Source organism: Rhodococcus antarcticus, assembly GCF_026153295.1.
Lineage (GTDB): Bacteria > Actinomycetota > Actinomycetes > Mycobacteriales > Mycobacteriaceae > Rhodococcus_D > Rhodococcus_D antarcticus.
On the sequence record NZ_CP110615.1, the window covers coordinates 1600031 to 1655442 of the forward strand.

Below are 55412 nucleotides of genomic sequence, written 5' to 3' on the forward strand. Positions count from 1 at the left end.
CCGTCGAACAGCACGACGATGAGCGCGACGGTGACGATCCGCTCGTCGAGCCGCTCGGTCAGGTCACCCAGCGCGGGCCACACGTCGGAGGCGATCGCGGCGCCGACGAGGAACATGGCCGGTGCCGGCACCCGCAGCACCGCGCTCAACCGGTTGGCGAGCAGGGCCAGGACCAGGGCACCGCTGACGAGCAGGACTACCAGGCCGAATCCGGTGATGTCGTCGGTTCCCACGGTGCCAGCCTGGCCCGGCGGCACCCGTGCCGCACGAGGGGGGTCCGCCGTCGTCCGAAATGTCCCGCTCGTGGTGGACGACGGTCACCGCAGCGCGCGGACGGGTTCGGGCTCGGCCGCGTGCAGCCCGGGGTCGGTCGCCGGCAGCCGGCGCTGGCGGGCGGAACGGTCCCCGGTGACCTCGAAGCGGACCACGACCTCGGGTACCCCGGACGGGGCGCGGTGCGCGTCGAGCTCACGCACGACCCAGCCCCGGCCGAGCTCGTCGTGCACGACGTCCGCGCCCGCCCGCCAGGTCGGCGCCGAGCTGCTGGTCGGGGACCGCTCGGCGCCGTCTCCTTCCGCGGGTTCGACGGGCAACCCCCGGGCGGGGGAGGGCGTGGCCGCCGGCAGCAGGCTCAGCTGCTCCTGCGGTGAGAGCCCGCCCAGGTGCACCCCCAGCAGGCGGGCCCCGGCGCCGGACTCCTCCTCGGCGTCCAGGCCGGTTGCGGCCACCACGGCGGCGAGGGCCCGCACCGCCGCCCCCCGTAGGAGCCCGAGCTCGGAGGTGGCCTGCGGAACGGTCACCGCTCGCCCCACCACGGCGAAGTCGGTGTCCTTCAGCCGGACGGTGACCGTCCTGGCCCCGACCCCCGCCTGCAGCAGACGGGCGTGCGCGGCCACCAGCACCCGGTCGAGGACCGGCCCGAGCTGCGACGCGGGGGTGTCGAACTCCAGGGTCTGCTCGGCCGAGACCGACTTCGGCCCACGCCACGGGGTGACCACGCGCGCGTCCCGGCCGTGGGCCATCTCCCGGACGCTCGTGCCACCGGCGGTACCCAGCAGCCGCTCCAGGGTGCGCACCGGCTGCGCCCGGACCGCGGCGACGGTGTCGATGCCGAGCTCGGTGAGCCTGGCCGCCGCGACGGGACCCACCCCGGGCAGCGCGGTGACCGGCAGCGCGTCCAGGAAGGACTGCTCGGCGTCGCGCGTGACCACGAGGACCCCGCGCGGCTTCGCGGCGGTGGAGGCGAGCTTCGCGACCAGCTTGGAGGCGCCGGCACCGACCGACACCCGCAGACCGGTCTCGTGCAGGACGGCGGCGGCGACCGCGGACACCAGCTCGTGCACGCCGTGGTCCGCGCCGCCGACCTCGAGGTAGGCCTCGTCGACGCTGACCTGCTCGAGCACGTCGGTGAACCGTTGCAGCACAGCCATGATGGCCACGGAGTGCGCCCGGTAGGCCTCCATGCGCGGGTGGACGAAGACCCCCTGGGGGCAGCGGCGCCGCGCCGTGGCCATCGGCATCGCCGACCCGACCCCGAACCGGCGCGCCTCGTAGCTGGCGGTGGCGACGACCCCGCGCCCACCCAGGCCGCCGACGATGACCGGCGACGACGCCAGGGACGGCTTCTGCCGCTGCTCGACCGAGGCGAAGAATGCGTCCGCGTCGACGTGCAGCACCACCGGTCCCACTGGCCACCCCCTCCACCCGACCTGCCCCAGGGTGCCCGGGCCCCGGCCGGCGCGCGCGACCACGCCGGCCTGGAGGTCGTGGCCAGCTCCCGGTGCCGCAGCTGGTCGGTGCGCCCGGCGGGGTGTGGTCGCCGACGTGAGCCGCGGCGATGCGTCCTCGTGGACGTGTTCCTCTGGTGGGTGTCCGAGGGGGGACTTGAACCCCTGCCTGATGGACGCTTCACCTGGTCTGACCTGGCCTCTACACTGCGGAAGCCCGTTCGGGGCTGCGCGCGTGAGCAGAGCCGATCCCATCGAGTGTTGACGCCGTCAACGTGTCTCAGCACTCGCTGGCCCTTCTGGTCTTGACGCTGATCGGACATTCGGACGGTCCCGCGCGCGTGTGCGGGATGACCACGGGGGATCGATGACGCAACCGCAGGGGCCGGACTTCACGAAGGGCCCAGACCAGCAGGGTGGTCCGCCACCGCAGAACTACGGGCCCCTGCCGGGGTACGGCGGACCTCCGCCCGGCGCGAGCCAGCCCCCGCAGTGGGCACCGCCACCACCGGGTGCGGGCGGGACCAAGAAACCAAAGCGCTGGCCGTGGATCGCCGGGGGTGTGATCCTGCTGCTGATCGTGATCGGCGCGGTAAACAGCAAGAAGGACCCGGCAACAGTTGCGTCGCCTCGAACTACGACGACGGTCGAGACGACCGCGCCAGCTGCTCCAACAGCGTCACGGACAACTACAGCTCAGGCGAGTCCAACGACAACTCCTACGCCGACGCCCGTCCCTGCTGCGCCGGCCCCGACGGCAGCCGCACCCGTACTGGTGCCGATGCCCAGCGTGGTGTGCATGAATCTCCAAGACGCGCAGAACAAGATCCAGGCCGCCGGGGTGTTCTTCTCACGAAGCAACGACGCCACAGGTAGGAACCGTCTACAGATTTTGGACCGGGACTGGATCGTGGTGTCGCAGATGCCTGCCCCGGGGGTGCCTATCGGCGAGGGAGATGCCGTGCTGTCGGTCGTCAAGTCCACCGAGCCGAACAACTGCTGAGGAGTAGACGTGGGAATCATCAGGAAGACGACCAGCCTCGGAACTCTCGGGCTCGTGAACTTCCGCGGCAAGGACGAGCGGGCGAACAACTACGCGAAGCAGACCCGAAACGCCGCCCGGGCGCAGGTCGCTCAGAACGCCATGCAGCTCGAGCTACAGCGGCAGCAGCTCGCCGCCCTGGATCACGGCAACGTCCGGGAGGAGGTGCGGGACATGCGACAGGAGTTCCCGCCCATCGCCCCGATTATGCCGCCGCAGCCGATCCCGGTCGGTCCTCCGCCGGGTTGGTATCCGGACCAGCACGACCAGCAGCTGGTGCGCTGGTTCGACGGCACGCAGTGGACCGAGTTCACGCAGCGGCGCCAGTAGCTCCGGACGAGCGTCAGCGCCCCCAATTTCTGAGCGGAGGGTGGGGGCGTGGTCGTTGCGGGAGCCACCACCTCGGGTCGCGTGAGCGAGCAGCCCCGGGTGGTGGCCTACCAAGCCCGACACCCGGGTGTGAATCGGGGAGTGCCTGGCGGGCAGACGGTGGTGGGGCGGCCGTACGGTCGACTCGGGGGGTGGCCGACCGGCCGGTGGCCGTGGCGAACCTACCGGGCGGCCCGGGCCTGCTCCTGCTCGATGAGCAGCAGGAGCCCCTCCAGGCTCGCCAGCACGTGCCGGTTCACGTCCTGGGCCTGGACCATCGCCGGGAAGTGGTCGGCCAGGCCCAGCGCCCCGAGGTGGGAGTACGGCGGGTGATCAGTGCCAGCGACCTGCGCCCGGGCGGTGGCCACTGAGTGCTCGCGGCGGACCGCGGCGATGCGCTCACGGAGGCGGTCGGCGCGGGCGCGGCTGGCAGCGGTGGCGCGCATGGCAGGCATGGTGCGCGCGACCCACGACGGAAGCGGACCGCGCAGCTGGAACGCCCTACGATCCCCGCACACGACACGAGGGGGACGAATGCGCACACGAGGGACGATCCTGGCCGCGCTGCTGATGACGGGCGTGCTGGCGGGGTGCAGCGGGCAGGCCGGGGAGTCCGCCGCACCCGCGACCAAGACCACGACCACCACGGCGGCCCCCACGACCACCGTGCCGCGGCCGACGACGACCGTGCCGACTACGACGCCGCCGTCACCTGCGGTGACCACCACGGCGGCACCCGCCGCCCCCGTGGCCACCATCCCCCGCCCGGGAGCCCAGCAGGCCGACAACCTGTACGCGGGGCTGGTCAGGATCGAACCGCTGTTCGCCAAGAAGAGCCGGGACACCCTCGTGTCCCGGTCCCGCGACCAGTGCACCAGCATCCTCCAGGGGCTCCCCGACGAGAAGCTGATTGACAACGCGATCTCGCGCTTCACCGCCCCGGGCCTGGACGGCATCACCCGCCAGCAGGCGTTCGAGGTGAACGACCTCATCCGCAGCGGCGGGTGGTGCGTGTAGCCCGGACGCAGGCCCCCCCAGCGCCCTCACGAGGAGGACGCCGGGGGTGTCGTTCGTCGGGGTCACGAGGCACCGTCCCGGCCATGACCCGCTGGACCCGTGGCACCACCTGCGTGAGCGCCACCCTGACGTTCTCGTCCACTGTGACCGCCAGCTGCGACACCCGTCGCTCGGGGAGTGGGACGGGCGCAGCACGGTGCACCTCGACTCCCGGCTCGAGCAGGCCGCCTGCCGCTGCACCCTCACCCACGAGCTCGTGCACCTGTGGCGCGGCCCTGGCCCAAGGGACCCGGCTGGCCGGGCGCGCGAGGAGGACATCGTCGACCAGGTCGCGGCCCGGCCGCTCATCACCCTGCCGGACCTGCTGGACTCGATCCTCCGGGGCCAGGGCACCCCGAACCACAGGGACCTGTGGGTCAACGAGCCCACGTACCTGACGCGGCCGAGACGCTGCGCCCGGACGAGCAGGACTGGATCGACAAGCAGCTGCTGGAGCGGGTCGCGTGAGGAACTCGCAGCGGGTGAGCTGTGCCCCTGTGCCGGAGCAGTGGCTCACCCCCGACGGCTGCTACCTGCTGCCGATGGGCCCAGACGGCCCGAACCATGGCGACTGGATCGACGCGTGGGACGCCACCGTGGAGGGGCGCGACGCCGAGGCCCCGGACGAGGGCTGCTGATGACCGACCTACAGTGCGCGGTCCTGGCGTTTGAGGCGCGCACCGTGTGGTGGCGGTACGTCGGCGCGAAGGAGGAGGCGGTGCTGGTCGAGCTGGGGCTGAGCCCCACCCGCTACACCCAGGTACTCGTGCAGGTGCTGGGGGAGCCGGAGGCCGCGGCCGTGGAGCCGCTGGTGGTCAGGCGCCTGCAGCGGCTTGCGGACGCCCGGCGGGCAGGGCGCGCTGCTCGAGCACCTGGGGCAGGGCGAGGGTGAGCGCCCGGGACATCGCCGACGCAGCAGCCGCGGCGGAGCGCCGGTCGATGTGCCCGTACTTGCCGATGGTGGTGGTGATGTCTCGTGGCCGAGCTGGCCCCGTATCACCGAGAGCGGCACCCCGGCCTGGATGAGGATCGACGCGCACGAGTGCCGCAGGTCGTGGATCCGAAGCCGCTTCCCCAGCCGCTGACCCTCGAGGGCGGGGGCGATCTCGTGGCCGACGGCGTCGGTGCGCCGCGCGATGCGCTTGCTGCCGGTGCGGGCTCCCCCTGGCCAGCCGGATGGCGGGCTGCCACACGTTGTCGTGGAAGGTGGCTGAGCGGACCGGGTCCCCGCGGGTGTTGGTGAAGACCAGGAAGTCACCGCCGCGCTCGGCCAGCAGCGGCTCGAGCAGGTCGACAGTCTCGGCGGGGAGCTCGACGGTACGGCGCGAGCGCGCGGACTTCAGCGGGCCGAGGCGGAAGCCCTCCCGGCGGCGTACTTCCAGGCCCGGACGCTGCGGATGGTGCTGTTGTCGCGGTCAACGTCGGACACGCGCAGCGCGGTGGCCGCACCCCAGCGGAGCCCGGTGGCCAGCAGGAACGTGACCAGGGGCTGCCAGTAGGTGGGGACGTAGCCGAGGAGCACCGCGAAGTCTGACGGCGTCGGGAACACCATTTCCTCCCGCTCCGTGCCTGGTAGCCGCCGCCCCTTGCACGGGTTCGCCCCGATGTGCTTGGCGCGCAACGCCCCCCGCAGCGCCGCGGACAGGAAGCCGCGCTTGTTGGCCACCAGTTTCCCCGCGCCGCCGAGGCCGTTCATCCACCGTCCCACCGCCACCTCGTCCAGGGCGGTGATCGGGGTGGCACCGATGGTGGGCGCGACGTCCCGGGCGACGTAGGAGCGGTAGCGGCGCCGGGTGCCCCCCTCAATGCCGGAGAGCTGCTCGATGTAGGCGGTGCACCAGGAGCCCACCGTGATCAGCGGCCGGCCGTCGTCGAGCACACTGGCGATCTCCGGCGCGCGGACAGACCCGACCTGGTTCAAGAGCTTGCGCCACTGGGTGGCCCGCTTCGGATCGTCGAAGGACAGCGACCGTTGGGTGCCGTCCTCGCGCGACAGCACGGACGTGTAGCTGGTTCCGTCCTGGCGGGTGCGCGTGCGGATCGACGACACGGCTGCTCGCCTCCGTTCGGAGCCGAAACCGGCCGTTCGGAGCGGCTCGGTGCAGCCGTCGGAGGGACGATGCCGTCAGCTGCGGTTGACCGCCGATCCGCGCCGATCGCGGCAGGTCGCTGACCTGCCAGTTCGTGTCATCTCAGGGTGTCCGAGGGGGGACTTGAACCCCCACGCCCGTTAATAGGGCACTAGCACCTCAAGCTAGCGCGTCTGCCATTCCGCCACTCGGACCGAGCACCGGCCCGTGGGCCCGTGCGCCGCATGAGGTTAACCGATCGACCCACCCCACCCAAACCGGCCCCGGGACCGTCGGACGGGGGTGGTAGGAACACGGGGTGGCCGAAGAAGCAGAGACCGTCAGCGAGTCCCGCGCCGAGCTCGAGGTGGTCGAGCTGACCAGCCAGCTGATCAGGATCGACTCCACCAACACCGGGGACCCGGCGACGCTGGTGGGGGAGCAGGAGGCCGCCGAGTGGGTGGTCCGCCAGCTCGAGGAGGTCGGCTACCAGACCACGCTGGTGGAGTCCGGCATGCCCGGGCGGGCCAACGTCTTCTGCCGCCTGGAGGGTGCGGACAGCACGCGCGGGGCCCTTCTGGTGCACGGGCACCTGGACGTGGTGCCGGCCGAGCCCGCCGACTGGTCGGTGCACCCGTTCTCCGGCGCGGTGGAGGACGGGTACCTGTGGGGCCGCGGGGCGGTGGACATGAAGGACATGGTCGGGATGACCCTGGCCGTCGCCCGGCAGTTCAAGGCCGAGGGCGTCGTCCCGCCGCGCGACATCGTCTTCGCGTTCCTGGCCGACGAGGAGGCCGGCGGCACCTGGGGCTCGCACTGGCTCGTGGAGCACCGCCCGGACCTGTTCGAGGGCATCACCGAGGCCGTGGGCGAGGTGGGCGGGTTCTCGCTGACCGTCGGCCGTCCGGACGGCACCGACGTCCGCCTGTACCTGGTGGAGACCGCGGAGAAGGGCATCGCCTGGATGCGGCTGCGGGCCCGCGCCCGCGCCGGCCACGGGTCCTTCCTGCACCCCGACAACGCCGTCACCATGCTGGCCGCGGCCGTCGCCCGGCTCGGCACGCACACGTTCCCGCTGGTCATGACCGAGTCGGTGACGCAGTTCCTGGCCGCGGTCAGCGAGGAGACCGGGCTGACCTTCGACCCGGAGTCCCCGGACATCGACGGCACGCTGGAGAAGCTCGGCAGCATCAGCCGCATCGTCGGCGCCACCCTCCGGGACACCGCGAACCCGACCATGCTCACCGCCGGCTACAAGGCCAACGTCATCCCGCAGACCGCGGAGGCCGTGGTCGACTGCCGCGTGCTGCCCGGGCGCCAGGCCGCGTTCGAGCGCGAGGTCGACGAGCTCCTCGGCCCCGACGTCGAGCGCGAGTGGGTCACCCAGCTCGAGGCCTACGAGACCACGTTCGACGGCGATCTGGTGGACGCCATGAACGACGCGGTGCTGGCGCACGACCCCGACGGGCGCACGGTGCCGTACATGCTCTCCGGCGGCACCGACGCGAAGGCCTTCGCCAAGCTCGGTGTCCGCTGCTTCGGCTTCGCGCCGCTGCGCCTGCCTCCCGAGCTCGACTTCGCCGCCCTGTTCCACGGGGTGGACGAGCGGGTACCCGTGGAATCCTTGCGCTTCGGCACCCGCGTGCTCGACCACTTCCTCCGCCACTGCTGAGCGCAACGAAAGGGAACACGTGAGCTACCAGGACAAGGTCGTCCTCATCACCGGCGGGGGCTCGGGCTTCGGCGCGGCCGCCGCCCGCCGCCTGGCCGCCGGCGGCGCACGGGTGGCCCTGCTGGACCGGCACACGGAGTCGGTCTCCGCCGTCGCCGAGGAGGTCGACGGCTTCGCGATCGTCGGCGACGTCACCGACCCGGACACCTCCACCCGCGCCGTGTTCGAGACCGAGGAACGCTTCGGTCGCCTCGACGTCGCGTTCCTCAACGCCGGGACCGTGGGAGGTCAGCTGGCCAGCGACGACGCCCTCGACCTCGCCCGCTACCGGGCCGTCGTGGGGGTGAACCTCGACGCCGTGGTCTACGGGACGTGCGCGGCGGTGCCGGCCCTGCGCCGGGCCGGGGGTGGACAGATCGTGGCGACGGCCTCGCTGGCCGGGCTCGTGGCCATCCCGGACGACCCCGTCTACACGCTGACCAAGCACGCGGTGGTCGGGTACGTGAAGGCCGTGGGAGCACAGCTGGCGGGAGAGGGGATCCGGGTCAACGCGCTGTGCCCCGGGTTCGCCGACACCCCGCTCATCGCTGACCACCGGGACGCCTTCGTGGCGGCCTCGTTCCCGCTGCTCACCACCGAGGACGTGGTGGACGCCCTGGAGCTGGTGCTGGCCGGGGAGGGCACGGCGGAGTGCTGGTTCATCCAGCCCGGCCGCGAGAGCGAGCCCTTCCGCTTCCGGGGAGTACCCGGTCCGCGCGCCGGGGTGACCTCCCAGGCGCCCCCCGCGGGCGCCCTGCACCCCTGAGCCCTGGGGTCGCGGTCTGACGGTGGGCAGCCCGACGGTCGGCGTGCCCGCCGTCAGACCGCGCTGCCCACCGCATCCGCCACCGAGGCGAATCCCCCGGCGCGCACCCGGCGCGCCAGCCCCCGGTGCACCGAGCGCGCCCAGAACGGTCCGCGGTAGACGAACGCCGTGTACCCCTGCACCAGGCTCGCGCCCGCCGTGATGCGCTCCCAGGCGTCGTCCGCGGTCTCGATGCCGCCCACGGACACCAGGACGAGCCCGTCGCCCACCCGGGCCCGCAGCCGGCGCAGCACCTCCACCGAGCGCGCTGCGACCGGGGCCCCAGACACGCCACCGGCCCCGGCCGCCTCCACCACGGCCGGGGGAGTCGCCAGGCCCGCCCGGGACACCGTCGTGTTCGTCGCGACGATCCCAGCGAGCCCCAGCTCCACGGCGAGGTCGGCCACGGCGTCGACGTCCTCGTCGGAGAGGTCCGGCGCGATCTTCACCAGCACCGGCACGTCCACCACCGCGAGGACTGCCGAGAGCAGGGGCCGCAGCGACGCCACGGCCTGCAGGTCGCGCAGCCCCGGGGTGTTGGGCGAGCTGACGTTCACCACCACCCAGTCGGCCAGCGGGGCGAGCAGCCGGGCACCGGCCACGTAGTCGGCCGGCGCGTCCTCCGCCGCCACCACCTTGGTCTTGCCGATGTTCACCGCCACGGGGATCGCGGACCGCCTGCGGCGCAACCGGTCCGCGGCCGCGCCGGCGCCCTGGTTGTTGAACCCCATGCGGTTGAGCAGCGCGCGGTCGGCCGGCAGCCGGAACATCCGCGGAGCGGGGTTGCCCGGCTGCGCCTGGGCGGTGACGGTGCCCACCTCCACGTGCCCGAACCCCAGCGCGCTCCAGGCGTCGACCCCGGTGGCGTCCTTGTCGAACCCCGCGGCCAGCCCCAGCGGCCCGGCGTGGTCCACACCGAGCACCCGGGTGCGCAGCACGGGGTCCCGGACGCCGAGCAGCCGGGTCAGCCCCCACCGCAGCGGGGCGGTGCGGCCGGCGAGACGGATGAGCGTGAAGCCCAGGTGGTGTGCCCGTTCCGGGTCCAGCCGGGTGAACACCCACCGGAACAGCAGCGCGTACGGGCTCACGTGGCGGGACCGGGCAGGGTGCGGCCGGTCCGCCGGCGACGGAGCACCACCCGCCGCGTCCCGTCGGCGTACAGCCGCACCCGGGACAGCTCCCACCCGCCGTACTCGGCCTGGATGGCCAGCTGCACCGAGGCGGTCAGCCGGGAGACGTCCGGCGGAAGCCGCAGGGGGTGGTACTCCCAGTCGTCGCCGTCGAACGGTCGCGGCCCGGGGAGCCTGCTCATCGGGTGCCCTCTCTCGCCTGGCTGCTCACCGGGTCGTCCCGGGCTCAGGACTCGTCATCCTCGCGCCCCGGGCACTATCCGCTGCACCCCGGCACCGGTGGCCGAGCTGACCAGCACTACGCCGTCGGCGGGGTCCACGGCCACCGAGTTCGGCTGCGCGACCGTGTCGAAGCGGTAGCGCTCCACGGGTTCGCCACCCCGCACGTCGTAGCCGACCACCTGGTTCGTGGCCGTCAGGGTCACCCAGGCCAGGTCCGTCGTCGGGTCGTAGGCGATGCCGTAGGGCGAACCGGGGACCGGGTAGCGCTGCCTCATCAGCAGCGGGTCCGCCCCGAGGGCGATGAGCTCCCCGCCCGTGGTGTCCACCACGAGCACCCGCCCGTACCGGTCGGCCACGGCGTTGGTGGCACCCTCCCCGGCCCGCAGCGCCACGCCCAGGCTGTCGGACCCGAGGTCGAGAACGGCTGCCGCGGTCTGCTGGCGGTCCACGGCCACCACCGCGCCCGCAGCCTCCACGAGGTCGTCCACCCCGGCGAGTCCACCGACGGTGGCCTGCACCGTGCCGTCGGGCCCCAGCAGCACGGTCGTCCCGGAGCCCAGGCCCGCCGCCACCCGGCCGTCCGACAGCTGCAGCACCGCCGTGACGTCGCCGTCCACCGCCGTGGAGGTGAGGGCACCGGAGGTGGTGTCGACCCGGGCGACCGCTCCGGGCAGCGCCACCAGGACGCTGCCCCCGTCCCCGGCCAGCTCCACCTGGGTGGCCGGGGCGGGCAGGGGCACGCTCCGGGCGGCGCGCGACAGGTCGTCCAGGTCCAGCAGCACCAGCCTGTCGGGTCCGGTCGCCGCGAGCACCAGGGTGCGGGTGCTCCGGTCGACCACCGTGGCGGTGAGCGGGGACCCCACCGTGGTGGTGGTGCCGGGCAGCGCACCCGTCTGCTGCGGGGACGTCGCCGGCTGGGCCGCGGGGATCGTGTCCAGCGTGGACGCCCCGCCGCTCGAACCCCCGGAGGAGCAGCCGGCCAGCAGCAGCGCGGCCACCACCGACCCCGTCACCGCCGACCGGACCAGCACCGTCACCACGCCCTCTCGTCGACCCCGGCAGACACCCGCTCCCCGCACCAGCATCCCCGACCGTCCGGGGGACGACCGCCCGGACCGCTGTGAGCCGGGGCACCTCGTCCTCCGGCGGGTACCGGTGGCGCCGGGATACCGTGACGGATCAGCCGTCCTTCGGGGACGAGAGGAGTACACCAGTGAGCCCACCCGTCTTCGAGCTCTCCGAGCTCACCACCGGCGCGCACGCACACGGGTTCGGCCACGTGGGCGACGGCCGGGAGTTCGCCTTCCGCGTCCGCAGCAACCTCGCGGTCGTCGAGATCTACAAGGTCGACGCCGCGGAGGTCTTTCCGCTGCCGGAGGACGTGGAGGCCACGGCGCAGCGCTCCGTCACCGACGTCGACCTCACCGACGAGCGCGGGCTGCTGGCCCTGGTCCGCGACCTCGTCGCCGAGGCGGAGCCCACCGACGGCGGCGGGGTGGAGACCACCGTCCGCACCTTCCTCAGCCGCCTCGGCTCGGTGATGGACGGCTGGTAGGCGCGCTCAGGTCGAGCTGACGTCGTCCAGGGCCGCCCGGATCGCGGCCGGGAGGGTGAGGGACTCGACGGCCAGCACCCCGGTGAGCTGCGCGGCGTCGCGGCCACCGACGATCGCGCTCGCCACGCCGGGTCGGTCGCGCACCCACGCCAGGGCCACGGCGAGCGGGGACGTGCCCAACCCGTCGGCGGCGGTGACGACCGCCTCCACCACCCGGTTGGCGTGCGCGGTGCGGTGCCCCTCCAGTGCCGCGGCCAGGTGCGGGCTGGCGCCACGCGAGTCGGCCGGGGTACCGGTGCGGTACTTGCCGGTGAGCACGCCGCGCGCCAGCGGCACGGCCGCCAGCAGCCCCATCCCGTGGTGCACCGCGGCGGGCAGGAGCTCCTCCTCGGCGCCACGCTCGAGCAGCGAGTGCTCCGCCTGCACGGCGACCAGCGAGCCCGGGGGGACGGCGGCGGCGACCGTGGCCACCTGCCAGCCGGTGTGCTCCCGCAGGCCCACGTACCGGGTCCGCCCGCTGCGGACGGCGGCGTCGAGGGTGGCGGCGACCTCCGCCACGGGCGTCCGCGGGTCGAACCCCCCCACCTGCCACAGGTCGAGGTGGTCGGTGCCCAGCTCGGCGAGGGTGGCGTCGAGCTGGGCGAGCATCGTGGTCCGGGAGCAGTCCAGCACCGAGCCCGACGTGCTGGACAGCACGAGCGCCGAGCGGGGAACCAGGTCGCCCACGAGCCCGGCGAGCACCGACTGCGCTGCCCCCTCCGTGTACACCGGCGAGGTGTCGACCAGCGTGCCTCCGGCGTCCACGAAGGCGACGAGCTGCGCCGCAGCCTCGTCCGCGTCGGTGTCGCGCCCCCAGGTGAAGGTGCCCAGGCCGGTGCGCGAGACCCGCAGCCCCCCCGCACCGACGACGCGCTGGGCCACGGGCGGTCGGTCGGCGCTTCGCTGTTCCACGAGGACGGGAGCCTAGGCCGCGGCACTCTCGCCGGCGTGCAGGCTCGCCGCGATGAGGGCGCTCTCAGGCTCTTCCGGCCGCGCTGGCCCTGCGGGGGTGCCGGGACCGGTAGCGTCCGCCGCCGTGAGACTCGGACTGAACATGGGGTACTGGGGAGCCGGCAACGACGCGGCCAACCTCGAGCTGGCGATCGAGGCCGAGCGCCTCGGCTACGCGGTGGTGTGGGCGGCGGAGGCCTACGGGTCGGACGTGCCCACCGTGCTGTCGTGGGTGGCGGCGCAGACGTCGACCATCGACATCGGCAGTGCCATCCTGCAGATTCCGGCGCGCACGCCCGCCATGACCGCGATGACGGCGGCCACGCTGGACACCCTGAGCGGGGGCCGCTTCCGGCTCGGCCTCGGCGTCTCGGGGCCGCAGGTCTCCGAGGGCTGGCACGGGGTGCGCTTCGACAAGCCGCTCGGGCGGACCCGCGAGTACGTGCAGGTGGTCCGGCAGGCGCTGAGCCGGGAGAAGGTCCGCTTCTCCGGGGAGCACTACGTGCTGCCGCTGCCCGACGGACCCGGCAAGGCCCTGCAGCTGACCGTGCACGGCGCGCGACCGGACCTGCCGGTGTACCTCGCCTCCATCGGTCCCAAGAACCTCGAGCTCACCGGCGAGATCGCCGACGGCTGGCTCGGGCTGTTCGTCACCCCGGACGGGCTGGGCGAGCAGCTCGCGCTGATCGGCGCCGGGCGGGCGAAGGTCGGCAAGGACCTCACCGGCTTCGACGTCGTGCCCACCGCGCCGCTGGTGCCGGGCCAGGACTGGCAGACCTGCGCTGACTCCGTGCGCCCGTACTCCGCCCTCTACGTCGGGGGGATGGGCAGCCGGGAGAAGAACTTCTACAACAACCAGGCCGTCCGGATGGGCTTCGGCGACGCCGCGGCCACCGTCCAGGAGGAGTACCTGGCGCGTCGCTACGACGCCGCCATGGCCGCGGTGCCCCTGGAGTTCATCGACGCCACCGCGCTGCTGGGGCCCGTGCCCCGCATCGCCGAGCGCATGCAGGGACTCGCCGCGGCCGGGGTCACCACCCTCACGATCTCCGTCATGCCGGGGGTCGACGGCGTCGCCGCGCTGCGGGCCGGCGCCGAGGCCCTGGACCTCGCCGGGGTGGGCGCCTGATGGACATGACCTGGTTCCAGGCCCTCGTCCTCGGGCTCGTGCAGGGGCTGACCGAGTTCCTGCCCATCTCGTCCTCGGCCCACCTGCGGATCGTCTCCGGGGTGTTCTTCGGTGGTGACGCGGGTGCCTCGTTCACCGCCGTCACCCAGCTCGGCACCGAGGCCGCCGTCCTCGTCTACTTCTGGCGCGACATCGTCCGCATCATCTCGGCCTGGTTCCGCGGGCTGCGGGACAGCTCGGCCCGCGGGTTCGACTACCGCATGGGCTGGTACGTCATCATCGGCACCATCCCCGTCGGCGTGCTCGGGCTGGCGTTCAAGGACCAGATCCGTTCGGGCGCCCGCAACCTCGTGGTCATCGGCGTCACCCTGATCGTGTTCGCGCTGGTGCTGGCCGCGGCCGAGAAGTACGGCCGGCAGCGGCGGCCGATCGAGGAGCTCACGCTCACGGACGGCGTGGTGATGGGACTCGCGCAGGCCCTGGCGCTGATCCCGGGCGTGTCCCGGTCCGGCGGCACCATCTCGGCCGGTCTCTTCCTGGGGCTGACCCGTGAGGCCGCCGCCCGCTACTCGTTCCTGCTGGCCATCCCCGCGGTGCTGGCCTCCGGGCTGTTCAGCCTGCCCGACGCCATCCACCCGGCCGATCTGGCGACCGCGAACCTGCAGGCCAGCGGGCTGCAGCTGCTCGTGGCGACCGTGCTGGCGCTCGTCGTCGGCTACGCCTCGATCGCCTGGCTGCTGCGGTACGTGGTGAGCCACACCATCTACGTCTTCGTCTACTACCGCATCGTGCTCGGCGTCATCGTGCTGGTGCTGCTGGCCACCACCGGCCTGACGGCCACCTGATCGCGGGCTCCCCGCCCGACGGCGACCTGATCGCGGGCCGACCCATAGGCTTGTCCGCATGACCGTCCTGCTGCTCCGCCACGGCCGCTCCACCGCGAACACCGCGGGGGTGCTGGCCGGTCGCGCCGAGGGTGTCGAGCTCGACGAGAAGGGGCGCGGTCAGGCCGAGGCGATCGTCGCGCGGCTGGCGGCGCTGCCCGTGGCGGACATCGTCGCCTCTCCGCTGACCCGCTGCCAGCAGACGGTGGGCCCCCTGGCCGCCGCCCGCGGACTCACCCCCCGCACCGAGGACCGGCTGGCGGAGGTCGACTACGGCAGCTGGACGGGCAAGGCGATCAAGGACCTGCTCAAGGAGCCGTTGTGGTCGGTGGTGCAGCAGCACCCCTCGGCCGCCGTGTTCCCCGACGGGGAGGGTCTGGCCCAGGTGCAGAGCCGGGCGGTGGCCGCGGTGCGCGAGCACGATGCGCGACTGCTCGCCGAGCACGGCCACGACGTCCTCTGGGTGGCCTGCAGCCACGGGGACGTGATCAAGTCGATCCTCGCCGATGCCCTGGGCACGCACCTGGACGGGTTCCAGCGCATCGTCGCGGACCCGTGCTCGGTGAGCGTCGTCCGGTACACCCCCACCCGCCCGTTCGTCCTGCGCACCAACGACACCGGGGGCGATCTGTCCAGCCTGGTACCGCCCCCGCCGAAGAAGAGGCGGGCCAGCCGGAAGAAGACCGCCGACGGCACCGTTGCAGCAGCCGAGCCCGCCTCGTCCGACGCCGTGATCGGTGGTGGCGCGGGGGCGTGAGCCACCGCTGCCGAACACCCCGTTCTCGCCTAACCTCGGAGGCACCATGTCACGAGTGATCCACGTCTTCCGCACCCCCGACCGGTTCATCGCCGGCACCGTCGGCCAGCCCGGCGAGCGCGCCTTCTACCTGCAGGCCGTCCAGGAGGCTCGCGTCGTCAGCGTCCTGCTGGAGAAGCAGCAGGTGCAGGTGCTGTCCGAGCGGATCGGTGCCCTCCTCGAGGAGGTCGCCCGCCGCTTCGGGGCCGACATCCCCGAGGAGACCGAGGACGTCGGCGACCTGCACCCGCTGACCACCCCCGTCGAGGAGGAGTTCCGGGTGGGCACGATGGGCCTGGGGTGGGACTCCGAGGCCGGTGCGGTCGTGGTGGAGCTCCTGGCGGCCACCGAGGGTGAGGTCGACGAGTCGGTCGTGCTCGACGACACCGACGAGGGACCCGACGCCGTGAGGGTGTTCCTGTCCCCGGAGCAGGCTCGTGAGTTCGCGGCCCGGTCCGGACGGGTCATCTCGGCCGGCCGGCTGCCCTGCCCGCTGTGCGGCGAGGCGCTCGACCCGGCCGGGCACGTCTGCATCCGCACCAACGGCTACCGGCGTGGGGTGGGCATCTCCCCGTCCGCGGCCGCGCCGGACGAGAGCTGACGGGCGCCGGTGGCCGCACCCCTGCCCTCCGCCACCCCACCCCCAGCGCCCGAGGTCCTCGAGCTGCTGCGCCACGGCAGCCTCGACATCACCGGCCGGATCGTGGCGGCCTCCAACGCCACGCTGCTGTGCACGGTGGAGCTGGACGGCACCACCGGCACCTGCGTCTACAAGCCCGTGCGCGGCGAGCAGCCCTTGTGGGACTTCCCCGACGGCACGCTCGCCGGCCGCGAGGTCGGGTCCTACCTGGTCTCGGCCGCCACCGGCTGGGGCGTGATCCCGCCGACGGTGCTGCGCAGCGGTCCCTACGGCAGCGGCATGGTGCAGCAGTTCATCGAGACCCCGGGTGCCACCGTCTCGGACCTCAACGGTGAGGAGGTGCCGGACCTCGACGTCGAGGACGAGAGCTACGAGCTCATCGACCTCTGCGCACCCGAGGCGGTGCCGGACGGCTGGCGCCCGGTGCTGCGCGCCCACGACTACGGCGGGGACGTCGTGGTGCTCGCCCACGCCGACGACGCGCGGCTGCGCCGGATGGCCGTGCTGGACTGCGTCATCAACAACGCCGACCGCAAGGGTGGGCACGTGCTGCACGGCCTCGACGGGCGCGTGTACGGCGTGGACCACGGGATCGCGCTGCACGCGGAGAACAAGCTGCGCACGGTGCTGTGGGGCTGGACGGGCGAACCGATCGGGGACGAGGCCACCGAGGTGCTCAGCCGCCTCGCCGCCGAGCTCGAGGGAGCACTGGGCGAGGAGATGCACGAGCACCTGACCGTGCGCGAGGTGGACGCGCTGCAGCGCCGGGTGCGGGGCCTGCTGGCCAAGCCGACCATGCCCGGGCCACGAGGGGACCGGATGATCCCCTGGCCGGCCTTCTGAGGGCCGGCCGTGAGCGCGCCGGGTCGCGGCCGTGGGCGCCCCGCGCGGCTCTCCCCGTGACCGGGACGGGCGTCCGGATGGGGACCGCGCCCGGCCGATGGGTCCTCCTGGCGACCATCCTCGGCTCCGGGGTGGCCATGCTCGACGCGACCGTGGTCAACGTCGCCCTGGAGACCATCGGTCGTGACCTCGGTACCGGGTTCGGCGGGCTGCAGTGGACGCTCAACGGCTACACCCTCACCCTGGCCGCGCTGATCCTGCTCGGCGGATCGCTGGGGGACCGGTACGGCCGGCGCAAGGTGTTCGTGACCGGGGCCGTCTGGTTCGCGGCCGCCTCCCTGCTGTGCGGGCTGGCGCAGGACGTGCAGACCCTGGTGGCGGCGAGGGCTCTGCAGGGCGTCGGCGGGGCCCTGCTCACCCCGGGCAGCCTCGCCCTCATCTCCGCCAGCTTCGACCCCCGCGACCGGGGCGCCGCGGTGGGTGCGTGGTCCGGGCTCGGAGGCGTCGCCGGGGCGGCCGGGCCCTTCGTGGGTGGTTGGCTGGTGGAGCAGGTGAGCTGGCGTGCGGTGTTCCTGGTGAACCTGCCGGTCGTCGCCGTGGTGGTGTGGGTGGCGCTGCGGCACGTCCCGGAGAGCCGGGACACCGGACCCACCCCCGCGCTGGACGTCACCGGGGCCGCGCTGGCCGCAGTGGGCCTGGCGGGGGTCACCTACGGCTTCATCGGCGGCTCGTGGCCGACAGGCCTGGCGGGGGCGGGAGTGCTGGCGGTGTTCCTGCTGGTCGAGCGGCGGTCCTCGCACCCCCTCGTGCCGCTGGAGCTGTTCAGCTCGCGCCTGTTCGTTGCCGCCAACCTCGTGACGCTCGTGGTCTACGCCGCCATCAGCACGGTGTTCTTCCTGCTCGTGCTCCAGCTGCAGGTGGTGGCCGGCTTCTCGCCGCTCGCGGCCGGCGCCTCCGCGCTGCCGGTCACGCTGCTCATGCTGGTGCTCTCCGCGCGCGCCGGTGCGCTGGCGCAGCGGATCGGACCCCGGCTGCCCATGACCGTCGGCCCGCTGGTCGCCGGGGTCGGGTTGCTGCTCATGCTCAGGGTCGGCCCCGGTGCGCGCTACCTGCCGGACGTGCTCCCGGCGGTGGCGGTGTTCGGGCTCGGGCTCAGCGCCCTCGTGGCCCCGCTCACGGCGACCGTGCTCGGGGCCGCCCCCGGACACCTGGTGGGGACGGCGTCCGGGGTGAACAACGCCGTGGCCCGCACCGCCGGGCTGCTCGCCGTGGCGGCGCTGCCGGTGCTCGTCGGGCTCACCGGGGACGCCTACACCAGCGCGGGCGCGTTCGACCCGGGGTTCCGCCGTGCGATGGTGGTCGGCGCATCACTGCTCGCCGCGGGGGCCGTGGTCGCGGCGGCCCTCGTGCGCACCCCGCCCACCGGGCCCGAGGTGCCGGTGGACCGGATGCCGCACGGCGGGCTCACCGGGCCGGCGCCGCACCCCGACCCCGCCTGAGCGCGCAGGGTGCGGGCCACCAGCGCAGGGGCGGAACCCCGTGGGCGCGAACGGCCCGCAGCCTGCGCGGGAGCTCAGGAGCGGCCCACCACCGGGTTCAGCGCGCTCTGCGCGAGCGCACCGGGCGCGGTGTCCGGCAGGAACTCCTGCCACGTGCCGCTGACCATCGTCGGAGACGCGATCACGCGCGTGCCGTCGGCGAAGTACGTCGTCGCCAGCGCCCGGCGCGGCTGCGTGGTCCGGTTGGGACCCGCGGTGTGGAAGCACAGCGAGGAGTGGAAGCTGACCTCGCCGACGGCGTAGGGCGAGTCGGTCACCTCCACCCCCGACGTGCCGAACCGCTGGGACACCGCCACGTCGTAGGTGGTGCCGACCTTGTCGAAGTCCAGGTCCGCCAGCACCTCCCGCAGCTCGGTCCCGTGGGCGAAGCTCAGCGGGCCCATCTCCGCGGGGATCGCGGACATCGGCATCCACGCCGTGAGCACCTGGTGGGAGTCCAGCGGGAAGTGCTCGTCGTCGTGGTGCCACGGGGTGCGCCCGCACGCGGGCTCCTTGCTCAGGGCGTTGTCGTGGTAGATCCGCACCCCGTCCTCGCCGAGCAGCGACGCGGCCGCACCGCCGATCCGCGACGACGTGGCCACCTGCCGCATGAGGTCGTCGTGCAGCCACATCTGCTCCAGCGCCAGGAAGCGCCCCGCCGTGTCCGTGCCGTGCTGAGCCACCAGCAGCTCCTGCAGCCGCTCGGCCAACCGCCGCACCACCGGCGGGCTCAGCACCCCCGGCAGCTTGACGAAGGCGTTGCGGGAGAACGACTGCACCGCCTCGACCGGAACCACGTACGGCTCGGCCAGGAAGGCCGCGAGCTCGTCGTCGGTGGCCGGGGCGACGTCCGGCAGGCCGGGTCCGTCCACCAGCGGGCCGGCCGCCTCCGGGTTGGCCGCCAGGGTGACGTACCAGTCCCACCACTGCTGGTCGTCGCCCGCCCAGGGGGCGTCGATCCCACCCTCCCGGTTGGCCTCGGGAAGCTTCTCGTTCGTCACAGCCACAGCAGCACCGCCTCGTGCTCGAAGGTCCAGGTCCCGTCGTTCTCGCACTCGGCCAGGTACTGCCCGAGCACCGGTGCCGCCTCCATCTGCTCGAGGCTCACCGTGTCGTCGAACGCGCAGCGCTGCAGGAAGCCCTGCGCCACCGCACGGTCCGACGTCGAGGTCGTGTACCGCACCCGCTCCTCGCGGACGTCGGCCCCGGCCGCGACCAGCGCGTCGCGCACCTGTTCACCCGTGGTGAACGGGGCGACGTCGGCCGCCTCGGGGATGCCGGCGCGGTAAGCGTCGTAGAAGGCCAGGTAGTGCGACGTCGAGCTCGCCTGCGCGACGAACCCGAACCCCCCCGGGGCGATGGCGGCGACGAAGCGCTCCGCGGCCACACCGAGCTCGGCCGGTGGCAGGGCGTAGAGCGCGTGGGTCGCCCACACCACGTCGTAGGTGAGCTCGGCGGGCAGGTCCTGCAGGGTGATGACGAGCTCGCGCCCGGCCACGAAGGGAGCGACGAGCTGGGCCTTGGCCTCGGTCACCGAGAACGCCGAGGGGTCGAGCAGGTCGTACTCGATGGTCGGCTCGGAGGACAGGTCGGCGTAGGTGTGCAGGGCGGTGGGGAACTTGCCGCTGCCGCAGGCCACGTCCAGCAGGGTCTTGCGGCCGCGCAGCAGCGCGGGCCAGTCCGCGGCCAGCGCGAGCTGGTGGTAGTCCTCGGTGGCGAGGGCGTAGAACGCCTCCATCTCGGCCCGGCCCTGCTCGCTCCAGTGCTCGAGGCTGCGGGCGGCGGTGTCGGTGTCGGACGGCACGTCAGGCGTCTCCAGAGGTCGGTGGGGATGCAGCGTGGGTGCTGCCGTGGTTGCGTTGTGACACTACGGCGGGGTGCTCGACGTCGCCGGGTGCCACCCGAGGAGAGCTGAGTGCGAGCGCGAAACCAGCTGCTGGACACCGACGAGCCCGGACGCACGGTGCTCACGCGGCACCTCCCGCTGCCCGCCCTGCACCCGGTGGACTACGCCAGGGGACACGCCCAGTTCGAGGCTCGGTCGGACCAGCGGCGGCGCATCGTGGGGTGGCTGGACGCGAGACTGGCGGAGCACCCGGCCGAGGCACCTCTGTCGGTCCTCTCGGTGGGCTGCGGGACCGGTGCGGTGGACGCCCCGCTGGCTGCGGCCGCTGCCGGCCGAGCGGTGCCGGGCGCCGTCGTGCGGTGGACGGGGATCGACCCGCACGGCCCGTCGGCCGCCGCCTTCGACGCGGCGGTGCGGCACGCGGCTCCTGACGCGGAGGTCGTGGCGCGGGCGTGCACGTTCGAGGCGCTGGACACCTCCGACCGCTTCGACGTGGTGACGTTCGTGCACTCGCTGTACTACGTCCCCGACGTCCTCGCGGCGCTCCGCCGTGCGGTCGCGATGCTCTCCCCGGGCGGGCGCCTGCTCGTGCTGCACGCCCCGCTGGGGGCCCTCAACGAGCTGGCGGCCACGCTCGCCCCGGAGACCGACGGCCACCCGCAGTGGTGGAGCGACACGGTTATCGCCGAGCTGGCCGGGATGGGCCTGCGGGTGCACGTCGAGGAGCTGGACGCCGAGGTGGACCTCACCGGCTGCGACTCGGCGGACCGGGCGCTGCTCGACTTCACCGTCCAGGCCGAGCTGACCGACGAGGCCCGTCCCGCCGTCCTGGAGGCCCTGCGGGCGGCCGCGCGGCCCGGCGGAGGGCTGCGCCTGCCGCACCCGGTGACGGCGTTCACGGTGCGTCCGCGCTGATCCGACCCGGCGACCGACGTCCTCGCGGTCGTCAGCAGCCAGGTCCCGGACCTGTCGGTGGTAGGCCCCCGACCTGTCGGTGGGCGGGCGCACCATGGTGGCCATGAACCACGTGTGCACCATCGTCCCGCCGTACCTGCTGCAGCACCTGGCCGGGTCGCGGGCGGATCGGTCGGCACGGTTCACGTCCTCGGTCGCCGACGTGGCCGGTCGCACGCTCGAGCACGACGCGGCCGTGCGGGCCGCCCGCAGCTCCAGCCTGACGGCGGGTCCGGGTGCGCCGGGCCTCACCCGCACCATCTCCGACGCCCACGGCTCCCAGACCCTGCCGGGTGCGCAGGTGCGCGCGGAGGGGGCCGAGGCGACCGGGGACGCCGCCGCCGACGAGGCCTACGCCGGGCTCGGCGACACGTACGCGCTCTACCAGCAGGCCTACGGCCGCTCCAGCCTCGACGGGGCCGGACTGCTCCTGGGTGCGACCGTGCACTACGGCCGGGCCTACGACAACGCGTTCTGGGACGGCGAGCGCATGGTGTTCGGCGACGGGGACGGGGAGGTGTTCACCCGGTTCACGGTGTCGCCGAGCGTCATCGGGCACGAGCTCACCCACGGCGTCACCCAGTTCACCGCCGGGCTGGTCTACCAGGGGCAGTCGGGTGCGCTGAACGAGTCGCTCTCGGACGTGTTCGGGGTGCTGGTCGAGCAGCACGCCGCCGGGCAGAGCGCCGCGGAGGCCAGCTGGCTGGTGGGCCAGGGGCTGTTCCTGCCCGCCGTCCAGGGCCGTGCCCTGCGCGACATGGCGGCCCCGGGCACCGCCTACGACGACGACGTGCTGGGCAGGGACCCGCAGCCGGCGACCATGACGGGCTACGTGGAGACCACCGACGACAACGGGGGGGTGCACCTGAACTCCGGCATCCCCAACCACGCGTTCCAGCTGGCTGCCGTGGCGATGGGCGGCCGTGCGTGGGAGCGGGCCGGGCAGGTCTGGTTCGACGTGCTCACCGGGGGCACACTGGCGGCTGACGTCGACTTCGCGGGGTTCGCCGCCGCGACGGTCGCCGCGGCCGGGTCTCGCTACGGCGACGGGTCGGACGTGCAGGGTGCGGTGCGCACCGCCTGGAACCAGGTGGGGGTGTCCGTCCGGTGACGGTGGGGACGGAGGGTGCGGTGCTCATCGAGGTGAGTCGCAGCGGTGGCGTCACGGGGATGGTCCGGCGCGGGGTGGTCGACACCGACGGGTGCGACGATGCCGACGTCTGGGTGGCTCTGGCGGTCCGAGCCCGGCCCGTGCCCCCCGCGGCCCCGGAGCCCGCGCCCGTGCGGGACGGGTTCACCTGGACCATCCGGGTGGGCACCGAGCAGACCGTGATCGGTGATGGCGCGCTCACGGGCGCTCTGCGCGAGCTGGCCGAACGGACGCTGCGCGAGGGTCGCCCGCCCCGTCGCTGATCCGCGTGCGACGGGGTGCTGGCTGACCCGGTCACCGGGCGTGCTCGGACGGGGGACGTGCTCGGATCAGGGCGGCCCGGCGCCGTCGGGGTCGGAACCCAGTGCGGTCCAGCGGAACAGGCCCGGGTTGACCTCCGTCGGCGGGCGCCAGACCCGCGCGGCACGTTCGTAGTCGTCGGCCAGCGCCAGGAGGGCCCCCTCCGACCACGCGGTCCCCAGGAGCACCAGCGACACCGGCTCACGGCCCACGGCGGAGTACCCGGCGGGGACGCTGACGCTCGGGTACCCGGCCCGCGCCCCCACCCCGGTGGTGGCCGACGCCGAGACGATCGCCACGAGGTCGTGGGCCCCGAGCACCGAGTCGATCGCGGCACGCGACTCCGTGACGCCGCGCTCCCGGTCGACCTCGTAGGCGGCGGCCGTCGCGGGATCGCCCAGGTCCACCGCCAGGGACGCCTCGAGCAGGGTCTGCCCGAACTTCAGGGCCTCCCGGGCGTTCGCGGAGTAGTGGTCCACCAGCTCGCCGAGCGTCCGCAGCGGCGCACCGGCGGGCAGCCGCGCGAGGTACGCCTCCAGGTCCCGGCGCAGCTCTCGGGTCAGGATCGACGGGGCACCGGTGTCGCCCACCTCCACGGGCACGAGCACCGCCCCGCGCTCGCGCAGCACGTCCAGCGCGGCGGTGAACACCGGGTCCTCGTCGGCCACCACCCCCAGCCGGGCTCCCCGCAGCGCCGCGGTCCCGAGCAGCGACAGGTAGTCCGTGCGGGCGTGCGGGGCGCTCGCCGCCGTCGCCGGATCCTCGGGGTCGACCCCGGTCATCGCGCCCAGCAGCGCCGCGGCGTCGGCGACGTGCCGGGCCATCGGGCCCGCGGTGTCCTGCGTGGCCGAGATGGGGACGATCCCCGTGCGGCTGACCAGGCCCACCGTCGGCTTCACCCCCACCACCGAGCACGCCTGGGCGGGGCTGAGGATGGACCCGGAGGTCTCCGTGCCCACGGTGGCCGCGGCCAGGGCGGCCGCAGCCGCGACGGCGGAGCCCGCGCTGGACCCGCTCGGTGTCCGGCTGGCGTCGTAGGGGTTGAGGACCTGACCGCCGAGCGAGCTGTACCCCGACGGCATCCCCTTGGTGGTGAAGTTCGCCATCTCGGTCAGCGTGGTCTTGCCGAGCACCACCACCCCGGCCCGCCGGAGCGCGGCCACCACCGGGGCGTCGACGTCGGGCATCGAGGTGGCCAGGGCCACCGAGCCGGCCGTCGTCGGGACGCCCGCGACGTCGATGTTGTCCTTGACCAGCACGGGGATCCCGTGCAGCGGCCCACGGACCCGGCCCGCCGCGCGATCGGCATCGGCACGCCGAGCCTGCTGGAGCACGTCGGGGACGAGCGCGGCCACCGCGTGGAGCCCGGGACCACGGGAGTTCACGGCCGTGATGCGGTCGAGGTAGAGCCCGGTGAGACGCTCGGAGCTCAGCCGTCCCGAGGCGAGGCGCTGCTGGAGCTCCGCGATCGTCGCGGTGGCCAGGTCGATCTCGATGACGTCGTCCACGCCACCACGTCACCACGAACCGGTCCCGGGTGCCGGACGGGCGGGACCGGCGGGCGGTCCACGTCGCCGGATCGGCGCCACGCTCGTAGCGTTGGTGGGGTGACGAATGCTGCACGGCCCAGCCTGCCCACCCAGCCGCCCGCAGACCTGCCCACCACCCTCGGCGCCCTCCGCGCCTCCGACCACGTCCAGCGCGGCGTGAAGGACGAGATCCGGCACAACCTGCTGACCAAGCTCCGCGGGGGCGAGGACCCGTGGCCCGGCATCCTCGGGTTCTCCGACACCGTCCTGCCGCAGGTGGAGCGCGCGCTGCTCGCCGGCCACGACATGGTGCTGCTGGGCGAGCGCGGCCAGGGCAAGACCCGGCTGCTGCGCACCCTGACCGGGCTGCTGGACGAGTGGACGCCCGTCATCGCCGGTGCGGAGCTCGGCGAGCACCCCTACGAGCCGATCACCCCGGCCTCGATCCGCCGCGCGGCCGAGCTGGGCGACGACCTGCCCGTCGCGTGGCGGCACCGCAGCGAGCGCTACGCGGAGAAGCTGGCCACCCCGGACACCTCCGTCGGTGACCTGGTGGGCGACGTGGACCCGGTGAAGGTCGCCGAGGGCCGGAGCCTGGGCGACCCGGAGACCATCCACTACGGCCTGGTCCCGCGCAGCCACCGCGGCATCGTGACCATCAACGAGCTGCCCGACCTGGCCGAGCGCATCCAGGTCAGCCTGCTCAACGTGATGGAGGAGAAGGACATCCAGGTGCGCGGCTACACGCTGCGCCTGCCCCTGGACGTCCTCCTCGTGGCCAGCGCGAACCCGGAGGACTACACCAACCGCGGCCGCATCATCACCCCGCTCAAGGACCGGTTCGGCGCCGAGGTGCGCACGCACTACCCGCTGGAGCTCGACGACGAGATCGCCGTGGTCGCCCAGGAGGCGGACCTGGTGGCCACCGTGCCCGAGCACCTGCTCGAGGTGGTCGCCCGGTTCACCCGGCACCTGCGGGAGTCGACGTCGATCGACCAGCGCTCCGGGGTGTCCGCCCGCTTCTCCGTCGCCGCTGCCGAGACCATCGCGGCCGCGGCGCTGCGCCGTTCCGCCGTGCTGGGGGAGGAGACCGCCGTGGCCCGCGCGGTGGACCTCGGCACGATCATCGACGTGCTCCGCGGCAAGCTCGAGTTCGAGTCGGGCGAGGAGGGCCGTGAGCTCGAGGTTCTCGAGCACCTGCTGCGCCGCTCGGTCGCCGACACCGCTCGCGCGCACCTGGGCGGGGTCGACCTCGCCGCCCTGGTCGCGGCGATCGAGTCCGGCACCGCCGTCGTCACGGGCGACTCGGTCACCGCGGCGGACCTGCTCGCCTCGCTGCCCGACACCCCGTCCCTGGACCAGGTGTACAGCCGGCTCGAGGCCGAGGTGGACGGCGAGAAGGCGGCGGCCGCCGAGCTCGCGCTGGAAGGGCTGTACCTCGCCCGCCGGATCGCCAAGGACGCCGACGACGCCGGGAACACGGTGTACCAGGCATGAGCACGCCCGCTCGTCGGCGTCGCTTCGCCTACGGCCCGTTCCACGGGGGGCCCGACCCGCTGGCCCCCCCGGTCGACCTGCGCGAGGCGCTCGACGCCATCGGCGAGGACGTCATGGGCGGCACCTCGCCCCGTGCCGCGCTGCGCGAGCTGCTCCGCCGGGGAACCGACGGTCAGCGCGGCCTGGACCAGCTCGCCCAGCGGGCCAACAAGCGCCGTCGCGAGCTCGTGAAGAAGAACAACCTCGACGGCACTCTCCAGGAGGTCCGCGAGCTCCTGGAGAAGGCCGTGCTGGCCGAGCGCAAGGAGCTCGCCCGGGCGCTGGACGACGACGCGCGGTTCGCCGAGATGCAGCTGGAGCAGCGCAGCCCCTCGGTGGCCGAGGCCGTCAAGGAGCTCAGCGACTACGAGTGGCGCAGCCCCGAGGCGAAGCAGAGCTACGACGCCATCGCCGACCTGATGGGCCGCGAGATGCTCGACGAGCGGTTCCAGGGGATGAAGAAGGCCATGGAGGGCGCCACCGACGCCGACCGCGAGGCCGTCACGGACATGCTCAAGGACCTCAACTCGCTGCTGGCCGCGCACGCCCGCGGAGAGGACGCCGACGACGTCCAGGAGCAGTTCGAGGCGTTCATGGCCGAGCACGGCGAGTACTTCCCGGACGGCCCGGAGAACGTGGAGCAGCTGCTCGACTCCCTGGCGAGGCGGGCCGCGGCCGCCCAGCGGGTGCGCAACTCGCTGACCCCGGACCAGCGGGCCGAGCTCGACGCCCTGGCCCAGCAGGCGTTCGGCTCGCCGGAGCTCGCGGACCAGCTCGCCGAGCTCGACGGGATGCTGCAGGCGTCGAGGCCGGGTGAGGACTGGAACGGCAGCGAGGACTTCCGCGGCCGCAACGGGATGGGCCTGGGCGAGGCCACCCAGGCGATGGCCGACGTCGGCGAGCTCGACCAGCTCCTCGAGCAGATCAGCCAGGCCTACCCGGGTGCGCGGATGGAGGACGTGGACCTGGACGCGCTGGAGCGCCAGCTCGGGCCGCAGGCCGGGGTCGACGCCCGCGCGCTGACCGAGCTCGAGCGCGAGCTGCAGCGCCAGGGCTACCTCGATCGCGCCCCGGACGGGTCCTGGCGGCTCTCGCCCAAGGCGATGCGGCGGCTGGGGGAGTCGGCGCTGCGCGACGTGGCCGAGCACATCAGCTCGCGGACCGGTCAGCGGGAGACCCGTCGCGCGGGGGCGGCCGGGGAACCCACGGGCGCGAGCCGTGAGTGGGAGTTCGGCGACTCGGAGCCGTGGGACGTGCCCCGGACGCTGACCAACGCGGTGCTGCGCTCGGCCGGCACCGGCGAGGCCCTGCGGATGCGGGTGGACGACGTGGAGGTGGTGGAGACCGAGCAGCGCAGCCGGGCGACCGTGGCGCTGCTGGTGGACACCTCGTGGTCGATGGTCGCCGAGGGCCGGTGGCTGCCGATGAAGCGCACCGCCCTGGCCCTGCACCAGCTCGTCAGCACCCGCTTCCGCGGGGACGCGCTGGCGCTCATCGGGTTCGGCCGGCAGGCCCGGACGCTCACCCCGGAGGAGCTGACCTCCCTGGACGGGGCGTACGAGCAGGGCACCAACCTGCACCACGCGCTGCTCCTGGCCGGCCGCCACCTGCGCCGGCACCCCGGCACCCAGCCCGTGGTGCTGATCGTCACCGACGGGGAGCCCACCGCGCACCTGGAGCCGGACGGGCACGCGGTGTTCGACTACCCGCCGCTGCCGCAGACCCTGGGCCTGACCACCCGCGAGCTCGACGGGATCGCCAAGCTCGGGGCGCAGGTGACCATCTTCCGGCTCGGCGACGACCCGCGGCTGGAGCGCGTGGTGGACCAGATGGCCCGGCGGGCGGGCGGGCGCGTGGTGGCCCCGGACCTCGACGGGCTCGGCGCGGCCGTGGTCGGTGACTACGTGCGAACGCGGCGCCGGGCGGGCTGAGCAGGTCAGGCGGTGGGCGGCCAGGCGTCGCCCCACTCCACGTCCCGGGCCGCCTTGTAGACCGAACCCTGCCGCTTGCTGACGAGCTCGGTGCGCTGCCCCGGCTCCCGGGTGCACAGCTCCAGCTCGACGACGCCCTTGCGGGTGCGCGGGTGCCGCACCACCCGGCCCGCCGCGGGGTCGACCAGGGACCGCACGGCCACCAGGTAGGCGTACTTCTCGTCCTCGAAGCCCAGGGTCGCCCCCTTGGCCCGGCGGTGCTCCACGCTGCGCTCCAGCCGCACCGAGAAGTGGCACCAGTCCCTCGTGCCCACCATCGGGCAGGCGAGCTCGTGCGGGCAGGGGGCCAGCACGTGCAGCCCGGCGGCCAGCAGCTGCGCACGGGCCGCGAGCACCCGCTCGTGCCCGGCCACCGATCCCGGCTCCACGACCACCAGGACCTCCGACGCCGCGGCCACCAGCCGGTCCACGAGCGCGGCACGGTCGCCCGGCGCCAGCTCACCCAGCAGGTACGAGGCGGTGACGAGCTCGGCGGTCGGCAGGGCCGCCCCGGAGGTCACCTCGGCCGAGGTCCACGTCGTGCCGAGCACCGACCCGGGGGCACCGGCGGCCAGCTCGGCGCCCAGCCGGAGCACGGCCGGCACCTGCTCGAGCACGGTGTGCGCCTCCAGCGACGGCCAGACCTGCGCCGCGGCCCACACCGCCGAACCCGTCCCGGCCCCCACGTCGAGCTGCGTGCGGGGCGCCAGCGCGGGGGCGAGCCGTGCCGCCTCACCGAGCGCGGCGCGGACCGCGGCCCAGGTGGCGGGCATGCGGTAGTTCGCGTACGCCACGGCATCGAGCTCGCTGACCAGCAGGGGCGTCTCGGCGGGGGAGCCCTCCTGGTAGCGCTCGACGAGCCGCGCGGTGGCGGCGGTCACCTCGGGGGAGGGGTGCCGGGCGACAGCCGCGGCGAGGGCAGCGCGAAGCGCGGGAGGGAGCTCGTGCACGCCCGGACGCTACCGGCCCGGGTCCGCACCGCCGTCCGTGATGGACACCTCGCCCCCCGGGTCCATGAATCACGCACGGGTGAGGATCTCCACCAGGGCCGCACGCAGGGCGGCGGGGTCGGAGACGGCCGAGGTCAGGACCGCGTCGGACCGCTCGGCCGCCACCATCCGCTCGTGCACGCCGCGTCCGGCTCCGGTGATGGTGACGACCACCTTGCGCTCGTCGGTGGGGTCCGCGGAGCGCTCGACGAACCCCCCGCGGACCAGCTTGCCCACCGTGCGGCTCATGGTCTGGTCGGTCACCCGGCAGAGCTGGGCCAGCGCGCGCTGGGGTGAGGGCCCCGACCCGAGGCAGTGCAGCGCGATGAGCCCGGCGTGGGTGAGACCGTGCTCCCGCAGCAGCCCCTCCCAGGAGTGCTCGACCACCCGCGCTGCCGCCGAGAGCAGTCGTCCGGTCGGCCAGTCCTGCACGTCTTCAGCCACCACGGACCCCCTCCCGACTTGCGCTTGTTCAGCATGCTGAACACCATGGTGCAGCCCCCGACAGTACGACCGCACCCCAGGAGCACCGCATGCGAACCACCCCTCGCCGGCTGCGCTGGTTCCTGCCGGCCCTGCTCGTCCTCGTCTGGCTCGTGGTCGGGGGCGTGGGCGGTCCGTTCGCCGGGAAGCTGGGGGAGGTCCAGTCCAACGACAGCGCCTCGTTCCTGCCGGCCTCCGCCGAGGCCACCCAGGTCGCCGGGCTGCAGAAGGCGTTCTCCGACACCACCGTCATCCCGGCGATCGTCGTCGCCGAGCGCGCCGGCGGCACCACGGCGGCCGACACCGCGTTCCTCACCCGGATCACCGGGTCCGTCGAGGGGAAGACCGGCTACGGCGGCGCGGCCAGCCCGGTCATCCCCTCCCAGGACGGCCAGGCGGCCGAGGTCATCGTCCCCGTCGACGGTTCGGTGGACCCCGGTGTGACCGTCGCCGACCTGCGCGAGCGGCTCGCGCAGGGCACCCCGGACGGGCTCACCGTCCTGGTGGGCGGACCGGGTGGTCAGATCGCGGACCTCACCGCGGCCTTCGGCGGCATCGACGGGATCCTGGTGCTCGTCGCCGGTCTCGTCGTCATCGTGATCCTCGTCGTGGTCTACCGGAGCCCGCTGCTGCCGCTGCTGGTGGTGCTGTCGGCGTTGTTCGCCCTCGGCCTGGCGAGCCTGGCGATCTACCTGCTCGCCGACCACCACGTGCTCACCCTCGACGGTCAGAGCCAAGGGATCCTGTTCATCCTGGTGTTCGGGGCGGCGACCGACTACGCGCTGCTGCTGGTCTCCCGGTTCCGCGAGGAGCTGCGCGACACCCCCGACCGGTTCGACGCGCTGCGCTCGGCCTGGCGCGCGACCGTGGAGCCGATCCTGGCCTCGGGCGGAACGGTGATCCTCGGGGTGCTGTGCCTGCTGTTCTCCGACCTGAACTCCAACCGGGGGCTCGGTCCGGTCGCCGCCATCGGGATCGGTGCGTCGCTGCTGGCCTCGCTGACCTTCCTGCCTGCCGTGCTGGCCCTGCTCGGTCGAGCGGCCTTCTGGCCGGTGCGGCCCAAGGCGGGCAGCGAGCACCAGCAGGGTCTGTGGTGGGGCCTGTCCCGACGGATCGGTGCCCGGTCCCGGGCGTACTGGGCGGGCAGCCTGCTCGTGCTCCTGGTGGCCGCGGCGTTCCTGCCCACGCTCAAGGCCGGCGGCGTCGCCCAGTCGGACCTGTTCCTCACCGACGTCGACTCGGTGGCCGCCCAGGACGTGATCGGCGCGCACTTCCCGGGAGGCTCCGGCTCCCCGGCCGTCATCGTCACCGGCGTCGAGCAGGCTGACGCGGTCGCCGCCGCCGCGCAGGTCGACGGTGTGAGCGCGGTGGCGTCGCGGTCGTCCACCGGTCAGCCCGGCGGCGCCCCGAAGGTCGTCGACGGCAAGGTCCTGCTGGAGGCCACCCTGTCCGACGCGCCGGACTCGGAGGCCGCCGTCGCGACGGTGCAACGGGTGCGGGAAGCCGTGCACGCCGTGCCCGGGGCCGACGCCCTGGTCGGCGGGCCCACGGCCACCCAGCTGGACACCCAGACCACCTCGGAGCGCGACCGGAGGGTGATCATCCCGATCGTGCTGCTGGTGGTGTTCGTGGTGCTGGCCCTGCTCCTGCGCGCGATCGTGGCCCCGCTGCTGCTCATCGGCACCGTGGTGCTCAGCTTCGCGGCCACGCTCGGGGTGTCGGCGCTGGTGTTCAACCACGTCTTCCACTTCCCGGGCGCCGATCCGGTGGTCCCGCTGTTCGGGTTCGTCTTCCTCGTGGCCCTGGGGATCGACTACAACATCTTCCTGATGACGCGGGTGCGCGAGGAGTCCCGGACCCGCGGCACGCGGGAGGGCACGCTGCACGGGCTGGCGGTGACGGGCGGGGTGATCACGTCGGCGGGCGTGGTGCTGGCGGCGACCTTCGCTGCGCTGGCGGTCATCCCGATCCTCTTCCTGGCCCAGATCGCCTTCATCGTGGCCTTCGGCGTGCTGCTGGACACCCTGGTGGTGCGCTCGCTGCTGGTGCCGGCCCTGAGCCTGGAGATCGGCCGGAAGATCTGGTGGCCGTCCGCGCTGTCCCGCGGGAAGGGCTGAGCGAGCAGCACCTAGGCTGGAGAGCATGCTGTCCTGGTCCGACCCCGCCCTGCCCACCGTGCCCGGACAGGGCCCGCCGCTGCGTCTGCACGACACCGCCGACGGCACCGTCCGGCCTGTCACCGCGGGGCCCACGGCCACCATGTACGTCTGCGGCATCACCCCCTACGACGCCACCCACCTCGGGCACGCGGCCACCTACCTGGCCTTCGACCTGGTGAACCGCCTCTGGCGCGACGCCGGCCACGACGTGCACTACGTGCAGAACGTCACCGACGTCGACGACCCGCTGTTCGAGCGCGCAGCCCGCGACGGCGAGGACTGGATCGTGCTGGGCATGCGGGAGACGGCGCTGTTCCGCGAGGACATGGAGGCGCTCCGCGTCCTCGCCCCGCGCGACTACATCGGGGCCGTCGAGAGCGTCGAGGAGGTGGCCGCCTACGTCGAGCAGCTGGTGGCCTCGGGCGACGCCTACGTCGTGGAGGACGCCGAGCACCCGGACGTCTACTTCCGCGCCGACGCCACCCGCCAGTTCGGGTACGAGTCCGGCTACGACCGCGCCACCATGGACCGCTTCTTCGCCGAGCGCGGGGGAGACCCCGACCGGGCGGGCAAGCGCGACCCGCTGGACGCCGCCGTGTGGCGCGCGGTGCGCGAGGGCGAGCCGAGCTGGCCCTCGGCGTTCGGCCCGGGCCGCCCGGGTTGGCACATCGAGTGCGCGGCGATCGCGCTCAACCGGATCGGCACCGGCATCGACGTGCAGGGCGGCGGCAGCGACCTCATCTTCCCCCACCACGAGTTCTCCGCCGCGCACGTCGAGGCGATCACCGGTGCGGAGCGGTTCGCCCGGCACTACGTGCACACCGGCATGGTCGGTCTCGACGGCGAGAAGATGTCCAAGAGCAAGGGCAACCTGGTCTTCGTCTCGCGGCTGCGCGGGGACCGGGTGGATCCCATGGCCATCCGGCTCGGGCTGCTGTCGGCGCACTACCGCGCCGACCGGATGTGGACCGCGGACGTGCTCACCGAGGCGAGCGCCCGGCTGCTGCAGTGGCGCCAGGCCACCGCCCTGGACACCGGCCCCGACGCCGCGGACACCGTGGCCCGGCTGCGCCAGCACCTCAACGACGACCTGGACACCCCGAGGGCACTGGCCGCCGTCGACGCCTGGGCCGCGGAGGCGCTGCACCGCCGCGGCACCGACGCCGACGCCCCCGGGCTGGTCCGGGACGCGGTGGACGCACTGCTCGGGGTGGCGCTCGGGTCGTGAGCCTGTCGGCCCCGCGCGTGCAGGTCGACCCCGCCCGCCCCGGTGGTCGCATCCTGCTGCAGGGCGAGGTCTGGCAGTCCTACACCGACCTCGACGACCCCGAGCACCTGCACTTCGCCTACACCCAACGGATCGCCGACGCCGTCGACACCGTGCTGCCCCGGCCCGGGGCGGTGCGTGCGGTGCACCTCGGCGGCGGTGCGATGACCCTGCCGCGCTGGCTCGCCGCCACCCGTCCGGGCAGCAGGTCCACGGTCCTCGAGCTCGACCCCGAGGTGGTCGCGGCCGCGATGGCGCTGGTCCACGTCCCGGCCGCCACGGTGCGGGTGGGGGATGCGCGGGCCGGTCTCGAGGGGCTGGCCGACGGGTGCGCGGACCTGGTCGTCGGCGACGCGTTCGACGGTCGGGCGGTGCCACCGCACCTGCTGACCACCGGCTGCACCACCGAGGTGGTGCGGGTGCTCCGGCCGGGCGGGCTCTACGTGCTCAACATCATCGGTGACGCCCCGTTCGTCGGTCTCCGCGGTGCGCTCGCGACGGTGCGGGCGGCGTTCGGCCACGTGGGCGTCCTCGCGGCTCCGGAGCTGCTGGCCCAGGAGGTGAGCGGGAATGCCGTCGTCGTCGCGTGCGACGAACCCGTGGACTGGTCGGCCCTCGCGAGCCGTGCCGCGCAGCGCGCCGAGCGCCCCACGGTGCTCGGGGAGTCGGGGACCGCGCACTGGGTCGCGGGCGCAGCGGTGCTCGTCGACTGAGATCCGTCTTCCGGTGCGGGGACGGACCCGCCCTGGCAGGGTGCGTCCCCAGCGCGAAAGACCTCTTGCGTCCCGGCTCGTCGCGCTCCACCGCCCCGCCCCCGCGCTCCGCCTCCCCGCCCCCGCGCACCACCCCGTAGGAGTCCCCGTGCGCCGCACGCCCGCCGTCCTGACCCTGGCCGCTGCCGCCGTGCTCGTCGCGGCCTGCGGCTCCACCGTGGACGGGAGCGCCACGGCAGCACCCGGCGGACCGTCCTCGTCGCGCAGCGTCGGGGCGGGCCCGACGTCCGCGGGCGGTTCGTCGAGCAGCGCGCCGTCGAGCGGGTCGTCGTCTCCCTCCCCGGGCGGCGACCTGGCGTCGCTGCTGCTGGGCCCCGGCGACTTCCCGCCGGGCTACGCCGTGGCGGCGGTCGACACCGCCACCCTCGCCGGCCTGGCCGGGGGCGTCGAGGGCCAGGTCCCCGGGCTCACGGTCACGCCGCCCCGGTGCGCGCAGACCAACCCGTACTCAGACCTGACCGGCGCGGCCGGGGTGACCGGTGCGAACAAGGCTGCCGCCCTCGTCGTCGTGGAGATCGTCGGACCGGCCGACGCCGGTGCGCTCGGCCGCCTGGGGGCCACCCTCAAGGACTGCAGCTCCTTCAGCGCCAGCTTCACCGGTCCCGACGGCACGCCGCTCTCGCTCCAGGCGAGCTCCCGCGCCCTGCAGGCACCACCCGTGGACGCGGGCGACACCCTCGGCTACACGAGCACGTCCACCGCGGACGTCGGCTCGGGCACCCCGTTCACCACCACCCAGTCCCAGCTGTACGCCCGGGTCGGCCCCACGCTGGTCGGTGTCGCGCTCAGCTCGATCAGCGGGGCCCCGGTCGACCAGGACCTGCTGGATCGTCTGTTCACCGCAGCGGTCGCCAAGGTGGCGGCGGGCTGATCCGCAGCTCGTGGGACGGTCACCCCGCCGGGACGGCGACCTCACCACGAGCCTCGGGACCACCCGGGCTCTCGACGGTGTCGACCTGCGCGCCCTCAGACCGTTCGGACCCTGCGGGCGGGCCGCGTACCGGGCAGGAGCACCGGGGCCAGCAGGGCCAGCGCGAGGGTCGGCACGAGGAACGCCACCGACGGGTGCACCCCGTAGAGCGGCGTGAGCGCGATCGGGGCCGCGGCGGCGCCCAGGAAGCGCAGCGCCTGGACCACCGAGACGGCGCCGCCCCGGTTCGGACCCTCCCCGGAGAGCACGGAGGCGTTGAGCCCCACGAGCAGCAGCTGACCGGACACCCCGGCCAGGGCCCAGCCGATCCCCACCAGGACCAGCGAGCCCAGCGTGCCCACCAGGCTCACGAGCACGGCCCCGGACAGGGCGCCGAGCAGCGCGCACCGGCGGGCACCGAACCGGTCCACCCCGCCCCCGACCAGCCTCGCCGTCAGCAGCCCCGCCACCCCGAACCCGGTCAGCAGCAGGCCGCGCCCGGTGGGGGAGAGCCCGAAGTCGTCCTCCGCACGGAACGCCACGAGGAAGCTCAGCCCGCCCAGCGCCCCCCAGCCGAGCCCGGCCACCAGCCCGGTGCGCAGCACGTCCGGCTGCAGGGCCGTCCGCAGCCGGGCGGGCTCGCGACCGACCGCCGCCCGGGCGTGCTCGGGCAGCCCCACCACCGCGAGAGCGGCGGCGACCACCGCAACCCCCACGAAGGCGTAGTGCCAGTCGGCCGAGGCTGCGAGCCCGCCGACCAGGGGTGCCGTGGTCTGCCCGGCCGCCTGCAGAGATCCGAACAGGCCCAGCGCACGGCCCAGGCGCCCGGCAGGGGTGACGGCGGCGAGCGCCGCCAGCAGCAGGGGGGTGGTGAACGCGTTGGCCGCTCCCTGGAGCACCCGACCGACGAGCAGCACGTCGAAGGTCGGGGCGAGGACGCAGACGATCGAGGCCAGCACGTAGACGAGATAGGCGACGACCACGGTCCGCGCGCGACCCCAGCGTTCTCCGAGGGTGCCGGAGACGAGCATGAGCGCCCCGAACGGGAGCAGGTAGGCCGTCAGCGTGACCGCGGCCCGACCGGTGGAGACCCCGAGGTCCCCAGCGATCTCCGGCAGCATCGAGGCGGTGACACCCCCGCCGAAGGGACCGAGGAACCCGCCTGCGAACAGTGCCCCGACGGCGAGGCGGCCCCGGAGCGGGGAGCGGCTCACGCCCCCCGGGGACCGTCTGCCGAGCCCGGACCACGACGGCGCAGGTACCGCTCGAACTCGGCGGCGATGGACTCCGCGTCGGACCTGGCGACCGCGTCGGACATGTCGGTCTCCGCGTCACCGCGTTCCTCGAGGGTGCGCACGTAGCCCAGCACGTCCTCGTCCTCCTCGGCCATCTCGGTGACCGCCACCTCCCACTCGGTGGCCTGCTCGGGCAGCCCGATCAGCGGGACCTCCACGTCGAGCACGTCCTCCACCCGGTGCAGCAGGGCGATGGTGGCCTTGGGGTTCGGAGGGGTCGAGACGTAGTGCGGCACCGCGGCCCAGAACGAGATGGCCGGGATGCCGGCGCGCACGCAGGCGTCCTGCAGGACACCGGTGATCCCGGTCGGGCCCTCGTAGCGCGTCTGCTCGACGTTGTACCGCTGCGCCGAGACCGGGTCGGGGGCGGTGCCGGTGACCGGGACGGGCCGGGTGTGCGCGGTGTCGGCGAGCAGGGCACCCAGGGTCACCACGGTGGTGATGCCGAGCCGCTCCACGTGGCTGAGGACCTCCGCGCAGAAGCTGCGCCAGCGCATGTTGGGCTCGATGCCGTGCAGCAGGACCACGTCGCGGGCCGAGCCGGGCGGTCGGCAGACCAGGATGCGGGTCGACGGCCATACGATCTCCCGGGTCACCCCGTCCACCATCTTGACGGTCGGCCGGGTCACCTGGAAGTCGTAGTAGTCCTCGGAGTCGATCTCGGCGAGCAGGGTCGCGTCCCAGCACAGCTCGAGGTGCTCGACGGCGCCGCTGGCCGCGTCACCGGCGTCGTTCCACCCCTCGAACGCGGCCACCAGCACGGGGTCCTGCAGACGGGGCTGCTCGGTCTGCGTCACGCACCCAGCCTACGACCCGGGGAGCGCGGGACCCGCCCACTACGATCGGGCCCGTGCCGGACCACCGCTCCACCGATCTGAGCGCCGTCGACGCGGGGCCGGATCCCGTGGTGCCGGACGCCACGGGGCTCGACGAGGGTCTGGCCCCGCTCGCGGTGCTGTTCGACATGGACGGCACGCTGCTGGACTCGGAGAAGGTCTGGGACGTCTCCCTCGACGACCTCGCCGAGCACCTCGGGGGAGTGCTCGGGCGTGCGACCCGGCACGCCATGGTGGGCTCCAACATGCTCACCAGCCTGGGTCTGCTCTTCGACGACCTCGGGCTCGACCGCGACGCCGCCGGGCTGTCGTCGGCCGGACGGTGGCTGACCGCGCGCACCGCCGAGCTGTTCGACTCCGGCCTGCCCTGGCGACCGGGCGCGAGCGAGCTGGTCGACGACGTGCTCACCGCCGGGGTGCGGACGGCGCTGGTCACCAACACGGAGCGCTTCCTCACCGAGCGCGCGCTGGGCACCCTGGGCCGGGAGCGGTTCGAGGTGGTCGTCTGCGGTGACGAGGTGGCCCGTGGCAAGCCGGACCCGGACCCGTACCTGCGGGCCGCGGAGCTCCTGGGACTCGCCCCGGAGCAGTGCCTGGCCGTGGAGGACTCGCCCACCGGGGCGGCGGCCGCCGAGGCGGCGGGTTGCCCGGTGCTGGTGGTCCCGTGCGAGGTCGCGGTGCCCGCGGGACCGCGCCGGGTGCAGCTGTCCACGCTGCACGGGGTGGGGGCCGCCGAGCTGGCGCGGGTGTGGCGCTCGGTCGTGGTCCCGGTCTGAGCCCTTTTCGCCGCGGGCTCGGCCGACCGGGGCGCCCGTGGGAGGATCGTCCACCGTGAAGACCTTCGACTCGCTGTTCGCCGAGCTGACCGAGCGCGCGGCCACCCGCCCCGAGGGATCCGGCACCGTCGCCGCGCTCGACGCCGGGGTGCACGCCCAGGGCAAGAAGGTGCTCGAGGAGGCGGGCGAGGTGTGGATCGCCGCGGAGCACGAGAGCGACGAGGCCCTGGCCGGCGAGATCTCCCAGCTCCTGTACTGGACGCAGGTCCTGATGGTGGGCCGGGGGCTGAGCCTCGAGGACGTCTACAAGCACCTCTGAGACGATCCCGCCCCCGCCTCTCCTCCGAACCCCCGAACCCCCGAAGGACCCGATATCGTGCTGCGCGTCGCCGTGCCCAACAAGGGCGCCCTCTCCGAGCAGGCCGCCGAGATGCTGTCCGAGGCCGGCTACCGCCGCCGGTCGGACTCCCGCGACCTCACCGTGCTCGACAACGCCAACCAGGTGGAGTTCTTCTTCCTGCGCCCCAAGGACATCGCGATCTACGTCGGATCCGGCCAGCTCGACGTGGGGATCACCGGCCGAGACCTCGCCGCGGAGTCCGGCGCCGAGGTCACCGAGCGCATCGCGCTGGGCTTCGGTGCGTCCACGTTCCGCTACGCCGCCCCGGCCGGCCGCACGTGGGCGCCGTCGGACCTCGCCGGGCTGCGCGTGGCCACCGCGTTCCCGCGCCTGGTGCGCAACGACCTGGCCGCCCGGGGGATCGAGGCCACCGTCATCCGGCTCGACGGTGCGGTGGAGATCAGCATCCAGCTCGGGGTGGCCGACGCCATCGCCGACGTGGTGGGCACCGGTCGCACCCTGCGCCAGCACGACCTCGTGCCGTTCGGCGAGGTGCTGTGCGACTCGGAGGCCATCGTCATCGAGCGCACCGGCTCCGGGACCGACGGGGCCCGTGACCAGCTCGCAGCACGCATCCAGGGCGTCGTGTTCGCCCAGCAGTACCTGATGCTGGACTACGACTGCCCGCGCGCCCTGCTCGATGCCGCCGTGCAGGTGACCCCTGGTCTGGAATCGCCGACGATCGCCCCGATGGTCGACGAGAGCTGGCTGGCGGTGCGTGCGATGGTCGGCCGCAAGGACCTCAACCGGGTGATGGACGACCTCTCGGCGCTGGGGGCCAAGGCGATCCTGGCCTCCGACATCCGCACCTGCCGCTTCTGACCGCCACCCGACGACATCGCGTCCGCGCGATGCGCGGCAGGCCGAGGGGTCAGGCCCGGGCGCGGGTGTCCGGGTCTGCCCTCGGCGCCGGCAGCCGGCGGGTGCGGAGCAGCCGGCGCTCCAGGTCAGGCCGGGTCGGATCGAGGGCTCAGCCGCGCGGACGGACCAGCAGGATCTGCGCGGAGCGCCCGAACGCCCCGTGGCTGTCGTGCAGCACGGCCGAGCAGGTGCCCACGCCGTCGGGACCGATGCTGGTCTCGGCCGCGATGCCGGTCCACGGGCCCACCGGAGCCCGGTGCAGGTGCACGGTGAGGTCGGTGTTCAGGAAGGTGAACTCGCGGACGTCCAGCGGGGCGCCCACCCCGTTGGCCGAGTCGATCACCGCGAACGCCGCCTGGAGCTCGGTCGGCTCCTCGCCGGCGACGACCTGCACACGCGGGCGGGCCCACACCTCGCCCCGGCCCTGGGCGTCCAGGAAGCCCTCCAACCAGCGCCACTCCAGCGCGTCGAGGTAGCCGGGCAGCCAGTGCTCCGGAGGTTCCACGTCGACACCGTCCTCCACCGGCGCCAGCACGGGATCCGGGGCCGTGACCTGCCCGGACGTGTCGTGGGCGGCCATCCGCCAGCCCGCGGCCCGCACCACGGCACGCTCCGTGCCGTCCGGGGCGGTGGCGAGCAGCTCGGCGGCCAGCAGCTCGATCTGCCGGCCCGGACGCACCACCGACGTGCGGACGGTGAGGTCGGCCCGGGGGACCACCCCCAGCACCTCGAGGGTCACCCGCACCAACCGGGTGCCCTCCCGGGGCGAGCACCGCTCCAGGGCGCGGACCAGCAACGCGGACGGCGGAGCCATGTGCTGCATCGCCAGCGACCACGGCCCCACGGTGTGCTCGGTGGAGGCGAACCGCTCGCTGCCGTCATCCGCAGGAGCCAGGGGCAGGTAGAACGCGGCGTCGGCAGAGGGGACGGGACGGCTCACTCGACTCGCTCCAGGGAGGTCTGCTCGCCCGGGCTGGGCACGCTCGGCCACCCAGGGTAGGGCGGAGGTGTGCCGCCGAACGCGGGGCACCGCACCTTGTGGTCGCACCAGTCGCACAGCCGGCCGGGGTTCGGCCGGAAGTCACCGGTGGCCCCGGCCGCGAGGATGGCCGACCAGATCGCCGACAGCGTGCGCTCGAAGCGCTCCAGCTCGTCGGCGTCCGGTGCGTAGGTGAGCACCTGACCGTCCTTGAGGTAGATCAGCCGGAGCTGGTGGGGCACGACACCGCGGGTGCGCCACAGCACCACCGCGTAGAACTTCATCTGGAACAGTGCCCGCGCCTCACCGACCTCCCGCGGGGACGCACCCGTCTTGTAGTCCACCACCCGCACCTCGCCGGTGGGGGCGACGTCCACCCGGTCGACGAAGCCTCGCAGCAGCACCCCGTCGCTCAGCTCGGTCTCCACCCGCAGCTCGCAGGACTCCGGCTCGAACGCCGTGGGGTCCTCCAGGGTGAAGTACCGGGCCACCAGTGCGCCGGCGTCGTCCAGCAGGACGGGCAGCTCGGCCGCGTCGAACACCCCGGTGAGCTCCGGGCTCTCGGCCAGGACCCGCTCCCACGCCGGGCCAACGAGCTCGGCCGCCCGGCCCCGGGTGCGCTCGGCCGCGGGCAACGAGTACAGCTGCTCGAGCGCGGCGTGCACCACCGTCCCGCGGACCTGGGCGGCGCTGGGCGTCTCCGGGATGCGGTCCACCGCCCGGAAGCGGTACAGCAGCGGGCACTGCTTGAAGTCGCCCGCACGGGACGGCGAGAGCGCCGGCCGACGCGGGGCCGGGGTGGGGGAGTCCTGCGTCACCGTCATGCAGCCGACCCTAGGACCCGTCCCCGACGCAACCGCGGCGTCACAGGCAGGATGGTCGGGTGACGCGCGAGAACCGGCTGACTGCCGGGCTGCCCCTGGGCTCGCTGGCCGGCATCCCGCTGCGGCTCGCGCCGACGTGGCTGATCGGCGCCGTCGTCATCACCGTCGTCTACGCCCCGCTCGTGCGCCGGCTGGTCCCCGGCACCTCCGACCTCGCGTCCGTGCTCGTGGGCGTCACCCTCGCGCTGCTGCTCGGGCTGTCGGTGCTGCTGCACGAGCTGGGGCACTGCGTCGCGGCCCTGCGCGCGGGGATCGGGGTCCGTCAGGTCCACCTGTCCCTGCTGGGCGGGTCCACCGAGCTCGCGCGCGACCCCCGCACGCCGAGGGCCGAAGCTGTCATCGCCGGCGCGGGTCCGGCGGTCTCCGTGGTGCTGGCGGTCACCGCCGTGCTGGCCTGGCGCTTCGGCACGGGTCCGGGTCCGCTCACCCTGCCCTCGCTGCTGCTGCTGCAGGTCGGCCTGGCCAACGCCGCGGTCGCGGTGTCCAACCTGCTGCCCGGGCTCCCGCTCGACGGCGGCCGTGTGCTGCGGGCGCTCGTCTGGGGGATCACCGGGCGGCCGTCCAGCGGGACCGCCGCCGCGCGGATCGGCAGCGTGGTCGTGGCGCTGCTGCTGGCCGCCTGGGGCGTGCACGGCCTCGCCACCGGGGGCAGCAGCGCGTGGCTGCAGGCCGTGGTCGCCGCCGTGCTCGTGCTGGTGGTCCTCGACGGCGCCCGCAACCCCGAGGAGCAGCCCGAGCCGGTCACGGTGCTGCCCGCCACCACCGCACTGGTCCACGCCGTCACGGTCGGGGGCGCCGTGCTGGTCACCGACGACCTCGGCCGCACGCGGGGCGTGCTCGACCGGGCCCACGGGGTGGCCCTGCTGCACCGACGCCCGGACGCGCTGCTCGGTGAGGCCACCACCCTGCTCCTCCCGGAGCAGCTCGTCCCGCAGCACGCCGACCTCACCGCGGCCCGCGACCGGCTCGGGCCCGGTGCGGCGATCGTGGTCCTCGGGGCCGACTCCCACCCCGTCGGTGTCCTGCTCTGAGACCGCGCCGTGGGACCATTCCCGGTCGGTCCAGCCCGATCAGCACCCCCGTCCCGCACCAGCGAGGAGCCCCACCCGATGGCCCAGCCCCGACCGAGCGGACCCTTCCGCGCCGGTGACCGCGTCCAGCTCACCGACGCCAAGGGGCGGCACTACACGATCACCCTGTTCGAGGGGGGCAGCTACCACACCCACCGCGGCGCGGTCGCCCACGACGACCTCATCGGCGCCCCGGAGGCCAGCGTGGTCCGCTCCGTCGCGGGCACGAGCTACCTGGCCATGCGCCCGCTGCTCACCGACTACGTGCTCTCCATGCCCCGCGGCGCCCAGGTCATCTACCCCAAGGACGCCGCGCAGATCCTCAGCGAGGGCGACATCTTCCCCGGTGCGCGGGTCCTCGAGGCCGGGGCCGGCTCGGGTGCGCTGACCTGCTCCCTGCTGCGTGCGGTGGGCCCGGAGGGTCGGGTGATCTCCTACGAGGTGCGCGAGGACCACGCCGTGCACGCCGTGGCCAACGTGGAGAACTTCTTCGGCGAGCGCCCGCCCAACTGGGACCTCACCATCGCCGACGTCGCCGAGTTCGAGGGCGAGGTCGACCGGGTGGTGCTCGACATGCTGGCCCCGTGGGACGTGCTGCCGTCAGTCGCGAGGAACCTGGTTCCGGGCGGGGTGGTCGTGGTCTACGTCGCCACCACCACGCAGCTGTCGCGAGTGGCGGAGACGCTGCGGGAGATGCAGTGCTGGACCGAGCCGCACTCCTGGGAGCTGCTGCTGCGCAACTGGCACGTCGTCGGCCTGGCCGTGCGCCCGGACCACCGCATGCAGGGCCACACCGCGTTCCTGATCAGCGCGCGCCGCCTCGCCGAGGGCACCGTCACGCCGATGCCGCAGCGTCGCTCGGCCAAGAACTGATCCTCAGCGGTTGCCGAGACCGCACACCTTCCACGTGCCGCCAACACGCTGGACGGTCATGGTCTGCGGCGTGGGAGTGGACGGTCCGTCGGCGGCGAACACCTCGGCGGTGCCGTCGTTGCCGGTCACGGAGACGCCCTCGGTGCGGTCGTAGACGACCGGCGGTTCGGTCGGGCTGGTGAACTTCGCCAGCTTCGGGGCGAAGCTCGCGCAGGCGATGGACTTCAGGGTCCGCTGGTCACCGGCGCTGATGGCCTTCACGAGCTGCTCGCCGAGCGCGCTGATCTGCTGGACGTCCCGGGGCGACGCCGCGCCCGGACCGGTGGTGGTCGTCGGGGGTGGGGTCGTGGTCGGTGCCGGCCTCGTGGTCGACGGGGCGATCGAGCTGGGCAGCGGTGGGGCCACCGAGGCGCTCGACGACGGCGCCGGCGTGGTGCTCGAGCTCGTGGCGCCGGCCACGGGGGCCGGGGAGCGGTCGCCGGAGCGGACGAACAGCACCACCCCGAGCACCACGAGCAGCACCAGCACGGCCGCGAGCGCGCCGATGAGGGGCCCGCGCCCCCGCCCGCCCGTCTCCGGCGGAAAACCACCGGGAGGCTGCTGGGCGGGCGGGGGTCCGTACCCGGTCTGCTGGTAGCCGTACCCGTCGTACGGCGGCTGCCCCTGCGGCGGACCGTAGCCCGGCTGGGTGCCGTACCCGGGCTGTGGTCCGTACCCGGGCTGTGGTCCGTACCCCGGCGGGGGGGAGGCACCCGTCCAGGGTCCCGGCTGGGGGAACGCCCGCGTGGGGTCCGGACCCGGCCCCCCGGGCCGGCCCCAGCCCGGCTGTCCCGGATCGCGCGGTTCCGTCATGGCCGTCCACCCTCCTGCGCAGGTCGTGCGGCCCGCTGAGGCCGAGCACGACGCTACCGGCGTCACGCGGGAGTGCGAGGTCACCCGGCTGGTACCCCGCGGCGCCGGTAGCGTGGTTGCTCCGACCGGGAGGAGACGCTCGTGAGCGCACCAGGAAGTTCCCGCGGCAGCAGCGCAGGTGGTCCGACCGAGGCCACCGCCCAGCAGGTCGCCGATCTGCAGCGAGAGATCGAGGTGCTCCGTCGTCGCGTCGCCGAGTCGCCGCGTCGCGTCACCGACCTCGAGGGTCGGCTGCAGGAGACCACCGCCAAGGTGGACTCGCTGACCACCCGCAACACCAAGCTCCTCGAGACCCTCAAGGACGCCCGCACCCAGCTGCTGGTGCTGCGCGAGGAGGTCGACCGCCTGGCCCAGCCGCCCAGCGGCTACGGAGTGTTCCTCTCCGCCCACGAGGACGGGACGGTGGACGTGTTCACCTCCGGTCGGCGCATGCGGCTGGTCACCTCACCCAGCGTCGAGGCCCCCGAGCTCCAGCGCGGCCAGACCGTCCGGCTCAACGAGGCCCTGACCGTCGTGGAGGCGGGCACCTTCGAGCGCGTGGGCGAGGTCTGCGCGCTGCGCGAGCTCCTCGACGACGGCACGCGGGCCCTGGTGATCGGCCACGCGGACGAGGAGCGGGTCGTGTGGCTCGCCAAGCCCCTCCTCGCCGACCCCGACGACCCGGACGCCGTGACCCTCAAGGTCGGCGACTCCCTGCTGGTGGACACCAAGGCCGGCTACGCCTACGAGCGGGTGCCCAAGGCCGAGGTCGAGGACCTGGTCCTGGAGGAGGTCCCGGACGTCGACTACTCCGACATCGGTGGGCTCGGCCGCCAGATCGAGCAGATCCGGGACGCGGTGGAGCTGCCGTTCCTGCACGCCGACCTCTTCACGGAGTACTCGCTGCGACCACCCAAGGGTGTCCTGCTCTACGGCCCGCCCGGGTGTGGCAAGACGCTCATCGCCAAGGCCGTCGCGAACTCGCTGGCGAAGAAGATCGCCGAGGCGCGCGGGGACGACCCGCGCGAGGCCAAGTCGTTCTTCCTCAACATCAAGGGTCCCGAGCTGCTCAACAAGTTCGTCGGCGAGACCGAGCGCCACATCCGGGTGATCTTCCAGCGGGCCCGGGAGAAGGCGTCGGCCGGCACGCCCGTCATCGTGTTCTTCGACGAGATGGACTCGATCTTCCGCACCCGCGGCTCGGGTGTCTCCTCGGACGTGGAGACGACGATCGTGCCTCAGCTGCTCAGCGAGATCGACGGCGTCGAGGGCCTCGAGAACGTCATCGTCATCGGTGCCTCCAACCGCGAGGACATGATCGACCCCGCGATCCTGCGGCCCGGCCGCCTCGACGTGAAGATCAAGATCGAGCGCCCGGACGCGGAGGCGGCCGAGGACATCTTCTCCAAGTACCTCACCGCGGACCTGCCCATCCACGCCGACGACGTGGCCGAGTTCGGCGGCGACCGACAGGCGTGCATCGACGCGATGATCCAGCGGGTCGTCGAGCGGATGTACACCGAGACCGACGAGAACCGGTTCCTCGAGGTGACCTACGCCAACGGGGACAAGGAGGTCCTGTACTTCAAGGACTTCAACTCCGGTGCGATGATCCAGAACATCGTCGACCGCGGGAAGAAGTACGCGATCAAGGCGGTGCTCGACACGGGGGCCAGGGGCCTGCGCGTGCAGCACCTGCTCGACTCCATCGTCGACGAGTTCGCCGAGAACGAGGACCTGCCGAACACGACCAACCCGGACGACTGGGCGCGGATCTCGGGCAAGAAGGGGGAGCGGATCGTCTACATCCGCACCCTCGTCACCGGCAAGAACGCCAGCTCGTCCCGCGCCATCGACACGGAGACCAACACCGGCCAGTACCTGTGACCGCGGCCGGGGCCGACCTCGCACGGCTGGGGGTCGGTCTCGCCGCTGTCGGTCGACCGGCCTACATCAACACGGGCTCCGCTGCCGCCCTGCCGTCCGACCGGAGCGTTCCCGCCCTGCGGGCCCAGACCGCCGCCGTGCTCGACGCGGCCTGGGCGGCCGGTCTCCGGTGGGTCGACGTCGCGCGCTCCTACGGCCGGGCGGAGGAGTTCCTGCACGACTGGCTCGGCACCGGTGAGCACCCGGGGCTGACCGTGAGCAGCAAGTGGGGATACGCCTACGTGGGCGGTTGGCGGCGCGACGCCGCGGTGCACGAGGCCAAGGAGCACAGCCTCGCCCGCTTCACCGCCCAGCTCGACGAGACCCGGGCCCTGCTCGCCGTCGACGCCTACCTGGTGCACTCCCTGACCCCGGACAGCCCGCTGCTGACCGACTCGCCGCTGCAGCACGCCCTCGGCGAGCTCCGGGACACCGGGGTGCGGGTCGGGTTCTCCACGAGCGGGCCGCACCAGGCCGAGACCGTCGAGCGGGGACTGGCGCTGGCCGTCGACGGGGTTCGGCTGTTCGACGTGGTTCAGTCCACCTGGAACGCGTGGGAGCAGTCCGCCGGCCCGGCACTGGCCGCGGCCCACGAGGACGGGGTGCACGTCGTGGTCAAGGAGGCACTGGCCAACGGGCGCCTGGTGGCCGAGCTGGGCGACGCAGCCGCACTGGCCGCCGTCCTCGCGCAGCCCTGGGCGGACACGGTGCTGCTGGGCGCGGCCGGCCCCGAGCAGCTCCGGTCGAACCTGCGCTGCCTCGACGTGACGGCGCCGGACGTGTCCGGGACGGCCGTGGACCCCGGCACGTACTGGTCGCAACGCTCGGAGCTGGCGTGGGTGTGACCGAGCCCCAGCCGCGTCGCCGCGACGAGGTGGCCGCCACCGCCGACCTCGTCGCCCACCTGGTGGACGTGCTGAGCCGGCCCGCCCAGGGCACCCACCGGATGATCGCCGGTCACGTGTTCCGCGTGCTGGGACCCGCGGCCGCACCCGTGCGCGTGGTGCACGACGCCATCGCCGACGCCAGCTACGCGGGCGTCCGCTCGGGGGCCCGGGTGGTGGCGCGGGTCGTCGGGGCCGGCTCGTCGCTGCTGCCCCCCGAGCGGACGTCGCACGCCCTGACGTCCACCGCGGCCGGGTCGGTCGTGGTGGGCGCGGTGAACGGCCTGTTCGGCGACCAGCTCCGCCACGACGGCAACCACCTCGCCGTGCAGCTGGGCCCGCACCACCAGCGCAGGGTGGTCGGGGCGGAGACCGCGCTGCTCGCCCGGGCGCACCCGGAGCCCACCGGGCACGTCGTCGTCTTCGCGCACGGCCTCGGCGAGACCGAGCAGGCGTGGTGGTACCGCCACGACGGGCGCGGCAGCCACGGTCAGGCCCTGGCCGAGCTCGGTGCCACGCCGGTGGTGCTGCGCTACAACACCGGGCGCCCGGTGGCCGACAACGGCCGCGAGCTGGCCCGGCTTCTCGCGGACCTGCTGCGGGCGTGGCCCGTGCCCGTGGAGCGGATCGACCTCGTGGGCCACTCGATGGGCGGGCTGGTGCTGCGGGAGGCCTGCTCGCGTGCCGTGGCGAGGAAGTGGCTGCCCCTGGTGCGCACCGCGACCTACCTGGGCACCCCGCACGACGGGGCACCGCTGGCCCGGGGTGCGGCCCGGCTCGCAACGCTGCTGCGCTGGCGGCCCGAGAGCCGCCCGTGGGCAGAGGTGCTCGACCTGCGCAGCGCCGGCATCCTCGACCTCGAGCGCGCCCACCGGCTGCCGCTGGCCCCGGGGGTGCGGCACGTGGCCGTCGCGGCGACCCTGGCGGCCGACCCGTCGGCGTGGTGGGCGGGGGCGGTCGGCGACGGGCTCGTCACGGTCTCCAGCGCCAAGCACACCGTCCCGGAGACGCACGTGGTGCCGGCGACCGGCCACCTTGCCCTGCTCACCGAGCCCCGGGTGACCCAGATCCTCGCCGGGCTGATCACGTGGGAGCCCCCGGCCGCCCTGGCTCGGTAGCGCTGCACGTACCCCCGACGACGCCCGGGGCGGCGTGCAGCTGCTACCAACCGGCGCCGGTGTCCAGGTGCTGGAGCAGCGCTCGGGTGTCGGGGACGAAGGGCCAGGCCGGATCCGCGAGGTGCGCGCGCAGCTCGGCCGGGGTCCACCACCACGCCTCGGCCACCTCGTCGGGCTGCAGCACGAGCGGACCGTCGGAGCGCGCCTCGAACACCACCAGGTGGTAGCGCCAGCGGCCGTCGTCGTAGGCGATCTCGTCCAGCGGGTGCAGCTCCACGTCGTGCACCCCGAGCTCCTCACCCAGCTCCCGGGCGGCGGCACCCGCGAAGTCCTCACCGGGTGCGAGCACCCCGCCGGCCACGCAGTCGTGCAGCCCGGCGAACACCGCCTTGCTCTGCACGCGCCGGTGCACCAGCACCCGGCTGCCGTCCGCCGAGCGCAGCAGCACCCCGGCGCACGCGTGCCACAGCCCCTCGGCGTAGACCCGGGACCGTCGGACCACGCCCACCTCGCGACCCTCGGCGTCGTAGCGGGCCACCAGCTCGTCGGTCACCGACCCAGGGTGGCAGGACTGCGCGATCCGGGCACGGCCGTAGGCTCGACCCCCATGCGACGGATCATGGGCACCGAGGTGGAGTACGGCATCTCCTCCCCGGGCGACAGCTCAGCCAACCCGGTGATCACCTCGACCCAGGCGGTGCTGGCCTACGCCGCGGCGGCCGACGTCCCGCGCGCCAAGCGGACCCGGTGGGACTACGAGGTGGAGTCGCCGATGCGCGACGCCCGCGGGTTCGACCTCGGTCGCCCCGGGGCGCCGGTGCCGATCATCGACGCCGACGAGATCGGTGCCGCGAACATGATCCTGACCAACGGCGCCCGGCTGTACGTGGACCACGCCCACCCCGAGTTCGCCGCGCCCGAGGTCAGCGACCCCATGGACGCCGTGATCTGGGACAAGGCCGGCGAGCGCGTGATGGAGGAGGCCGCCCGCTACGCCGCCACCGTCCCCGGCGCGCCGAAGCTGCAGCTGTACAAGAACAACGTGGACGGCAAGGGCGCCTCCTACGGCACCCACGAGAACTACCTGATGGCCCGCTCCACCCCGTTCGCGAGCATCGTCACCGGGCTCACCCCGTTCTTCGCCTCGCGCCAGGTGTTCACCGGCTCCGGCCGCGTCGGCATCGGGCAGTCGGGGGAGACCCCCGGCTTCCAGCTCTCCCAGCGCGCGGACTACATGGAGGTCGAGGTCGGCCTCGAGACCACCCTCAAGCGCGGCATCATCAACACCCGCGACGAGCCGCACGCCGATGCCGACAAGTACCGGCGCCTGCACGTCATCATCGGCGACGCGAACCTGGCCGAGACCGCCACCTACCTGAAGCTGGGCACCACCTGCCTGGTGCTCGACCTCATCGAGTCCGGCGCCGACCTCTCCGACCTGCAGCTCGCCCGGCCGGTGTCCGCCGTGCACGCGATCAGCCACGACCCGTCCCTGAACGTCACCGTCGAGCTCGCCGACGGCCGCTCGATCACCGCGCTGGACCTGCAACGGATCTACCACGAGCGCTGCGCCGAGCTCGTGGCGCTGGACCGGGAGCCCGACGCCCGCGCCCAGCACGTGCTGGACACCTGGAGCCACGTGCTCGACCTGCTCTCCGGCGACCCGATGGACTGCTCGGACCTGCTCGACTGGCCTGCCAAGCTGCGGCTGCTGCAGGGGTTCAAGGATCGCGAGGGGCTCACCTGGGCGGCGTCGCGGCTGCACCTGGTGGACCTGCAGTACTCCGACGTGCGGCTGGACAAGGGGCTGTACAACCGCCTCGTCGCCCGCGGCTCCATGCAGCGCCTGGTCACCGAGGAGCAGGTGCAGGCCGCGATCAGCTCCCCACCCACCGACACCCGGGCCTACTTCCGCGGGGAGTGCCTGCGCCGCTTCGGCAAGGACGTGGCCGCCGCCAGCTGGGACTCCGTCATCTTCGACGTCGGCCGCGACTCCCTCGTGCGCATCCCCACCCTGGAGCCGCTGCGCGGGACCAAGGCCCACGTGGGCGCCCTGCTGGACTCGGTGACCTCCGCCGTGGAGCTGGTGGACGCACTCTCGGCGGGCTGATGCAGGGTGGGTGCTGGACCCGGGCGTGCCGGAGCGCTCCGACTACGGCCTTCACGCAGGCGGCCGCTGCACCTTCTGCGGGTGGATCGTCTCGCCCCGGGCCAGCATCGCCACGAACTCGGCGATCCGGCGCGTACGGGTGTCGGCCCGCTTGAGCTGCGTCAGGCGCCACAGCACTGCGTAGCGGTTGGTCGAGGTCAGCACGTCCCACATCGCCTGCGCGGCGGGGTCGGCGGCCACGGCCGCGGCCAGGTCCGCGGGCACCGTGATCGTCGCCGGTCCGGCGTAGGCGGCGTCCCACCGGCCGTCCGCCCTCGCAGCCTCGACCGCCGCACGACCGGCCGGGAGCATCCGCCCCTCGCCCGCCAGCCGCGCCACGTGCTCGCGGTTGCGCACCGACCACGGGCTGCGCGGACGCCGCGGGGTGAAGCGCTGCACGAAGCTCCCCTCGTCCCGCCTGCCGATCTGACCGTCGATCCAGCCGACGCACAGCGCCTCGTCCAGGGCGAGCGCGTAGGTCAGACCGGTCACGGTGCCGCCCTTCTTGTGCAGCACCAGGCGCACCCCGGGGGCGTCGGCGTGGTGCGCGACGAGCCACCACCGCCACGCACCGGCGTCGGGCAGTAGCAGCTCGGGGAGCTCGATGACCACGGCGCCATCCTGCCCGCTCCCGCGCCGCTGTCGGTGGTGCTGGGTAGGGTTCGATCCCGAGCACCACACGCGAGTGACGAGATGTGAGCAGGGAGTCGACGATGGCCCAGGAGCAGACCACGCGCACCGGTGGCGGCGGGGACGACGACGCGGTCGGCAGCGACGGCTCGGCCGGCCAGGAGCGTCGGGAGAAGATGGCCGAGGAGACCGACGACCTGCTCGACGAGATCGACGACGTGCTCGAGGAGAACGCGGAGGACTTCGTCAAGGCCTACGTGCAGAAGGGCGGGCAGTAGTCCTGCCCGCCCTGGTCCCGTCCGCCCCCGGAGCCCCGGACACGTCCTCGTTCACCGACTACCTCCGCCGGACCGCGCCCGAGATGCTGCCGGGTCGGCGCGAGGGCACCGGCGTCGCGCACGAGGGACTCGCGCCGCACGGCACCACCATCGTGGCGCTGACGTACTCGGGCGGGGTCCTCATCGCCGGGGACCGCCGGGCCACCATGGGCAACCTCATCGCCGTGCGGGACATCGAGAAGGTGTTCGTCACCGACTCCCACTCCGCGGTGGGCATCGCCGGTACCGCCGGCGTGGCGATCGAGCTCGTCCGGCTGTTCGCCGTCGAGCTGGAGCACTACGAGAAGATCGAGGGCCGTCCCCTGTCCCTGGACGGCAAGGCCAACCGGCTCGCGTCCATGGTGCGGGGCAACCTCGGGGCGGCCATGCAGGGCCTGGCCGTGGTACCGCTGCTCGCGGGCTACGACGTCGACGCCGTGGATCCCGCGCGGGCCGGGCGCATCGTGTCCTACGACGTCACCGGCGGCCGGTACGAGGAGCACTCCGGCTACCACGCCGTGGGGTCGGGCTCCCTGTTCGCCCGCTCAGCCCTCAAGAAGCGCTACGAGGCCGGGTCGGACGAGCCGACCGCCCTGCGCACGGCCATCGAGGCGCTGTACGACGCCGCCGACGACGACTCCGCGACCGGCGGGCCGGACCTGGTGCGCGGGCTGTACCCCGTCGTCATCACCATCACCGGCGAGCACGGTGCGGTCCGCGTGCCCGACGCGGCCACGGCCGAGGTGGCCGCCGCCGTGGTGGCCGACCGACACTCCCGCCCCGGCGGCTGAACGGCCAGCCAGCACCCAGCCCCGCCAGCACCCAGCCCCGCCAGCCCGTCCCGCGAGCCCGTACCCCGAGCAGGAGCTGACCACCGTGACGATGCCCTACTACGCCTCCGCCGAGCAGATCATGCGCGACCGCTCGGAGCTGGCCCGCAAGGGCATCGGACGTGGGCGCAGCGTGGTGGTGCTCACCTACGCCGACGGTGTGCTGTTCGTCGCGGAGAACCCCTCCTCGACGCTGCACAAGGTCAGCGAGATCTACGACCGCATCGGGTTCGCCGCCGTGGGCAAGTACAACGAGTTCGAGAACCTGCGGCGGGCCGGCATCCAGCACGCGGACCTTCGGGGCTACTCCTACGACCGCCGCGACGTCACCGGCGCCTCGCTCGCCAACGCCTACGCCCAGACCCTCGGCGGCATCTTCACCGAGCAGGCCAAGCCCTACGAGGTGGAGATCTGCGTGGCAGAGGTGGGGCCGCCCGGCGCGGTGGAGACGGTCGCCCAGCTCTACCGCATCACCTACGACGGCTCCATCGGCGACGAGGCGGACTTCATCACCATGGGTGGAACCACCGAGCCCATCTCGGCCGCGCTCAAGCAGGCCTACCGCCCCGGGATGACGCTGACCGAGGCCGTCGGCACCGCCGTCGACGCCCTGCAGCAGGTCGGTGGGGGAGGGGAGCCGCGCACCCTGGACGTCGCTGCCCTCGAGGTGGCCGTGCTCGAGCAGGCCCGTCCCCGCCGCGCGTTCCGGCGGCTGCCCGCCGCTGCGCTCGTCCCGATGCTGCCCACGCCCGACCCGGCCGCCGGACCAGGGACCGACACCGACCTCCGGAGCACCGCACGGCCGGAGGTCGACCAGCCCTGAGCGTGCCGCAGGGGTGCGCCGTAGTGTCGGGCTCGTGGAACGACGCATCATGGGTATCGAGACCGAGTTCGGCGTCACGTGCACCTTCAAGGGGCAACGGCGCCTGAGCCCCGACGAGGTGGCGCGCTACCTGTTCCGCCGGGTGGTGTCCTGGGGACGCAGCTCGAACGTGTTCCTTCGCAACGGGGCCCGGCTCTACCTCGACGTCGGCTCGCACCCCGAGTACGCCACCGCGGAGTGCGACGACCTGGTCCAGCTGGTCAGCCACGACAAGGCCGGGGAGCGCATCCTCGAGGACCTGCTGGTCGACGCCGAGCAGCGCCTGGCCGAGGAGGGCATCGGCGGGGACATCTTCCTGTTCAAGAACAACACCGACTCCGCCGGCAACTCCTACGGCTGCCACGAGAACTTCCTCGTCGCGCGGCAGGGCGAGTTCTCCCGCATCTCCGACGTGCTGCTGCCCTTCCTGGTCACCCGCCAGCTCATCGCGGGCGCGGGAAAGGTGCTGCAGACCCCGCGCGGGTCCACCTTCTGCCTGAGCCAGCGCGCCGAGCACATCTGGGAGGGCGTGTCCTCCGCCACCACGCGCAGCCGGCCCATCATCAACACCAGGGACGAGCCGCACGCCGACGCGGAGAAGTACCGCCGCCTGCACGTCATCGTCGGCGACTCGAACATGTCCGAGACGACCACCATGGTGAAGGTGGGTTCCGCCGCCCTCGTGCTGGAGATGATCGAGGCCGGCGTCGCCTTCCGGGACTTCTCCCTGGACAACCCCATCCGCGCCATCCGGGAGATCAGCCACGACCTCACCGGTCGCCGCCCCGTCCGCCTGGCCGGCGGTCGCGAGGCCAGCGCCCTGGACATCCAGCGCGAGTACCACGCCAAGGCCGTCGAGCACCTCGTCAACCGCACTCCGGACCCCACGATGACCCGGGTGGTCGAGCTGTGGGGCCGCACCCTGGACGCGGTGGAGACCAGCACACCGTCGCTGGTCGACACCGAGATCGACTGGGCCATCAAGCAGAAGCTGTTCCAGCGCTACCAGGACAAGCACGGGATGGACCTCTCGGACCCCCGGATCGCCCAGCTCGACCTCACCTACCACGACATCCGCCGCGGCCGTGGGGTGTTCGACCTGTTGCAGCGCAAGGGCCTCGCCGCTCGTGTCACCACCGACGAGGACATCACCACGGCCGAGCAGACCCCGCCGCAGACGACGAGGGCAAAGCTGCGCGGGGAGTTCATCTCCGCCGCGCAGGACGCCGGCCGCGACTTCACCGTCGACTGGGTGCACCTGAAGCTGAACGACCAGGCCCAGCGCACGGTGCTCTGCAAGGACCCGTTCCGATCGGTGGACGAGCGCGTGGAGCGCCTCATCGCCTCCATGTAGGCCGAGCCTGGGCTGGGCGCACCTGCTGTCCCCCTAGGGTGGTCCGCGTGTCCGCCGCCCGTACCGAACGCCTGGTGAACCTGGTGATCTGCCTGCTCTCCACGCGGCAGTTCCTCTCGGCCGAGCGCATCCGGTCCACCGTGGCCGGGTACGACGAGGCACCCACCGACGAGGCCTTCTTCCGGATGTTCGAGCGCGACAAGTCCGAGCTCCGCGAGCTGGGGGTACCCCTGGAGACGGGTCGGACCAGCCACTTCGACGCGGGGGACGGCTACCGCATCGCCCGGCGGGACTACGAGCTGCCGGAGATCTCGCTCGAGCCCGACGAGGCGGCGGCCCTGGCCCTGGCCTCGCGGCTCTGGGACTCCCCGCAGCTCGCGGGCTCGGCCCGCTCGGCCGTGCTGAAGCTCCGCGCGGCCGGGGTCGAGGTGGACACCTCCGCGGCTCCCGGCCTGCAGCCCCGCGTCCGGGCGAGCGACCCCGCCTTCGACCCGCTGGTGGTGGCGGTCGAGAACGCTCGTGCGGTCGGCTTCACCCACACCGCGCACCCCGGGGCCGCGCCGAGCCGGCGGTCCGTGGAACCGTGGGGCGTCGTGTCCCACCGCGGTCGCTGGTACCTGGTGGGCCACGACCGTGACCGCGACGCCGTGCGCTGCTTCCGCGTCTCCCGCATCAGCGACGTCCGCGCGAGCGGGCCCGCCGGGACCGTGGTCGTCCCGCCGGAGACCGACCTGCTCGCGCTGGTCAGCCGGTCCGCGAGCAGCACCACCTCCGGTCCGGTGCGTGCCCGCGTGCTCGTGGCCCCCGGGCGGGCCCAGGGCCTGCGCCGTCGCGCCCAGGTCGTCGAGGAGCTCCCGGACGGCACCGTGGTCGACCTCGAGCTGGCGACCCTCGACGTCGGCGCCCGGTGGATCGCCGGGCACGGGCCCGACGTCAGGGTGCTGTCCCCGGACGACCTGCGCGAGCGCGTCCTGACGACCCTGCGCGGCTCGGTCTCGTGAGCGCCGGGACCGAGCGGCTGCCCCGCCTGCTGGCCCTGGTGCCGTACCTGCAGGCGCACCCCGGCGTGCGGGTGGTCGACGCCGCCGCGGAGCTGGACGTCACCCCCGCCCAGCTCCGCAAGGACCTCGGGCTCCTGTGGATGTGCGGGCTGCCCGGCTACGGGCCGGGCGAGCTCATCGACCTCTCCTTCGAGGGTGACACCGTCGACGTGGTCTTCGACGCGGGGATGACCCGTCCGCTGCGGCTGTCCAGGGGGGAGGCCGGCGCGCTGGGGGTGGCCCTGCGTGCGCTCGCCGAGGTGGGCGGCCTCGTCGAGCGTGACGTCGTCGAGCGCGCCCTGGCCAAGGTCGAGGCCGCAGCCGGGGGTGCGAGCGGGCCGAGCGCGGTGGCCGTCGGCATCGAGCACGGCGACGACGAGTCCGCGGCCACCACGGCCGTGCTGGCCGGTGCGCTGGCCGACGGCCACCCCGTGCACCTGCGCTACTACACGGCCTCCCGGGACGACGTCACCGACCGGGTGGTGGAACCCCGACGGCTGCTCGTGGTCGAGGGCCGCACCTACCTCGAGGGGTGGTGCCGGCGCGCCGAGGACGTGCGGCTGTTCCGGGTGGACCGGGTCGAGGACGTCGCGGTGCTCGACGAGGTCCTGCCCCCGGCCGAGGTGGGTGCGCAGAGCCCGGCCGCCGACCCGTTCGACCTCGGCGAGGGCCTGCCGCTGGCCGAGCTCGAGCTGGGCCGGCAGCACTCCTGGGTCGCCGAGTACTACCCGGTGGAGTCGACCAGCCCCCTCGACGACGGTGGCCTCCGCGTCGCGCTGCGCTACACCGACGCGGAGTGGCTGGTCCGTCTGGTGCTCGGTCTCGGCGCGGGGGCCCGGGTGGTCACCCCGGCCGACCTGGCCGCGGACGTCGCGGACCGCGCCCGTCGGGCTCTGGCGGCCTACCAGCTCCCCCCGCCGTCCACCCCGTCGACCTAGCCCCCACGTGCGCCTGCTCCGGCGCGCGTACGCTGCAATCGGCACACCACTCGAGGAGGCAACACCGTGAACCTGGGACCCACCGAGATCATCATCATTGCGGTCGTCGTCATGCTGCTGTTCGGGT

Annotated in this window: 59 protein-coding genes, 1 tRNA gene and 1 pseudogene (2 of these 61 running past the window's edge); 39 read left to right on the plus strand and 22 right to left on the minus strand. The window is 73.8% G+C overall.

Translation table 11 applies throughout. From position 1 onward, the window contains the following. Nucleotides 1-233, minus strand: partial view of a cation:proton antiporter domain-containing protein gene (locus RHODO2019_RS07645; protein ID WP_265384371.1) — the 5' end (the start) only. Its footprint begins 1261 nt before the window's first position; the window shows 233 of its 1494 coding nt (coding positions 1-233); it begins with the start codon at nucleotides 231-233; the stop codon falls past the left edge of the window. Nucleotides 234-317: 84 nt separating this feature from the next. Further along, nucleotides 318-1676 (minus strand): DNA polymerase IV, encoded by a 1359-nt coding sequence (locus RHODO2019_RS07650; protein ID WP_265384372.1) that lies wholly within the window; start codon nucleotides 1674-1676, stop codon nucleotides 318-320. A 613-nt stretch (nucleotides 1677-2289) separates the two neighbouring features. Between RHODO2019_RS07650 and RHODO2019_RS07655 the strand changes: the two genes are divergently transcribed. Together RHODO2019_RS07655 and RHODO2019_RS07660 are read left to right on the plus strand one after the other, a co-directional pair. After that, nucleotides 2290-2730, plus strand: a complete 441-nt coding sequence (locus tag RHODO2019_RS07655; protein WP_265384373.1) for a hypothetical protein — start codon at nucleotides 2290-2292, stop codon at nucleotides 2728-2730. Between the two features lie 9 nt (nucleotides 2731-2739). Then, on the plus strand, nucleotides 2740-3099 hold the full coding sequence (locus RHODO2019_RS07660; protein ID WP_265384374.1) for a DUF2510 domain-containing protein: 360 nt from the start codon (nucleotides 2740-2742) through the stop codon (nucleotides 3097-3099). Between the two features lie 221 nt (nucleotides 3100-3320). Here RHODO2019_RS07660 and RHODO2019_RS07665 read toward each other — a convergent pair whose 3' ends face one another. Next, a complete protein-coding gene (locus RHODO2019_RS07665) occupies nucleotides 3321-3584 on the minus strand; it encodes a hypothetical protein (protein WP_265384375.1) in 264 nt (87 codons plus the stop codon). A gap of 88 nt (nucleotides 3585-3672) precedes the next feature. Between RHODO2019_RS07665 and RHODO2019_RS07670 the strand changes: the two genes are divergently transcribed. The 3 genes from RHODO2019_RS07670 (at nucleotide 3673) to RHODO2019_RS07680 (ending at nucleotide 5086) form a co-directional block, all read left to right on the plus strand. Then, nucleotides 3673-4155: a hypothetical protein gene (locus tag RHODO2019_RS07670; protein ID WP_265384376.1), complete on the plus strand. Its 483-nt coding sequence runs from the start codon at nucleotides 3673-3675 to the stop codon at nucleotides 4153-4155. 503 nt (nucleotides 4156-4658) lie between these two features. After that, nucleotides 4659-4832 (plus strand): hypothetical protein, encoded by a 174-nt coding sequence (locus RHODO2019_RS07675; RefSeq protein WP_265384377.1) that lies wholly within the window; start codon nucleotides 4659-4661, stop codon nucleotides 4830-4832. After that, a complete protein-coding gene (locus tag RHODO2019_RS07680) occupies nucleotides 4832-5086 on the plus strand; it encodes a DUF3263 domain-containing protein (RefSeq protein WP_265384378.1) in 255 nt (84 codons plus the stop codon). Before RHODO2019_RS07675 ends, RHODO2019_RS07680 begins: the two co-directional genes overlap by 1 nt. Before the next feature lie 138 nt (nucleotides 5087-5224). Here the strand turns inward: RHODO2019_RS07680 and RHODO2019_RS19330 are convergent. The 3 genes and pseudogenes from RHODO2019_RS19330 to RHODO2019_RS07690 form a co-directional block, all read right to left on the minus strand. Next, a pseudogene (locus tag RHODO2019_RS19330) lies at nucleotides 5225-5452 on the minus strand (hypothetical protein); the annotation flags it as partial. A gap of 81 nt (nucleotides 5453-5533) precedes the next feature. Next, nucleotides 5534-6244 (minus strand): tyrosine-type recombinase/integrase, encoded by a 711-nt coding sequence (locus RHODO2019_RS07685; protein WP_265384379.1) that lies wholly within the window; start codon nucleotides 6242-6244, stop codon nucleotides 5534-5536. Between the two features lie 148 nt (nucleotides 6245-6392). Continuing rightward, a tRNA-Leu gene (locus tag RHODO2019_RS07690) sits at nucleotides 6393-6478 on the minus strand. Nucleotides 6479-6582: 104 nt separating this feature from the next. Between RHODO2019_RS07690 and RHODO2019_RS07695 the strand changes: the two genes are divergently transcribed. Then, complete coding sequence (locus RHODO2019_RS07695) at nucleotides 6583-7935, plus strand: M20/M25/M40 family metallo-hydrolase (protein ID WP_265384380.1); 1353 nt, start codon at nucleotides 6583-6585, stop codon at nucleotides 7933-7935. A 19-nt stretch (nucleotides 7936-7954) separates the two neighbouring features. Next, on the plus strand, nucleotides 7955-8740 hold the full coding sequence (locus RHODO2019_RS07700) for an SDR family oxidoreductase (RefSeq protein WP_265384381.1): 786 nt from the start codon (nucleotides 7955-7957) through the stop codon (nucleotides 8738-8740). Nucleotides 8741-8793: 53 nt separating this feature from the next. Here the strand turns inward: RHODO2019_RS07700 and RHODO2019_RS07705 are convergent, their stop codons facing one another. From RHODO2019_RS07705 to RHODO2019_RS07715, 3 genes are read right to left on the minus strand one after another with little or no spacing between them, the layout of a single operon-like run. After that, nucleotides 8794-9867, minus strand: a complete 1074-nt coding sequence (locus RHODO2019_RS07705) for a quinone-dependent dihydroorotate dehydrogenase (RefSeq protein WP_265384382.1) — start codon at nucleotides 9865-9867, stop codon at nucleotides 8794-8796. Continuing rightward, nucleotides 9864-10091, minus strand: a complete 228-nt coding sequence (locus tag RHODO2019_RS07710) for a DUF5703 family protein (protein ID WP_265384383.1) — start codon at nucleotides 10089-10091, stop codon at nucleotides 9864-9866. Before RHODO2019_RS07710 ends, RHODO2019_RS07705 begins: the two co-directional genes overlap by 4 nt. Nucleotides 10092-10145: 54 nt before the next feature. After that, a complete protein-coding gene (locus RHODO2019_RS07715) occupies nucleotides 10146-11168 on the minus strand; it encodes a YncE family protein (RefSeq protein WP_265384384.1) in 1023 nt (340 codons plus the stop codon). Nucleotides 11169-11344: 176 nt separating this feature from the next. Between RHODO2019_RS07715 and RHODO2019_RS07720 the strand changes: the two genes are divergently transcribed. Further along, a complete protein-coding gene (locus RHODO2019_RS07720) occupies nucleotides 11345-11686 on the plus strand; it encodes a hypothetical protein (RefSeq protein WP_265384385.1) in 342 nt (113 codons plus the stop codon). Nucleotides 11687-11692: 6 nt separating this feature from the next. Here RHODO2019_RS07720 and RHODO2019_RS07725 read toward each other — a convergent pair whose 3' ends face one another. Then, the gene (locus tag RHODO2019_RS07725; RefSeq protein ID WP_265384386.1) at nucleotides 11693-12607 is read right to left on the minus strand and encodes an aldo/keto reductase; all 915 of its coding nucleotides are present in this window, start codon (nucleotides 12605-12607) and stop codon (nucleotides 11693-11695) included. 154 nt (nucleotides 12608-12761) lie between these two features. Between RHODO2019_RS07725 and RHODO2019_RS07730 the strand changes: the two genes are divergently transcribed. The 6 genes from RHODO2019_RS07730 to RHODO2019_RS07755 are packed head-to-tail and all read left to right on the plus strand — an operon-like array spanning nucleotide 12762 to nucleotide 18467. Continuing rightward, entirely contained in the window at nucleotides 12762-13805 is a 1044-nt protein-coding gene (locus RHODO2019_RS07730; protein ID WP_265384387.1) for an LLM class F420-dependent oxidoreductase, read from the plus strand. A gap of 5 nt (nucleotides 13806-13810) precedes the next feature. Beyond that, nucleotides 13811-14650, plus strand: a complete 840-nt coding sequence (locus RHODO2019_RS07735; protein ID WP_265384678.1) for an undecaprenyl-diphosphate phosphatase — start codon at nucleotides 13811-13813, stop codon at nucleotides 14648-14650. 58 nt (nucleotides 14651-14708) lie between these two features. After that, complete coding sequence (locus RHODO2019_RS07740; RefSeq protein ID WP_265384388.1) at nucleotides 14709-15446, plus strand: histidine phosphatase family protein; 738 nt, start codon at nucleotides 14709-14711, stop codon at nucleotides 15444-15446. A gap of 46 nt (nucleotides 15447-15492) precedes the next feature. Then, nucleotides 15493-16086, plus strand: coding sequence for a DUF3090 domain-containing protein (locus tag RHODO2019_RS07745; protein WP_265384389.1), 594 nt, complete (start codon nucleotides 15493-15495; stop codon nucleotides 16084-16086). Between the two features lie 9 nt (nucleotides 16087-16095). Further along, on the plus strand, nucleotides 16096-16968 hold the full coding sequence (locus tag RHODO2019_RS07750) for an SCO1664 family protein (RefSeq protein ID WP_265384390.1): 873 nt from the start codon (nucleotides 16096-16098) through the stop codon (nucleotides 16966-16968). 56 nt (nucleotides 16969-17024) lie between these two features. After that, nucleotides 17025-18467 (plus strand): MFS transporter, encoded by a 1443-nt coding sequence (locus RHODO2019_RS07755; protein WP_265384391.1) that lies wholly within the window; start codon nucleotides 17025-17027, stop codon nucleotides 18465-18467. Between the two features lie 74 nt (nucleotides 18468-18541). Here the strand turns inward: RHODO2019_RS07755 and RHODO2019_RS07760 are convergent, their stop codons facing one another. Both RHODO2019_RS07760 and RHODO2019_RS07765 read right to left on the minus strand, forming a co-directional pair. Next, nucleotides 18542-19513: a phytanoyl-CoA dioxygenase family protein gene (locus tag RHODO2019_RS07760; protein WP_265384392.1), complete on the minus strand. Its 972-nt coding sequence runs from the start codon at nucleotides 19511-19513 to the stop codon at nucleotides 18542-18544. Continuing rightward, the gene (locus RHODO2019_RS07765) at nucleotides 19504-20310 is read right to left on the minus strand and encodes a class I SAM-dependent methyltransferase (protein ID WP_265384393.1); all 807 of its coding nucleotides are present in this window, start codon (nucleotides 20308-20310) and stop codon (nucleotides 19504-19506) included. The genes RHODO2019_RS07760 and RHODO2019_RS07765 overlap by 10 nt, the downstream gene beginning before the upstream one ends. A gap of 111 nt (nucleotides 20311-20421) precedes the next feature. Here RHODO2019_RS07765 and RHODO2019_RS07770 point away from each other — a divergent pair, with 111 nt between their 5' ends. The 3 genes from RHODO2019_RS07770 to RHODO2019_RS07780 all read left to right on the plus strand — a co-directional run bounded on the left by RHODO2019_RS07770 (nucleotide 20422) and on the right by RHODO2019_RS07780 (nucleotide 22719). Further along, nucleotides 20422-21267: a class I SAM-dependent methyltransferase gene (locus RHODO2019_RS07770; protein ID WP_265384394.1), complete on the plus strand. Its 846-nt coding sequence runs from the start codon at nucleotides 20422-20424 to the stop codon at nucleotides 21265-21267. Nucleotides 21268-21370: 103 nt separating this feature from the next. After that, on the plus strand, nucleotides 21371-22417 hold the full coding sequence (locus RHODO2019_RS07775; RefSeq protein ID WP_265384395.1) for a M4 family metallopeptidase: 1047 nt from the start codon (nucleotides 21371-21373) through the stop codon (nucleotides 22415-22417). Next, entirely contained in the window at nucleotides 22414-22719 is a 306-nt protein-coding gene (locus RHODO2019_RS07780; RefSeq protein WP_265384396.1) for a protealysin inhibitor emfourin, read from the plus strand. The genes RHODO2019_RS07775 and RHODO2019_RS07780 overlap by 4 nt, the downstream gene beginning before the upstream one ends. A 66-nt stretch (nucleotides 22720-22785) precedes the next feature. Here RHODO2019_RS07780 and RHODO2019_RS07785 read toward each other — a convergent pair whose 3' ends face one another. After that, the gene (locus RHODO2019_RS07785; protein WP_265384397.1) at nucleotides 22786-24264 is read right to left on the minus strand and encodes an amidase family protein; all 1479 of its coding nucleotides are present in this window, start codon (nucleotides 24262-24264) and stop codon (nucleotides 22786-22788) included. A gap of 99 nt (nucleotides 24265-24363) precedes the next feature. On the opposite strand from RHODO2019_RS07785, the gene RHODO2019_RS07790 reads away from it, so the two are divergent. Together RHODO2019_RS07790 and RHODO2019_RS07795 are read left to right on the plus strand one after the other, a co-directional pair. Beyond that, entirely contained in the window at nucleotides 24364-25782 is a 1419-nt protein-coding gene (locus RHODO2019_RS07790; protein ID WP_265384398.1) for a sigma 54-interacting transcriptional regulator, read from the plus strand. Continuing rightward, the gene (locus tag RHODO2019_RS07795; protein ID WP_265384399.1) at nucleotides 25779-27752 is read left to right on the plus strand and encodes a VWA domain-containing protein; all 1974 of its coding nucleotides are present in this window, start codon (nucleotides 25779-25781) and stop codon (nucleotides 27750-27752) included. The genes RHODO2019_RS07790 and RHODO2019_RS07795 overlap by 4 nt, the downstream gene beginning before the upstream one ends. A 5-nt stretch (nucleotides 27753-27757) precedes the next feature. On the opposite strand, the gene RHODO2019_RS07800 is transcribed toward RHODO2019_RS07795, so the two are convergent. Both RHODO2019_RS07800 and RHODO2019_RS07805 read right to left on the minus strand, forming a co-directional pair. Beyond that, on the minus strand, nucleotides 27758-28741 hold the full coding sequence (locus RHODO2019_RS07800; RefSeq protein ID WP_265384400.1) for a small ribosomal subunit Rsm22 family protein: 984 nt from the start codon (nucleotides 28739-28741) through the stop codon (nucleotides 27758-27760). 69 nt (nucleotides 28742-28810) lie between these two features. Then, nucleotides 28811-29227, minus strand: a complete 417-nt coding sequence (locus tag RHODO2019_RS07805; RefSeq protein WP_265384401.1) for a MarR family winged helix-turn-helix transcriptional regulator — start codon at nucleotides 29225-29227, stop codon at nucleotides 28811-28813. 86 nt (nucleotides 29228-29313) lie between these two features. Between RHODO2019_RS07805 and RHODO2019_RS07810 the strand changes: the two genes are divergently transcribed. The 4 genes from RHODO2019_RS07810 (at nucleotide 29314) to RHODO2019_RS07825 (ending at nucleotide 34333) form a co-directional block, all read left to right on the plus strand. Further along, entirely contained in the window at nucleotides 29314-31380 is a 2067-nt protein-coding gene (locus tag RHODO2019_RS07810; protein ID WP_265384402.1) for an MMPL family transporter, read from the plus strand. Between the two features lie 25 nt (nucleotides 31381-31405). Next, on the plus strand, nucleotides 31406-32650 hold the full coding sequence (gene mshC, locus RHODO2019_RS07815; RefSeq protein WP_265384403.1) for a cysteine--1-D-myo-inosityl 2-amino-2-deoxy-alpha-D-glucopyranoside ligase: 1245 nt from the start codon (nucleotides 31406-31408) through the stop codon (nucleotides 32648-32650). Further along, complete coding sequence (locus RHODO2019_RS07820) at nucleotides 32647-33402, plus strand: spermidine synthase (RefSeq protein WP_265384404.1); 756 nt, start codon at nucleotides 32647-32649, stop codon at nucleotides 33400-33402. Before mshC ends, RHODO2019_RS07820 begins: the two co-directional genes overlap by 4 nt. 148 nt (nucleotides 33403-33550) lie before the next feature. Beyond that, entirely contained in the window at nucleotides 33551-34333 is a 783-nt protein-coding gene (locus RHODO2019_RS07825; protein WP_265384405.1) for a DUF5642 family protein, read from the plus strand. 95 nt (nucleotides 34334-34428) lie between these two features. Here the strand turns inward: RHODO2019_RS07825 and RHODO2019_RS07830 are convergent, their stop codons facing one another. Next, entirely contained in the window at nucleotides 34429-35586 is a 1158-nt protein-coding gene (locus RHODO2019_RS07830; RefSeq protein ID WP_265384406.1) for an MFS transporter, read from the minus strand. Beyond that, the gene (locus RHODO2019_RS07835; RefSeq protein WP_265384407.1) at nucleotides 35583-36464 is read right to left on the minus strand and encodes a PAC2 family protein; all 882 of its coding nucleotides are present in this window, start codon (nucleotides 36462-36464) and stop codon (nucleotides 35583-35585) included. The genes RHODO2019_RS07830 and RHODO2019_RS07835 overlap by 4 nt, the downstream gene beginning before the upstream one ends. Before the next feature lie 167 nt (nucleotides 36465-36631). Between RHODO2019_RS07835 and RHODO2019_RS07840 the strand changes: the two genes are divergently transcribed. The 3 genes from RHODO2019_RS07840 to hisG are packed head-to-tail and all read left to right on the plus strand — an operon-like array spanning nucleotide 36632 to nucleotide 38501. Further along, nucleotides 36632-37279, plus strand: coding sequence for an HAD family hydrolase (locus tag RHODO2019_RS07840; RefSeq protein WP_265384679.1), 648 nt, complete (start codon nucleotides 36632-36634; stop codon nucleotides 37277-37279). A gap of 37 nt (nucleotides 37280-37316) precedes the next feature. Then, nucleotides 37317-37598: a phosphoribosyl-ATP diphosphatase gene (locus tag RHODO2019_RS07845; RefSeq protein ID WP_265384408.1), complete on the plus strand. Its 282-nt coding sequence runs from the start codon at nucleotides 37317-37319 to the stop codon at nucleotides 37596-37598. A 57-nt stretch (nucleotides 37599-37655) separates the two neighbouring features. After that, on the plus strand, nucleotides 37656-38501 hold the full coding sequence (hisG, locus tag RHODO2019_RS07850; protein ID WP_265384409.1) for an ATP phosphoribosyltransferase: 846 nt from the start codon (nucleotides 37656-37658) through the stop codon (nucleotides 38499-38501). A gap of 148 nt (nucleotides 38502-38649) precedes the next feature. Here the strand turns inward: hisG and RHODO2019_RS07855 are convergent, their stop codons facing one another. Next, entirely contained in the window at nucleotides 38650-39480 is an 831-nt protein-coding gene (locus RHODO2019_RS07855; protein WP_265384410.1) for a thioesterase family protein, read from the minus strand. Beyond that, a complete protein-coding gene (locus RHODO2019_RS07860; protein WP_265384411.1) occupies nucleotides 39477-40343 on the minus strand; it encodes a RecB family exonuclease in 867 nt (288 codons plus the stop codon). The genes RHODO2019_RS07855 and RHODO2019_RS07860 overlap by 4 nt, the downstream gene beginning before the upstream one ends. 59 nt (nucleotides 40344-40402) lie before the next feature. Here RHODO2019_RS07860 and RHODO2019_RS07865 point away from each other — a divergent pair, with 59 nt between their 5' ends. Both RHODO2019_RS07865 and RHODO2019_RS07870 read left to right on the plus strand, forming a co-directional pair. Further along, the gene (locus tag RHODO2019_RS07865; protein WP_265384412.1) at nucleotides 40403-41434 is read left to right on the plus strand and encodes a site-2 protease family protein; all 1032 of its coding nucleotides are present in this window, start codon (nucleotides 40403-40405) and stop codon (nucleotides 41432-41434) included. Nucleotides 41435-41512: 78 nt separating this feature from the next. After that, nucleotides 41513-42346: a tRNA (adenine-N1)-methyltransferase gene (locus RHODO2019_RS07870; RefSeq protein WP_265384413.1), complete on the plus strand. Its 834-nt coding sequence runs from the start codon at nucleotides 41513-41515 to the stop codon at nucleotides 42344-42346. Between the two features lie 3 nt (nucleotides 42347-42349). Here RHODO2019_RS07870 and RHODO2019_RS07875 read toward each other — a convergent pair whose 3' ends face one another. Further along, nucleotides 42350-43198, minus strand: coding sequence for a hypothetical protein (locus RHODO2019_RS07875; RefSeq protein ID WP_265384414.1), 849 nt, complete (start codon nucleotides 43196-43198; stop codon nucleotides 42350-42352). 141 nt (nucleotides 43199-43339) lie between these two features. On the opposite strand from RHODO2019_RS07875, the gene arc reads away from it, so the two are divergent. From arc to RHODO2019_RS07890, 3 genes are read left to right on the plus strand one after another with little or no spacing between them, the layout of a single operon-like run. Further along, entirely contained in the window at nucleotides 43340-45124 is a 1785-nt protein-coding gene (gene arc, locus RHODO2019_RS07880; RefSeq protein ID WP_435532188.1) for a proteasome ATPase, read from the plus strand. After that, nucleotides 45121-46008 (plus strand): aldo/keto reductase, encoded by an 888-nt coding sequence (locus RHODO2019_RS07885; protein ID WP_265384415.1) that lies wholly within the window; start codon nucleotides 45121-45123, stop codon nucleotides 46006-46008. The genes arc and RHODO2019_RS07885 overlap by 4 nt, the downstream gene beginning before the upstream one ends. Then, a complete protein-coding gene (locus tag RHODO2019_RS07890) occupies nucleotides 46005-47165 on the plus strand; it encodes an esterase/lipase family protein (RefSeq protein ID WP_265384416.1) in 1161 nt (386 codons plus the stop codon). The genes RHODO2019_RS07885 and RHODO2019_RS07890 overlap by 4 nt, the downstream gene beginning before the upstream one ends. Nucleotides 47166-47208: 43 nt before the next feature. Here the strand turns inward: RHODO2019_RS07890 and RHODO2019_RS07895 are convergent, their stop codons facing one another. Next, nucleotides 47209-47718, minus strand: coding sequence for an NUDIX domain-containing protein (locus RHODO2019_RS07895; protein WP_265384417.1), 510 nt, complete (start codon nucleotides 47716-47718; stop codon nucleotides 47209-47211). 54 nt (nucleotides 47719-47772) lie between these two features. Here RHODO2019_RS07895 and dop point away from each other — a divergent pair, with 54 nt between their 5' ends. Next, nucleotides 47773-49275, plus strand: coding sequence for a depupylase/deamidase Dop (gene dop, locus RHODO2019_RS07900; protein WP_265384418.1), 1503 nt, complete (start codon nucleotides 47773-47775; stop codon nucleotides 49273-49275). 51 nt (nucleotides 49276-49326) lie between these two features. Here the strand turns inward: dop and RHODO2019_RS07905 are convergent, their stop codons facing one another. Further along, nucleotides 49327-49926, minus strand: coding sequence for a YdeI/OmpD-associated family protein (locus RHODO2019_RS07905; protein ID WP_265384419.1), 600 nt, complete (start codon nucleotides 49924-49926; stop codon nucleotides 49327-49329). A gap of 101 nt (nucleotides 49927-50027) precedes the next feature. On the opposite strand from RHODO2019_RS07905, the gene RHODO2019_RS07910 reads away from it, so the two are divergent. From RHODO2019_RS07910 to tatA, 7 genes are all read left to right on the plus strand, one after another. Further along, entirely contained in the window at nucleotides 50028-50222 is a 195-nt protein-coding gene (locus RHODO2019_RS07910) for a ubiquitin-like protein Pup (RefSeq protein ID WP_265384420.1), read from the plus strand. Between the two features lie 83 nt (nucleotides 50223-50305). Further along, nucleotides 50306-51052: a proteasome subunit beta gene (gene prcB / locus RHODO2019_RS07915; protein ID WP_265384421.1), complete on the plus strand. Its 747-nt coding sequence runs from the start codon at nucleotides 50306-50308 to the stop codon at nucleotides 51050-51052. Nucleotides 51053-51137: 85 nt separating this feature from the next. After that, nucleotides 51138-51914, plus strand: coding sequence for a proteasome subunit alpha (prcA, locus tag RHODO2019_RS07920; protein WP_265384422.1), 777 nt, complete (start codon nucleotides 51138-51140; stop codon nucleotides 51912-51914). 34 nt (nucleotides 51915-51948) lie between these two features. Then, complete coding sequence (pafA, locus tag RHODO2019_RS07925) at nucleotides 51949-53307, plus strand: Pup--protein ligase (protein ID WP_265384423.1); 1359 nt, start codon at nucleotides 51949-51951, stop codon at nucleotides 53305-53307. Nucleotides 53308-53354: 47 nt separating this feature from the next. Continuing rightward, the gene (locus RHODO2019_RS07930) at nucleotides 53355-54308 is read left to right on the plus strand and encodes a helix-turn-helix transcriptional regulator (protein WP_265384424.1); all 954 of its coding nucleotides are present in this window, start codon (nucleotides 53355-53357) and stop codon (nucleotides 54306-54308) included. After that, nucleotides 54305-55285 carry a helix-turn-helix transcriptional regulator gene (locus tag RHODO2019_RS07935; RefSeq protein ID WP_265384425.1) on the plus strand — a complete coding sequence of 327 codons (981 nt, stop codon included), beginning with the start codon at nucleotides 54305-54307 and terminating at the stop codon, nucleotides 55283-55285. The genes RHODO2019_RS07930 and RHODO2019_RS07935 overlap by 4 nt, the downstream gene beginning before the upstream one ends. Before the next feature lie 66 nt (nucleotides 55286-55351). Beyond that, nucleotides 55352-55412, plus strand: the 5' portion of a protein-coding gene (tatA, locus tag RHODO2019_RS07940) for a Sec-independent protein translocase subunit TatA (RefSeq protein WP_265384426.1). The gene runs 260 nt beyond the window's last position; 61 of the gene's 321 nt are visible here — the first part of the coding sequence; the start codon lies at nucleotides 55352-55354; its stop codon lies beyond the right edge, outside the window.

Bases quoted from the DNA above. Each gene is read 5' to 3' on its own strand.
- RHODO2019_RS07665 (WP_265384375.1), bottom strand. From the start codon at position 3,584: ATGCGCGCCACCGCTGCCAGCCGCGCCCGCGCCGACCGCCTCCGTGAG.
- RHODO2019_RS07670 (WP_265384376.1), top strand. From the start codon at position 3,673: ATGCGCACACGAGGGACGATCCTGGCCGCGCTGCTGATGACGGGCGTG.
- RHODO2019_RS07680 (WP_265384378.1), top strand. From the start codon at position 4,832: ATGACCGACCTACAGTGCGCGGTCCTGGCGTTTGAGGCGCGCACCGTG.
- RHODO2019_RS07710 (WP_265384383.1), bottom strand. From the start codon at position 10,091: ATGAGCAGGCTCCCCGGGCCGCGACCGTTCGACGGCGACGACTGGGAG.
- RHODO2019_RS07735 (WP_265384678.1), top strand. From the start codon at position 13,811: ATGACCTGGTTCCAGGCCCTCGTCCTCGGGCTCGTGCAGGGGCTGACC.
- RHODO2019_RS07740 (WP_265384388.1), top strand. From the start codon at position 14,709: ATGACCGTCCTGCTGCTCCGCCACGGCCGCTCCACCGCGAACACCGCG.
- RHODO2019_RS07745 (WP_265384389.1), top strand. From the start codon at position 15,493: ATGTCACGAGTGATCCACGTCTTCCGCACCCCCGACCGGTTCATCGCC.
- RHODO2019_RS07775 (WP_265384395.1), top strand. From the start codon at position 21,371: ATGAACCACGTGTGCACCATCGTCCCGCCGTACCTGCTGCAGCACCTG.
- RHODO2019_RS07795 (WP_265384399.1), top strand. From the start codon at position 25,779: ATGAGCACGCCCGCTCGTCGGCGTCGCTTCGCCTACGGCCCGTTCCAC.
- RHODO2019_RS07810 (WP_265384402.1), top strand. From the start codon at position 29,314: ATGCGAACCACCCCTCGCCGGCTGCGCTGGTTCCTGCCGGCCCTGCTC.
- mshC (WP_265384403.1), top strand. From the start codon at position 31,406: ATGCTGTCCTGGTCCGACCCCGCCCTGCCCACCGTGCCCGGACAGGGC.
- RHODO2019_RS07840 (WP_265384679.1), top strand. From the start codon at position 36,632: ATGGACGGCACGCTGCTGGACTCGGAGAAGGTCTGGGACGTCTCCCTC.
- RHODO2019_RS07860 (WP_265384411.1), bottom strand. From the start codon at position 40,343: ATGACGGTGACGCAGGACTCCCCCACCCCGGCCCCGCGTCGGCCGGCG.
- RHODO2019_RS07870 (WP_265384413.1), top strand. From the start codon at position 41,513: ATGGCCCAGCCCCGACCGAGCGGACCCTTCCGCGCCGGTGACCGCGTC.
- RHODO2019_RS07875 (WP_265384414.1), bottom strand. From the start codon at position 43,198: ATGACGGAACCGCGCGATCCGGGACAGCCGGGCTGGGGCCGGCCCGGG.
- dop (WP_265384418.1), top strand. From the start codon at position 47,773: ATGCGACGGATCATGGGCACCGAGGTGGAGTACGGCATCTCCTCCCCG.
- RHODO2019_RS07910 (WP_265384420.1), top strand. From the start codon at position 50,028: ATGGCCCAGGAGCAGACCACGCGCACCGGTGGCGGCGGGGACGACGAC.
- prcB (WP_265384421.1), top strand. From the start codon at position 50,306: ATGCTGCCGGGTCGGCGCGAGGGCACCGGCGTCGCGCACGAGGGACTC.